At 51.5% G+C, this 57,671-nt stretch carries 51 protein-coding genes, 1 tRNA gene and 1 pseudogene (1 of these 53 running past the window's edge); 13 read left to right on the forward strand and 40 right to left on the reverse strand.

Features of this window, described 5'->3' with window-relative positions; all coding sequences use genetic code 11:
- The 15 genes and pseudogenes from ACIDE9_RS10465 to leuC form a co-directional block, all read right to left on the reverse strand.
- Positions 1 to 457: pseudogene (locus ACIDE9_RS10465) on the reverse strand (SPOR domain-containing protein); the annotation flags it as partial.
- A 63-nt stretch (positions 458 to 520) separates the two neighbouring features.
- Positions 521 to 1,816 carry a bifunctional tetrahydrofolate synthase/dihydrofolate synthase gene (gene folC, locus ACIDE9_RS10470; protein ID WP_411994677.1) on the reverse strand — a complete coding sequence of 432 codons (1,296 nt, stop codon included), beginning with the start codon at positions 1,814 to 1,816 and terminating at the stop codon, positions 521 to 523.
- A complete protein-coding gene (gene accD / locus ACIDE9_RS10475; RefSeq protein WP_194742049.1) occupies positions 1,816 to 2,682 on the reverse strand; it encodes an acetyl-CoA carboxylase, carboxyltransferase subunit beta in 867 nt (288 codons plus the stop codon). The genes folC and accD overlap by 1 nt, the downstream gene beginning before the upstream one ends.
- A gap of 51 nt (positions 2,683 to 2,733) precedes the next feature.
- Positions 2,734 to 3,534 (reverse strand): tryptophan synthase subunit alpha, encoded by an 801-nt coding sequence (gene trpA, locus ACIDE9_RS10480; protein ID WP_411994679.1) that lies wholly within the window; start codon positions 3,532 to 3,534, stop codon positions 2,734 to 2,736.
- Positions 3,535 to 3,629: 95 nt separating this feature from the next.
- Positions 3,630 to 4,832, reverse strand: coding sequence for a tryptophan synthase subunit beta (gene trpB / locus ACIDE9_RS10485; RefSeq protein WP_194754374.1), 1,203 nt, complete (start codon positions 4,830 to 4,832; stop codon positions 3,630 to 3,632).
- Between the two features lie 22 nt (positions 4,833 to 4,854).
- Entirely contained in the window at positions 4,855 to 5,502 is a 648-nt protein-coding gene (locus ACIDE9_RS10490) for a phosphoribosylanthranilate isomerase (protein ID WP_411994680.1), read from the reverse strand.
- Positions 5,503 to 5,519: 17 nt separating this feature from the next.
- On the reverse strand, positions 5,520 to 6,293 hold the full coding sequence (gene truA / locus ACIDE9_RS10495; protein ID WP_411994682.1) for a tRNA pseudouridine(38-40) synthase TruA: 774 nt from the start codon (positions 6,291 to 6,293) through the stop codon (positions 5,520 to 5,522).
- 98 nt (positions 6,294 to 6,391) lie between these two features.
- The gene (locus tag ACIDE9_RS10500) at positions 6,392 to 9,286 is read right to left on the reverse strand and encodes a FimV/HubP family polar landmark protein (protein ID WP_411994684.1); all 2,895 of its coding nucleotides are present in this window, start codon (positions 9,284 to 9,286) and stop codon (positions 6,392 to 6,394) included.
- Between the two features lie 208 nt (positions 9,287 to 9,494).
- Positions 9,495 to 10,607, reverse strand: coding sequence for an aspartate-semialdehyde dehydrogenase (asd, locus tag ACIDE9_RS10505; RefSeq protein ID WP_411994686.1), 1,113 nt, complete (start codon positions 10,605 to 10,607; stop codon positions 9,495 to 9,497).
- 43 nt (positions 10,608 to 10,650) lie between these two features.
- On the reverse strand, positions 10,651 to 10,770 hold the full coding sequence (locus ACIDE9_RS10510) for an entericidin A/B family lipoprotein (RefSeq protein ID WP_194742056.1): 120 nt from the start codon (positions 10,768 to 10,770) through the stop codon (positions 10,651 to 10,653).
- A gap of 16 nt (positions 10,771 to 10,786) precedes the next feature.
- The gene (locus tag ACIDE9_RS10515; protein WP_194742057.1) at positions 10,787 to 11,281 is read right to left on the reverse strand and encodes a YajQ family cyclic di-GMP-binding protein; all 495 of its coding nucleotides are present in this window, start codon (positions 11,279 to 11,281) and stop codon (positions 10,787 to 10,789) included.
- A gap of 121 nt (positions 11,282 to 11,402) precedes the next feature.
- Positions 11,403 to 11,714, reverse strand: a complete 312-nt coding sequence (locus ACIDE9_RS10520; RefSeq protein WP_194754369.1) for a pyrimidine/purine nucleoside phosphorylase — start codon at positions 11,712 to 11,714, stop codon at positions 11,403 to 11,405.
- Between the two features lie 100 nt (positions 11,715 to 11,814).
- Complete coding sequence (leuB, locus tag ACIDE9_RS10525) at positions 11,815 to 12,885, reverse strand: 3-isopropylmalate dehydrogenase (RefSeq protein WP_194754368.1); 1,071 nt, start codon at positions 12,883 to 12,885, stop codon at positions 11,815 to 11,817.
- Between the two features lie 57 nt (positions 12,886 to 12,942).
- The gene (gene leuD / locus ACIDE9_RS10530) at positions 12,943 to 13,581 is read right to left on the reverse strand and encodes a 3-isopropylmalate dehydratase small subunit (RefSeq protein ID WP_411994689.1); all 639 of its coding nucleotides are present in this window, start codon (positions 13,579 to 13,581) and stop codon (positions 12,943 to 12,945) included.
- A gap of 12 nt (positions 13,582 to 13,593) precedes the next feature.
- Positions 13,594 to 15,000 (reverse strand): 3-isopropylmalate dehydratase large subunit, encoded by a 1,407-nt coding sequence (gene leuC / locus ACIDE9_RS10535; RefSeq protein ID WP_411994691.1) that lies wholly within the window; start codon positions 14,998 to 15,000, stop codon positions 13,594 to 13,596.
- A gap of 119 nt (positions 15,001 to 15,119) precedes the next feature.
- Between leuC and ACIDE9_RS10540 the strand changes: the two genes are divergently transcribed.
- Complete coding sequence (locus ACIDE9_RS10540; protein WP_411994693.1) at positions 15,120 to 15,920, forward strand: helix-turn-helix transcriptional regulator; 801 nt, start codon at positions 15,120 to 15,122, stop codon at positions 15,918 to 15,920.
- Between the two features lie 100 nt (positions 15,921 to 16,020).
- Positions 16,021 to 16,542: a lipid IV(A) palmitoyltransferase PagP gene (gene pagP, locus ACIDE9_RS10545; protein WP_411994695.1), complete on the forward strand. Its 522-nt coding sequence runs from the start codon at positions 16,021 to 16,023 to the stop codon at positions 16,540 to 16,542.
- Between the two features lie 12 nt (positions 16,543 to 16,554).
- Here pagP and cimA read toward each other — a convergent pair whose 3' ends face one another.
- The 5 genes from cimA to ACIDE9_RS10570 all read right to left on the reverse strand — a co-directional run bounded on the left by cimA (position 16,555) and on the right by ACIDE9_RS10570 (position 22,076).
- Complete coding sequence (gene cimA / locus ACIDE9_RS10550) at positions 16,555 to 18,123, reverse strand: citramalate synthase (protein ID WP_411994697.1); 1,569 nt, start codon at positions 18,121 to 18,123, stop codon at positions 16,555 to 16,557.
- Between the two features lie 5 nt (positions 18,124 to 18,128).
- A complete protein-coding gene (locus ACIDE9_RS10555) occupies positions 18,129 to 19,352 on the reverse strand; it encodes an argininosuccinate synthase (RefSeq protein ID WP_194754362.1) in 1,224 nt (407 codons plus the stop codon).
- Positions 19,353 to 19,391: 39 nt separating this feature from the next.
- Positions 19,392 to 20,309 carry an ornithine carbamoyltransferase gene (gene argF / locus ACIDE9_RS10560; RefSeq protein ID WP_019882457.1) on the reverse strand — a complete coding sequence of 306 codons (918 nt, stop codon included), beginning with the start codon at positions 20,307 to 20,309 and terminating at the stop codon, positions 19,392 to 19,394.
- A gap of 22 nt (positions 20,310 to 20,331) precedes the next feature.
- Complete coding sequence (locus tag ACIDE9_RS10565) at positions 20,332 to 21,522, reverse strand: aspartate aminotransferase family protein (RefSeq protein ID WP_411994699.1); 1,191 nt, start codon at positions 21,520 to 21,522, stop codon at positions 20,332 to 20,334.
- 62 nt (positions 21,523 to 21,584) lie between these two features.
- Positions 21,585 to 22,076 (reverse strand): urate hydroxylase PuuD, encoded by a 492-nt coding sequence (locus tag ACIDE9_RS10570; protein ID WP_411994700.1) that lies wholly within the window; start codon positions 22,074 to 22,076, stop codon positions 21,585 to 21,587.
- A 388-nt stretch (positions 22,077 to 22,464) separates the two neighbouring features.
- Between ACIDE9_RS10570 and mqo the strand changes: the two genes are divergently transcribed.
- Together mqo and ACIDE9_RS10580 are read left to right on the forward strand one after the other, a co-directional pair.
- The gene (mqo, locus tag ACIDE9_RS10575) at positions 22,465 to 24,018 is read left to right on the forward strand and encodes a malate dehydrogenase (quinone) (RefSeq protein WP_411994702.1); all 1,554 of its coding nucleotides are present in this window, start codon (positions 22,465 to 22,467) and stop codon (positions 24,016 to 24,018) included.
- Positions 24,019 to 24,104: 86 nt separating this feature from the next.
- Complete coding sequence (locus tag ACIDE9_RS10580; protein ID WP_411994704.1) at positions 24,105 to 25,895, forward strand: adenylyl cyclase; 1,791 nt, start codon at positions 24,105 to 24,107, stop codon at positions 25,893 to 25,895.
- A gap of 29 nt (positions 25,896 to 25,924) precedes the next feature.
- On the opposite strand, the gene ACIDE9_RS10585 is transcribed toward ACIDE9_RS10580, so the two are convergent.
- The 3 genes from ACIDE9_RS10585 to rnr form a co-directional block, all read right to left on the reverse strand.
- Entirely contained in the window at positions 25,925 to 27,700 is a 1,776-nt protein-coding gene (locus ACIDE9_RS10585) for an ABC transporter ATP-binding protein (RefSeq protein WP_411994706.1), read from the reverse strand.
- Positions 27,701 to 27,715: 15 nt separating this feature from the next.
- Complete coding sequence (gene rlmB / locus ACIDE9_RS10590; protein WP_411994708.1) at positions 27,716 to 28,477, reverse strand: 23S rRNA (guanosine(2251)-2'-O)-methyltransferase RlmB; 762 nt, start codon at positions 28,475 to 28,477, stop codon at positions 27,716 to 27,718.
- Positions 28,478 to 28,611: 134 nt separating this feature from the next.
- Positions 28,612 to 31,092 carry a ribonuclease R gene (gene rnr / locus ACIDE9_RS10595; protein WP_411994710.1) on the reverse strand — a complete coding sequence of 827 codons (2,481 nt, stop codon included), beginning with the start codon at positions 31,090 to 31,092 and terminating at the stop codon, positions 28,612 to 28,614.
- 35 nt (positions 31,093 to 31,127) lie between these two features.
- Between rnr and ACIDE9_RS10600 the strand changes: the two genes are divergently transcribed.
- Positions 31,128 to 31,212: transfer RNA gene (locus ACIDE9_RS10600), tRNA-Leu, on the forward strand.
- Positions 31,213 to 31,498: 286 nt separating this feature from the next.
- A complete protein-coding gene (locus tag ACIDE9_RS10605; protein ID WP_411994711.1) occupies positions 31,499 to 32,560 on the forward strand; it encodes a DMT family transporter in 1,062 nt (353 codons plus the stop codon).
- Positions 32,561 to 33,357: 797 nt separating this feature from the next.
- On the opposite strand, the gene ACIDE9_RS10610 is transcribed toward ACIDE9_RS10605, so the two are convergent.
- From ACIDE9_RS10610 to ACIDE9_RS10620, 3 genes are all read right to left on the reverse strand, one after another.
- Positions 33,358 to 34,323 carry a hypothetical protein gene (locus tag ACIDE9_RS10610; RefSeq protein ID WP_194754352.1) on the reverse strand — a complete coding sequence of 322 codons (966 nt, stop codon included), beginning with the start codon at positions 34,321 to 34,323 and terminating at the stop codon, positions 33,358 to 33,360.
- A 104-nt stretch (positions 34,324 to 34,427) separates the two neighbouring features.
- Positions 34,428 to 35,765, reverse strand: a complete 1,338-nt coding sequence (locus ACIDE9_RS10615) for an ATP-binding protein (protein ID WP_411994713.1) — start codon at positions 35,763 to 35,765, stop codon at positions 34,428 to 34,430.
- Positions 35,762 to 36,460, reverse strand: a complete 699-nt coding sequence (locus ACIDE9_RS10620) for a response regulator transcription factor (RefSeq protein ID WP_411994714.1) — start codon at positions 36,458 to 36,460, stop codon at positions 35,762 to 35,764. Before ACIDE9_RS10620 ends, ACIDE9_RS10615 begins: the two co-directional genes overlap by 4 nt.
- A 123-nt stretch (positions 36,461 to 36,583) precedes the next feature.
- Between ACIDE9_RS10620 and ACIDE9_RS10625 the strand changes: the two genes are divergently transcribed.
- From ACIDE9_RS10625 to ACIDE9_RS10635, 3 genes are read left to right on the forward strand one after another with little or no spacing between them, the layout of a single operon-like run.
- Positions 36,584 to 37,879, forward strand: a complete 1,296-nt coding sequence (locus ACIDE9_RS10625; protein ID WP_411994716.1) for a TolC family protein — start codon at positions 36,584 to 36,586, stop codon at positions 37,877 to 37,879.
- A 6-nt stretch (positions 37,880 to 37,885) separates the two neighbouring features.
- On the forward strand, positions 37,886 to 39,070 hold the full coding sequence (locus ACIDE9_RS10630; protein ID WP_411994718.1) for an efflux RND transporter periplasmic adaptor subunit: 1,185 nt from the start codon (positions 37,886 to 37,888) through the stop codon (positions 39,068 to 39,070).
- 17 nt (positions 39,071 to 39,087) lie between these two features.
- The gene (locus ACIDE9_RS10635) at positions 39,088 to 42,156 is read left to right on the forward strand and encodes an efflux RND transporter permease subunit (RefSeq protein ID WP_411994720.1); all 3,069 of its coding nucleotides are present in this window, start codon (positions 39,088 to 39,090) and stop codon (positions 42,154 to 42,156) included.
- An 8-nt stretch (positions 42,157 to 42,164) separates the two neighbouring features.
- Here ACIDE9_RS10635 and ACIDE9_RS10640 read toward each other — a convergent pair whose 3' ends face one another.
- The 9 genes from ACIDE9_RS10640 to pabC all read right to left on the reverse strand — a co-directional run bounded on the left by ACIDE9_RS10640 (position 42,165) and on the right by pabC (position 49,515).
- On the reverse strand, positions 42,165 to 43,307 hold the full coding sequence (locus ACIDE9_RS10640) for an MFS transporter (RefSeq protein ID WP_411994722.1): 1,143 nt from the start codon (positions 43,305 to 43,307) through the stop codon (positions 42,165 to 42,167).
- 284 nt (positions 43,308 to 43,591) lie between these two features.
- Positions 43,592 to 43,960 (reverse strand): hypothetical protein, encoded by a 369-nt coding sequence (locus ACIDE9_RS10645; RefSeq protein ID WP_411994724.1) that lies wholly within the window; start codon positions 43,958 to 43,960, stop codon positions 43,592 to 43,594.
- A gap of 110 nt (positions 43,961 to 44,070) precedes the next feature.
- Positions 44,071 to 44,835: an MBL fold metallo-hydrolase gene (locus ACIDE9_RS10650; protein ID WP_411994726.1), complete on the reverse strand. Its 765-nt coding sequence runs from the start codon at positions 44,833 to 44,835 to the stop codon at positions 44,071 to 44,073.
- Positions 44,826 to 45,602 carry a TatD family hydrolase gene (locus tag ACIDE9_RS10655; RefSeq protein WP_411994727.1) on the reverse strand — a complete coding sequence of 259 codons (777 nt, stop codon included), beginning with the start codon at positions 45,600 to 45,602 and terminating at the stop codon, positions 44,826 to 44,828. The genes ACIDE9_RS10650 and ACIDE9_RS10655 overlap by 10 nt, the downstream gene beginning before the upstream one ends.
- A 39-nt stretch (positions 45,603 to 45,641) precedes the next feature.
- Positions 45,642 to 46,004 carry a PilZ domain-containing protein gene (locus ACIDE9_RS10660; protein WP_140003602.1) on the reverse strand — a complete coding sequence of 121 codons (363 nt, stop codon included), beginning with the start codon at positions 46,002 to 46,004 and terminating at the stop codon, positions 45,642 to 45,644.
- 49 nt (positions 46,005 to 46,053) lie between these two features.
- Entirely contained in the window at positions 46,054 to 47,049 is a 996-nt protein-coding gene (holB, locus tag ACIDE9_RS10665; protein ID WP_411994730.1) for a DNA polymerase III subunit delta', read from the reverse strand.
- Complete coding sequence (gene tmk / locus ACIDE9_RS10670; RefSeq protein ID WP_411994732.1) at positions 47,046 to 47,651, reverse strand: dTMP kinase; 606 nt, start codon at positions 47,649 to 47,651, stop codon at positions 47,046 to 47,048. Before tmk ends, holB begins: the two co-directional genes overlap by 4 nt.
- A gap of 30 nt (positions 47,652 to 47,681) precedes the next feature.
- Positions 47,682 to 48,689: an endolytic transglycosylase MltG gene (gene mltG / locus ACIDE9_RS10675; RefSeq protein WP_411994734.1), complete on the reverse strand. Its 1,008-nt coding sequence runs from the start codon at positions 48,687 to 48,689 to the stop codon at positions 47,682 to 47,684.
- Positions 48,676 to 49,515, reverse strand: coding sequence for an aminodeoxychorismate lyase (gene pabC / locus ACIDE9_RS10680; RefSeq protein WP_411994736.1), 840 nt, complete (start codon positions 49,513 to 49,515; stop codon positions 48,676 to 48,678). Before pabC ends, mltG begins: the two co-directional genes overlap by 14 nt.
- A gap of 202 nt (positions 49,516 to 49,717) precedes the next feature.
- Here pabC and ACIDE9_RS10685 point away from each other — a divergent pair, with 202 nt between their 5' ends.
- Both ACIDE9_RS10685 and ACIDE9_RS10690 read left to right on the forward strand, forming a co-directional pair.
- Entirely contained in the window at positions 49,718 to 50,164 is a 447-nt protein-coding gene (locus tag ACIDE9_RS10685; RefSeq protein WP_411994738.1) for a hypothetical protein, read from the forward strand.
- Positions 50,165 to 50,323: 159 nt separating this feature from the next.
- Complete coding sequence (locus tag ACIDE9_RS10690) at positions 50,324 to 51,073, forward strand: nucleotide-binding protein (protein WP_411994740.1); 750 nt, start codon at positions 50,324 to 50,326, stop codon at positions 51,071 to 51,073.
- 14 nt (positions 51,074 to 51,087) lie between these two features.
- On the opposite strand, the gene ACIDE9_RS10695 is transcribed toward ACIDE9_RS10690, so the two are convergent.
- From ACIDE9_RS10695 to ACIDE9_RS10715, 5 genes are read right to left on the reverse strand one after another with little or no spacing between them, the layout of a single operon-like run.
- Positions 51,088 to 51,579, reverse strand: a complete 492-nt coding sequence (locus ACIDE9_RS10695) for an aminoacyl-tRNA deacylase (protein ID WP_411994871.1) — start codon at positions 51,577 to 51,579, stop codon at positions 51,088 to 51,090.
- Between the two features lie 53 nt (positions 51,580 to 51,632).
- Complete coding sequence (locus ACIDE9_RS10700; RefSeq protein WP_194754339.1) at positions 51,633 to 51,986, reverse strand: nucleotide pyrophosphohydrolase; 354 nt, start codon at positions 51,984 to 51,986, stop codon at positions 51,633 to 51,635.
- Positions 51,987 to 52,012: 26 nt separating this feature from the next.
- Positions 52,013 to 53,203, reverse strand: a complete 1,191-nt coding sequence (locus ACIDE9_RS10705) for a THUMP domain-containing class I SAM-dependent RNA methyltransferase (RefSeq protein WP_411994742.1) — start codon at positions 53,201 to 53,203, stop codon at positions 52,013 to 52,015.
- Between the two features lie 4 nt (positions 53,204 to 53,207).
- Complete coding sequence (locus ACIDE9_RS10710) at positions 53,208 to 53,999, reverse strand: polyamine aminopropyltransferase (protein ID WP_411994744.1); 792 nt, start codon at positions 53,997 to 53,999, stop codon at positions 53,208 to 53,210.
- Positions 53,999 to 55,915, reverse strand: a complete 1,917-nt coding sequence (locus tag ACIDE9_RS10715) for a ribonuclease catalytic domain-containing protein (RefSeq protein WP_411994746.1) — start codon at positions 55,913 to 55,915, stop codon at positions 53,999 to 54,001. Before ACIDE9_RS10715 ends, ACIDE9_RS10710 begins: the two co-directional genes overlap by 1 nt.
- 119 nt (positions 55,916 to 56,034) lie before the next feature.
- Here ACIDE9_RS10715 and ACIDE9_RS10720 point away from each other — a divergent pair, with 119 nt between their 5' ends.
- Together ACIDE9_RS10720 and ACIDE9_RS10725 are read left to right on the forward strand one after the other, a co-directional pair.
- Positions 56,035 to 57,624, forward strand: coding sequence for a protein adenylyltransferase SelO (locus ACIDE9_RS10720; RefSeq protein WP_411994748.1), 1,590 nt, complete (start codon positions 56,035 to 56,037; stop codon positions 57,622 to 57,624).
- Positions 57,625 to 57,632: 8 nt separating this feature from the next.
- A protein-coding gene (locus tag ACIDE9_RS10725) for a Fur family transcriptional regulator (protein ID WP_411994749.1) crosses the window boundary here: on the forward strand, positions 57,633 to 57,671 show its 5' portion. 426 nt of this gene lie beyond the right edge of the window; only the first 39 of its 465 coding nucleotides appear in the window; the start codon lies at positions 57,633 to 57,635; its stop codon lies beyond the right edge, outside the window.

The raw sequence follows: 57,671 nt of genomic DNA on the forward strand, positions 1-57,671 counted from the left end.
CAACTTTGGGTTCAACTTTGGGTTCAACTTTGGGTTCAACTTTGGGTTCAACTTTGGGTTCAACTTTGGGTTCAACTGGTTTCACCGGGGTTGGTGCGATAACAGGTTTGGCTGGCTCTGCCTTGGCCAATTTTTGCGGTGCGGCAGGGGCTGCGGGGGCAGAAGCAGTAGCCTCTTCAATGTTAGCCTCAGGCACTTCCTGGGCGTTGGTTTCTGGGGTGTTGGCAGCCGGGGCGGCCTCATTGTCCAACACCACTTCATCGTCAGGCAATTCAAGAATAGGCTCGCGGTTAGCCTGGCGGTTGACGACTGTAATTTCTACGTTATCGTGGCTGGATTCGACTACTCTGTCCTTGAGCACGAAGGGCAATATGATTAACATCAGCACCACCAGCGTGATCGCACCTACCAACCGTCTGCGGGCCGTTTTCTTGAGCAACAGTTCGTTGTCTGTCAAAGCATCTCTCGCCATAATGTTTTGAAGTTCTCACTCAGTTCTATGTATACGCCAGGAGCGCAATTACGCAGCCCATTGATCAGGCGTTAATTCCAGTATCGCAGCTACAGTGAAGAATGAGCCGAACACAATAATTTTATCATTTTTTGCTGCTTTTTTATAAGCTGTCCGCAATGCGGTTGGCAAATCTGCATGCAGGTGAATATGTGTCTGCGGCACTTTCTGGCTTAAACAGGTATGCAAATAATCAAGCTCTGCTGCTCGCGGATGCTGGATAGGGGCAATATGCCAGGTATCAATCACGGGGTGCAGGATATCCACCACACTGGCAATATCTTTATCAGACAGCATGGAGAAGACGGCAACCACCTGGCCGCCATCGGCACTCAGGCGTTGCAAATTATCGCGCAGTGCACGTGCGGCATGTGGGTTATGCGCGACATCCAGTATCAGATCAGGCGCTTGCTGTATATATTGAAAGCGGCCTGTGACTTCTGTCCCGGTTAATGCCTGCAATAGCTGATCTTCCGTGACTGGCAATGTTGCCTGTAAGGCACGTACGGCAAAGATGACGCTGGCGGCATTATTCCACTGGTAATGGCCGAACAGGCGCAAGGTGCCGATATCCAGCCGCCCCAGGCTATCCCGGTAGTGCGCGTGTTGCGCATCGGAAACATCCATCTGGTAGTCCACGCCAAAACGGTTTAACTTGACGCCCAGTGATTCAGCATAGGCCAGCAAGGAGGCTGGCGGAGCCACGTCACCGCAAATGGCAATCTGTGGCTGGCGGTAAATACCGGCTTTTTCGTGGCCGATTAACTCACGGGTATCGCCAAGAAACTCCATATGGTCGAGATCGACATTGGTCACGATGGCACAATCGGCATCTACAATATTCACCGCATCCAGGCGGCCGCCCAAGCCAACTTCGAGAATAACGACATCCAGCGGCTGCTGTTCAAATGCCCACAACGCCGCCAACGTGCCCATTTCAAAATAGGTCAGCGTGATATCACCACGCGCTTGCTCCACGGCAGCAAAGGCGTCACAGAGCATGGCATCGGCAATCACATTGGCATTGAAGCGAACACGCTCCTGATAGTGCACCAAATGGGGAGATGTGTAACATCCGACCTGGTAACCGGCAGTGCTATAGATACGCTCCAGCATGGCACAAGTAGACCCTTTGCCATTGGTGCCGCCAACGGTGATCACGGTAAACGGAAATTGTAGCTGCAGACGTGCTGCCACTGTTTGCACCCTGCCCAAGCCCATCTCGATGGATTTGGGGTGTAGGGATTCAATGTAGCCGAGCCAATCCTCAACGGTTTGGGGAAGCTCGGGTATCACAGGCGGCATCAGGCAGCTTTGGTAATATGCAGGAAATTGGACAACAACTGGCTCAGCTTGGCGCGCATTTCACGACGGTCAATAATCATATCAATGGCACCGTGCGTCAGCAGAAACTCTGCACGCTGGAAGCCTTCAGGCAAAGTTTCGCGTACGGTTTGCTCAATCACGCGAGGACCGGCAAAACCGATCAAGGCATTTGGCTCAGCCACAATCACATCACCCAGCATGGCAAAGCTGGCAGATACCCCACCCATGGTCGGATCCGTCAACACAGAGACATATGGCAGGCCCGCTTCAGACAGCTTGGTCAACGCAGCACTGGTTTTAGCCATTTGCATCAATGACAGCAAGCCTTCTTGCATACGAGCACCACCGCTGGCAGAAATACAGATAAATGCAGCTTTGTGCTGGATGGCGTCTTGTACACCGCGTACAAAGCGCTCGCCCACCACGGAGCCCATGGAACCGCCCATAAACTTGAATTCAAACACGGCCGCCACGACCGGCACTCCTTCAATCGCGCCGCGCATCACAATTAGCGCATCTTTCTCCTTGACGTCACGCTGGGCAGACTTCATGCGCTCGGCGTAAGTTTTGCTGTCTTTAAATTTCAATGCATCTACTGGCGTGACATCGGCGCCAATTTCAACGCGGCCTTCTGCATCCAGCAGCACATTCAGGCGGTCACGCGCACCAAGGCGATGATGGTGGCCGCACTGTGGGCACACTTCCAGGTTGGCATCCAGGTCAGTACGGTAAAGTACCGTCTGGCAGGCATCACATTTATGCCACAGGCCTTCTGGCACGTTACGCTTTTGTACTGAGCCAACAGCCCGTTTAATTTTTTGTGGAATCTTGTCTAACCAGCTCATAGTTTCTCCTGCTTTTATATTGCGATATTCTGAAGACATGAATAAACAGTCCTATACAAAGTCAATCGCAGTACGTAATTCTTTGGTTAATGCCTGCACATTGGCAATCAAGTTAGCGGCGTCAGCGCTTTCAATCGCCAGCACCATGCGGCTACCGACCACAACAGCATCCGCAATCGCCGCCACTTCACGCGCTGTAGCTGCATCCTTCACGCCAAAGCCAACGCCAATCGGCAAGCTGGTTTGTTGACGTATCTCTGCCACGCGCTTTTTGACCTCGACAATATCCAGGTTAGCCGCACCTGTCACGCCTTTGAGCGACACATAGTACAGGAAGCCTGTTGCCTGCTTCACGATCAACTCGGTACGTGAAGGCTCGGTGGTCGGGGACAACAGAAAAATACTGTCGATATCGGCGCTGGCCAGCTCCTGGTTAAAGCTTTCGCACTCCTCAGGTGGATAATCCACAGTCAGCACGCCATCGACCCCAGCCTCTTTCGCCAAGGCAACAAACTGGGTACTGCCCATGGCTTCAATGGGGTTGGCATAGCCCATCAGTACGATAGGTGTGGTTTGGTTGGTTGCGCGAAACTCTTTAACCATGCCAAGTACTTTGCGCAGGCCCATTTTGTGTACCAGCGCACGCTCACTGGCGCGCTGAATTACCGGACCATCCGCCATCGGGTCAGAAAACGGCACACCGAGTTCAATCATGTCGGCACCGGCTTCTACCAAGGCGTGCAACAAAGGCACAGTATGGTCAGGATGCGGATCACCGGCTGTAATGTAGGGAATCAGTGCCTTTTTACCTTGCGTCTTGAGTGTGGCGAATACAGATTGAATGCGGGACATAAGAATGCTTTTTTAATTAATTCAAATAATGCCAGTGGATTTGCAAGGCATGACTGTGCGTATAAAGTCGACAAGAACAGTCATGCTAGCCAAGGTCACAGAGTAATATTCGCCAACCGTGCCACGGTGTTAATATCTTTATCACCACGGCCAGAGAGATTCACCAGCACGACTTGGTCCGGAGACATGGTTTTAGCCAGTTTTTCCGCATGCGCCAGAGCGTGACTGGACTCCATCGCCGGGATAATGCCTTCAGTACGGCAAAGGTTATGGAAGGCCGTCATGGCTTCTTCATCCGTGATTGCCACATATTCCGCGCGCTTGATGTCTTTTAACCAGGCATGCTCAGGGCCCACGCCTGGGTAATCCAGGCCTGCAGAAATAGAGTGCGTTTCAATGATATTGCCATCTTCATCTTGCATCAGGTAAGTACGGTTGCCGTGCAGTACGCCAATCGGGCTATTTGCGGTTAAAGGGGCCGCATGCTGGCCAGTGCTCAAGCCGTGACCGCCCGCCTCAACCCCAATCAGGCGCACACCCTCAACGTCGATGTATGGGTAGAAAATGCCCATGGCATTGGAGCCGCCGCCGACACAGGCAACGATGGCATCTGGCTGGCGGCCGATCATTTCCTGCATTTGATCTTTCGCTTCGATACCAATCACTGCCTGGAAATCGCGCACCATCATTGGATAAGGATGTGGACCGGCCACAGTACCGATAATGTAGAACGTATTGGAGATATTGGTCACCCAGTCGCGCATGGCTTCATTCAATGCGTCTTTCAGGGTTTTTGAGCCGCTCTCAACAGGCACCACGGTCGCCCCCAGCAACTTCATGCGGAACACATTTGGTGCCTGACGCTTGACATCCTCGGCTCCCATATAGACCACGCACTCCAGGCCCAGGCGGGCAGCAATCGTCGCGGTCGCTACGCCATGTTGCCCAGCCCCGGTTTCCGCAATCACGCGTGGCTTACCCATGCGTTTGGCCAGTAATGCCTGGCCAATCGTGTTATTGATTTTGTGCGCCCCAGTGTGATTTAAATCCTCACGCTTGAGATAAATTTGTGCGCCACCGACTTTGTCAGACAGGCGTTTAGCATGATAAATCGGGCTGGGACGGCCAACGAAGTGCTTTAGGTCATAAGCAAATTCAGCCAGGAACTCAGGATCGTGACGATATTTCTCATACATCACCCGCAGTTCTTCCAGGGCTTCCACCAGGGTTTCTGCGACAAAAACGCCACCAAAAGGGCCAAAATGACCGCGCTCATCTGGCATGTCATACATTTGCATGCGTTACTCCGTATCTCGTTTGTTACTCTAACCGCCCATGACGTGCAGCATCACACTGCACCACCTGCTGCATGAATGCAGCTATCTTTTGCGGGGACTTAATCCCCTTTTGTGCTTCCACCCCGCCACTCACATCCAGCGCATAAGGGCGTACCTGATGCGTGGCTTGTGCAACATTTTCCGGATTCAAACCACCGGCCAATATCACCGGCTTTTGCAAATCGGCAGGGATCAGCGACCAGTCAAATGCCTCGCCGGTCCCACCCACTGCTTTTTCAGAGTAAGTATCTAGCAGCAAGGCTGACGCTGACGCAAAATCAAGCTCGCATTGTACCAAATTTACCCCTGGTTTGACGCGGATTGCTTTGTAATATGGCAGATTAAATTGTGCGCAATAGTCTGCCGACTCATCACCATGAAACTGCAAACAATCCAGCGCTGTACTTGCGATCACTTGCTGCACATCTTCAACCGATGCATTCACAAACAGGCCGACTTTGCTTACAAAGGGCGGGAGCGCTGCCATGATTGCCTGGGCTTGCGCCGCCGTGACCGCGCGTGGGCTAGGCGCATAAAACACAAAGCCCAACGCATCCGCACCTGCGGCAATCGCTGTCAGCGCATCTTCCAGGCGGGTGATCCCGCAAATTTTTACCCTGGTTCTTGTCATATGATTAATTACTCTCTTCAACTCCAGTGCGCCTCACACACTGGTAATTGCCAGCTGTCGTCGTACTCTACACCGGTAAAATACAATCCATCCGGCATAAACGTGGGCGGTGACAGACGCCTGTCTTTATATTGCAACAAGTCAGTAAATGCAGCCGGACTTAACTTGCCCTGGCCGACATACACTAAGGCGCCCACCATATTGCGAATCTGGTGCTGTAAAAAGGCGTTGGCCTTGAAACTGAAAATGATATATCGCCCATGTTGCGCGATGTCAGCGCGATGCATCGTCCGTATCGGCGTACTGGCCTGGCATTCACTGGCACGAAAAGCGCTGAAATCATGCTCGCCAATCAAGCCAGGCATGGCTTGTTGCATTAAGGCGATATCCAGTGGCCTATGGTACCAACCTACTCGCCCGTGTTGACTGGCGGGCGCCACAGCATGATTGTGCAACACATATTGATAACTACGCGCACGCGCACTAAACCGCGCATGAAAGTCTGCAGCTACTTCAGTGGCCCACAAGATACGCACCCAGGCAGGCAGGTGCGCATTGGTGCCACGCACCCAGGCACTCAATGGTCTGACAACTGAAGTTTCAAAATGTGCCACTTGCATCAATGCATGCACGCCTGAATCTGTACGGCCAGCAGCATGCAAGCGAACTGCTTCGCCACCCACCTGCTTAATGGCATGCTCAATAGCATCCTGTACGCCTGCGGCATTTGGCTGACTTTGCCACCCTTGAAAATAGGCGCCGTGATATTCAATGCCAATCGCAATTTTCATGGCGCCTAGTATAAGGGCTGTCTGTCATTACGCCAAATCAGACCACACTGCCAACGAGGGACAGTTGAAATGAACAAGGCCGGGAACCCGGCCTTGATTTATGCTAATTTTGCCAATAATTCACTGGCTCGTTGCCGCTGACGCTCGCCGCCTTCTGCGATGACCTCATCAATCAACTCCTTGGCACCGACTAGGTCTTCCATGTCGATATAGGCCTGAATCAGGTCGAGTTTGGTATTCACCTCTTCCGGCTCATCTGTTATCGCCTCGGTACTGACTGAGGCACTATCGGCCATATCCAGGGAGATTTCAGGGAAAGCAACATTATCGGCCGCCGCTTCTACGGCTGGTGCTTCATTCAATGCCTTGTCAGCAGAGCCCAGGCTGATTTCTTCGATTTCCAGCGCATCATCTGCCGCTTGTTCACCAATCGCATCATTCGGGCCACCCAACTCCAGTGACAACTCAGGCAATGACTCAAACACAGCATCCTCGCTGGATAAAGTTTGCTCACCGGTCGTTGTTGACAATGGCTTGTTGCCGGCAACATCTACCCCTTGCGCGCCCTCATCCAGGTTCAGCGATGGCAAATCTAATGCTTTAGGTGTCAATGCAAGATCAGCATCCCCATTTAAAGCATCACTGCCCTGATCTTCCACGGAATCAGGCTCTACCACAGAGGCTGGCTCCACCTCAAAACGCAAGGCATCCGCATCGCTCACTGGCTCTGCGGAGAATGCAAGGCTGGCGTCACCCACCTCTGGCAGCGTTGACTCCGCCACTGGGGTATCTATCTGCAATGTATCAGTATCGCTGATCACAGGCGACACGTCCGCACTGGATTCAATTGTGATTTCTTCTGTGGCGGTACGCACTGAGCTTTCAGTAGACACTACTGGCTCACTACTCGCCGCTGCCACCGCTTCAGACGCACCATCAAACTCCAATGCCGGCGCTTCAAAGTTAAAGTGATAGGCATCCTCTTCACTCTGCGTTTCTGTCACTGGCAATTCGGTTGCAGTCGCAATCTCATTGGCAGCGACTGGCGCGCCTTGGTAAAGCGTATTGTCCGGATCCAGCTTTTGCCCCATGGCACTGACTTTTGACCAGGTCGCATCTGCCGGACCAGCTTTGGCATACACCTCACCAGCCAGCGACTCAAACGCAACCTTATTACCGGTGGTCTGATAAATTTCCAGCAACTTCACCTTGAGTTCCTGACGCTCAGGATCTTTTTGAATCGCATCTTTGAGGATTTCCTCAGCTTGGGCATCACGGCCATACGCCATGTATACCTCAGCCTCAGCAATCGGATCCACATCATGCGAATCGATCATGCCACCGACACCACTCTGCGAGAAGTCGGTCAAAAAGGAGGTGTCGCCAGAAGCCGCAGCCTGCGTATCACCGAACACAGTGTTATTTTGCATTTCGGTCGCTGGCGAGGTCACAATCGCATCTTCAAACGTATCAATCTGTTTTTTGCGGCGGATACGGATCAATGCCCAGACACACAGCAGCACCGGCAAAGCAATCAGCGCCAGTGGCAACACCGGGCTGATATTTTTCAGGCGCTCAAACAACACATGCATAAAGGAAGGCTGCTGCACAGGCACATCTGCGGCAGGTTCTTCAACAGGTGCCACCGGCTTGGCTGGTTCTGCCGCAGGCTTCTCTGCAGCCACTGGTGCAGGCGGCACCTTAGCGGCTTCAGCAGGAGCAGCCTCAACAGGTTTTTCTACTGCAGGCGCAGACTCAACTTTTGCTTCGGCTTTAGGCTCGGCAGCGGCTTGCGCAGCATTCTTCTCTGCCTGCGCCATCGCATTGTTCTTCATTTCCATCAGCTTCTTCATGTCCGCGACTTGTTTTTCAAGCGCGGCTGCACGAGACTGTTCTTCTTTGATGGCATTTGCCTTGGCAGTCGCATCTTCTTGCGCTGCGGTTGCGGATGTTTTGGCTGCTGACTTATCAGCTTGCGTTGTTGACTTCTCATCACCAGCCGACAGTTTCAATACATCTTTCCCTGGCTTGGCTTGCGGCGAGGGTTTCGCCCCTGCGGCACCAATCTTGCCTGCGGATTGCTGTGTATTGCCACCACTTTGGCTGGCTGCGCTTTCCTGGACGACTTTAGCCAGTGAATTTTTATAGGCTTGCCAGTTGGTCGCATGTTCCGCGATCAGGCTTTTCGCCTGTGGGCGGCTAATGCTATCCAGGGTTGCCTGGTCTGGCATACGCATAATCTTGCCGACCTTGAGGCGGTTCATGTTTTTACCATCAAACGCCTGCTGATTTGTCTGGTAGAGCGCAGCAAGCATTTGTTCAACGCTGACATTATCAGGTTTCATTTGCCTGGCAATGGCATAAAGGGTATCCCCACGCTCAGTGGTCAATGCATTTTCTGCGTTTGTTTCTTCGGCAACCGCTGGTTTAGTCGCAGGCTTTGCAGCAGTTGGTCTGGATGATGCAGGCTTCCTGGCCTCTGGTACCACAGCCTGGCTAGGTTCGGGCACCACTGCTGCTGGAGGTGCACTTGGCGCAGGCGCTGCCTGACCATTGACTGGCAAACCAGCAGACTCGGATACATAATTAGAGTTAAACCCAGGCGGATCCAGCAACAGGGTGTATTCTTTAACCAGTCGGCCAGTCGGCCAATCGACCTGGATCAGCATATCCAGGAAGGCTTCGGTAATTGGCTGGGAGCTGGTCAGCTTGAGGATGGGCTGACCTTTGATGTTATTAGCCACTTCAATCTTGATAAAGGGATAAGAGGCAGGCTTTTCCAGCATCTGGTCCTGATAGACCTGCTCGCTCGCCAATGCTGCCTGGATGCTATTGAGCTCACTTGGCGTGACCGCCAGCAACTCAATTTCCGCATTGAGCGGTTCCCCCAGTTTTGAGCTTGAAACCATGCCCCCCAAACCAGCGGCATGCGCCGAAAGGGCAGTACTCAAACTCAAGGCAAAGGCTATTTTTTTTAATTGAAATTTACTCACCGATTAACCCTTATTCATTCATGGCGTTTGTCAAAATAGCATCATTCAGACAGCCACGCAAGCGCGCCCAGGCGGCTTGTGAGCAATAAATACACCGTTTTGAAGCTATAGTAACCATTAAACAGGATTATATAAAAAGCAAAAGCCCGAAAAGACCATGATTTCATTAATAAATCATGGCTTTACGGGCCGCTATTTAATCAAATACTTAAGCTTCGACCAAAACTCTCAACATACGGCGCAAAGGCTCTGCGGCTCCCCACAACAACTGGTCACCAACAGTAAAGGCCGACAGGTATTCACCGCCCATGGCCAACTTACGCAAACGACCAACCGGGGTCGTCAATGTGCCGGTAATCGCTGCCGGTGTGAGCTCGCGCATACTGATTTCACGCTCGTTAGGTACCACTTTGGCCCACTCGTTGGCTTCGGCCAACATTTGGTTGATTTCGTCTAAAGGCACATCCTTGCGCAGCTTGATGGTCAGCGCCTGTGAATGACAGCGCATGGCGCCGATACGCACACACAGTCCATCAATCACGATCGGATTCGCTTCACGGCCTAAAATCTTGTTGGTCTCAACGCCGCCCTTCCACTCTTCCTTGCTTTGGCCATTACCCAGGTCTTTATCAATCCATGGGATCAGGCTGCCAGCCAGTGGCACGCCAAAATTGGATTGTGGTAAATCATCGCTACGGATGGTATCCGCAACGGTTTTATCAATCTGCAAAATCGCAGAAGCCGGATCCGCCAACAAACCAGCGACAGAAGCATTGATCACGCCCATCTGGCTAATCAACTCACGCATATTCTGCGCGCCTGCGCCTGAAGCGGCCTGGTAAGTCATAGAGGTTGCCCACTCAACGAGGTCAGCTTTAAACAAACCATTGAGCGCCATAAGCATCAATGACACAGTACAGTTGCCGCCTATCCAGTTCTTGCCGCCATTGGCCAAGGCGTCCTTAATCACATGCATGTTCACCGGATCCAAAATGATCACGGAGTCTTGCTCCATGCGCAAGGTAGAGGCCGCATCAATCCAGTGGCCGTTCCAGCCTGTTGCACGCAATTGCGGAAACACTTCGCTGGTGTAATCACCACCCTGGCAGGTGACAATGACATCCATCTGACGCAATGCATCAATATTTTTGGCATCTTTCAGCGCAGGAGAATCCTTGCCCACCTGAGGCGCAGCGCCACCTGTTTGCGAGGTGGTGAAAAACTGCGGCTCGATATCCGCAAAATCATTTTCCTGCATCATGCGCTGCATCAGCACGGACCCAACCATGCCACGCCAGCCTACAAACCCTACTTTTAACATAGTGACTCGATATTTCAGCCGGTATACCCGGCATTAAAATTGATTATTTGGAAGATTTCTGAACAGCTTCACCCGCTTGTTCAATGTCTTTACCCATACCATTAATGGTGTTGCAACCTGCCAACACCAACACCGTCAATACTAATGTCACCCACTTCGCCATCTTGTTCTCCCAATGACTAATCTCTGAAATTACCGAATTTTAAAGGAAAATCGGTAATACTTTTTTTCACAAACGCTATCGCCTCTTGCAGCACATCGCGCTTGGCGCCATTCACACGCACAGTGTCGCCCTGAATCGTCGCCTGCACCTTCATACCGCTATCTTTAATGAGCTTGGTGATTTTTTTGGCCAGGTCGCTATCAATGCCATCCTGCACACGCAAATCCTGCTTCACCTTATTACCAGAGACCTTCTGCACATCCTTGTGTTCCAGACGTTTGGAAGACTCGGGCTCTTTCTTTTCCATGGATGGCAACAGAATATCTTTCACCTGATCCAGCTGGAAATCGTTATCACCAAACAAGGTGATGACTTTGTCTTTTTCGTTGAAATCAATTTTGGCCGACGTGCCCTTGAAGTCATAACGATTGGTGATCTGCTTGCTGGCAGCATCAATCGAGTTCTTCAAGTTCACCATATCGACTTCAGACGTAATATCAAAGCTTGGCATATATATTCTCTCCTACACCAACTAGAAATTGCGCAGCTTGAGCAAGGCATACACCCGCAGGCAGTACATTAAGTACGACAAGGGCGTATAACACCGCTCAAGCAAGCAAGTTCGGTTGGTCTTATTCGAAGTGGCAGACGTAGTCTACTGTTTCTACAACCTCAATATCAAAACTGGAGTTACCAGGCACCGTAAACTTCTCGCCACCTTTATAAGTGGTCCAGTTCTCTTCGTCTTTTTGGCGAACTTTGCACACGCCGTCATTAATTTCCATCAGCTCAGGTGAGCCGGTGTTAAACGTCAGAGTGCTCGGGAAAATCACGCCCACGGTACAGCGCGTACCATTAGGGAACAATACGGTGTGGCTGACACATTTGCCATCGAAATAAACGTTGGCTTTCTTTTTTACGCTGACATTATCAAATTGCGCCATTTTAAATTCCTAATTAATTCCAGTTACTACAATCATAGTTACGACTATATCTTAAAACCAAGCGGACGGCATGCACAGTCATCCGCCCGCGCAGCCAGTGTTACATGGCGGCGACGATCTGGTCACCCATCTCGGAACAGGATACACGCTTAGTGCCCTCTTCATAGATGTCACCCGTGCGGTAGCCAGCAGCCAATACCTTTTTGACTGCGTTTTCAATGCGGGTTGCCGCTGCTTCGTTATCAAAGCTGTAACGCAACATCATGGCAGCCGACAAAATGGTCGCAATCGGGTTCGCCAGATTTTTACCAGCGATATCTGGTGCAGAGCCGTGTGATGGCTCGTACAGGCCTTTTTTGCTTTCATTCAATGAGGCAGATGCCAGCATGCCGATAGAGCCGGTCAACATGGAAGCTTCGTCAGACAAGATGTCGCCGAAGATATTACCGGTCACCATCACGTCAAATTGTTTTGGGTTGCGGATCAACTGCATGGCGGCATTGTCGACATACATATGGCTCAGTTCCACTTCCGGATACTCTTTCGCCACATCAATGACGATTTCTTTCCAGAACTCTGTGGTTTCCAGCACGTTGGCCTTGTCTACGGAACACAGCTTCTTGCCACGTTTCATGGCAATTTCAAATGCCACATGCGCAATACGACGCACTTCAGGCTCGCTGTAAATCATGGTATTAAAGCCTTCGCGTACGCCCTGCTCGTTAGTACGCATGCCACGTGGCTGGCCAAAATACACGTCACCCGTCAATTCACGCACGATCATGATATCCAGGCCTGCCACCACTTCTGGTTTCAAGGTTGAGGCATTTGCCAGCTCGGGGAACAATACGGCTGGACGCAAGTTAGCGAACAACCCCAAATCCTTACGAATCGCCAGCAAGCCACGCTCAGGACGCAAAGGGCGATCCAGAGTATCGTACTGCGGGCCGCCAACTGCGCCTAATAATACGGCATCAGCTTTGCGACAGATATCCTGCGTAAACTCAGGATATGGATGACCGTATTGATCATACGCCTGGCCGCCCAGTGGCGCTTCAGTAAAGGTCATGTCCAGACCTTCTTTTTTCAATACTTCGAGCACGCGCAAAGCTTGCGCGATAATTTCCGGACCGATGCCATCACCGGGCAATACAGCGATATTTAATGCCATTTAAAAATTCCTTTTATGTTTTGATGTGCCCTCTTTAATGTGAGAGGACACGTTCCATTAAGCAAATAACCAGGGCTGGCTTTGTTTGTGCTTTTCTTCAAAAGTATGGATTTTATCTGCATGCTGCAAAGTCAGGCCGATCTCATCCAGGCCGTTGAGCAGGTTGTGCTTACGGGTAGGTGTGATTTCAAAACTGAATGACTGGCCAGAAGGCGTAGTCACTGTTTGTGCCTCCAAATCAACATTCAGTGTGTAGCCTTCATTCGCCTGGCACTCTTTGAACAGGCTATCCACTTGCTCAGCTGAGGCTACAATCGGCAAAATACCGTTTTTATAGCAGTTATTAAAGAAAATATCGGCAAAGCTAGGCGCAATGATCACACGGAAGCCTTGGTCTTCAATCGCCCAAGGTGCGTGTTCACGGGAGGACCCGCAACCAAAGTTATCGCGCGCCAGCAACACTTGCGCCCCTTGGTAACGTGGCTGGTTGAGCACGAAGTCTTTGTTCAATGGGCGTGTGCTGCAATCCATGCCTGGCTCACCATAGTTGGTGTAACGCCACTCATCAAACAGATAAGGGCCAAAGCCGGAACGCTTGATCGACTTTAAAAACTGCTTTGGAATAATGGCGTCGGTATCGACGTTAGCGCGGTCAAGCGGGCAAACCAGGCCATTTAAAGTAGTAAATGCTTTCATAGTGTTCTCCTCTTATGCGCTACGCACGTCCACAAAGTGACCGGCAATCGCAGCGGCAGCAGCCATTTCCGGGCTCACTAGGTGCGTACGGCCACCCGGGCCCTGACGGCCTTCAAAGTTACGATTGGAGGTTGAAGCACAGCGCTCACCTGGACTCAGTCTGTCTGAATTCATGGCCAGGCACATAGAGCAGCCTGGTTCACGCCATTCAAAACCGGCTTCAATAAAGATCTTGTCCAAGCCTTCGGCTTCGGCCTGGCGTTTGACCTGGCCAGAGCCTGGCACCACCATGGCCAGCTTGATATTGCTGGCGACTTTTTTGCCTTTAGCAACCCCAGCCGCAGCACGCAAATCTTCAATACGTGAATTGGTGCATGAGCCAATAAAAATCTTATCCAGCTGAATCTGGTCAATCGGCGTATTGGCAGTCAGGCCCATATACTTGAGGGCGTTTTCGATACTGGTGCGCTTGGTGGCATCAGCCTCTTGCGCTGGATCAGGCACCGTCGAGCCAATCGGTAACACTTGTTCTGGTGAAGTGCCCCAGGTGACTTGTGGCGCAATCTCAGCACCATTCAAGGTCACCACGGTATCAAACTGTGCATCAGCCTCAGACTTCAGTGTGCTCCAGTAAGCCACGGCCTTGGTCCAATTGTCGCCTTTAGGCGCATGCAGGCGGCCTTCCAGGTAAGCAGCTGTTTTTTCGTCTGGCGCAACCAGGCCTGCGCGTGCACCGGCTTCAATCGCCATGTTACACAGCGTCATACGGCCTTCCATGGACAAGCCACGGATCACTTCGCCACCAAATTCAATCGCATAGCCAGTACCACCAGCAGTCCCGATTTTGCCAATAATGGCCAGTGCCACGTCCTTCGCGGTCACACCTTTGCCTAATTGACCATCAACACGCACCAGCATGCTTTTGGATTTCTTGGCCACCAGTGTTTGTGTCGCCAACACGTGTTCTACTTCTGAGGTACCAATACCATGCGCCAGGGCACCGAAAGCACCATGGGTAGAGGTGTGGCTATCGCCACAGACCACAGTCATGCCAGGCAAGGTTGTACCATTTTCAGGCCCGATAACGTGGATAATGCCCTGGTCTTTGTTTTTAAACGGGAAATACACCAAAGCGCCAAACTCTTTGATGTTGTTGTCCAGGGTTTCTACCTGCAGACGCGAGATCGGGTCTTCAATGCCTTTATCCCAGTCCTTGGTCGGCGTATTGTGGTCAGGGTTCGCCACAATACTGGAGTTACGCCATGGCTTGCGGCCAGCCATGCGCAAGCCTTCAAACGCCTGCGGGCTGGTGACTTCGTGTACCAGGTGACGGTCGATATAAATCAAACAGGTGCCATCAGATTCTTCATGCACCACATGCGATTCCCACAATTTGTCGTACAGCGTTTTGCCTGCCATGACAGTTCCTTTCTTACCACGCAAATATTGATAAAACTCGCGCAGAATACCTAAGTTTTAATACCCTTACAAGAATATAGTTTATACTAGTATTAAGACTAATAGGATAAACAAATCAAATGGATACGAGAAGGCAGGAGCTAGCAGAATTTCTGCAAGCCATGCGTCAGCGCGGCACCCCGGAAGAGTTCGGATTCCCTTCTGGCTCACGCCGCCGTACACAAGGTTTACGCCGCGAAGAAGTCGCACAGCTGGCCAGCATCAGTGCGACCTGGTACACCTGGATAGAGCAGGCACGCGACGTCAATGTGTCGGCCGAAGCGCTGGACAGGCTGGCTACTGCACTCAAACTCAGCAAGTCTGAACGCAGCTATTTGTTCGACATGGCCGATAGGCGTGACCCACAAGCACATCAGAACGAAGTTGACACTGCCCCGGAAACACTGGTTGCAATGCTGGAGCAGATGCAGATTCCCGCCTATGTGATGGGCCGCACCTGGGATATCTTGGCCTGGAACCAACCAGCGCAAGCCTTATTTACCGGCTTGTTAGACATCTCCTGGCCAGCAACTCAGCGCCCTAACCTGCTGCGCTTTGTGTTTGCCAGTCCGCAAGCCCGGCAGTTTGTCGTCAATTGGGAGATGCGCGCACGCCGCCTGGTGGCTGAGTTCCGCGCAGATTGCCGTTCACGATTAGAGGAACCTGAGGTCAAGCAACTGGTCAGTGAATTAAGTACCGCCAGCGTTGAGTTTACGCAATTCTGGAAACAACATGATGTGCTGGAAAGACAAGGCGGGCAACGCGAGTTTCAACACCCCGTGCACGGGTTGATTCACTTTCAACAAGTGACCCTTAAACCCGTAGAACAAGAACAACTCAAACTGGTGCTTTTGCAACCAACCAGCACGGCCGATTTGTGAGAAAATGTTAACAAAACACTAAATTACCTGAAACGTTATGAAAATATATGCACTTATCTTGATCGGCGCACTCAGCCTCCACGCGCATGCGGAAACGGCCATGACAGAGTCGGCAACTACGGAGCCAACAAATACAGAAACACCCAATACCTGGTTTGGACAACTTAAAAACCACCTGACTGAGGTATGGCAAAAATCCGATCAAACCGACTTATATGTCCCGCTGGTGACTTATCACAACAGAAGCATGTACTCGAAAGAGAAGATCGACTCTTTTAATGAGCGTCCGTGGGGGCTGGGCATCGGCAAGTCATACCGCGATGCTGATAGCAACTGGGATGGTTACTATATGATGGCATTTAAAGACTCACATGACGACTGGGAACCCATTGTCGGTTATGGACATGTCAAAAATCTGGTCGGCCAGGCCAGTGGCTTAAATGCCGGCGTGGGATTAACGGCCGGGTTCACAGCCAGAAGTGATTACAACTACAAGCCGCTGCCTGTGCTGCTGCCGATTGCAGCCATGGGATACGATAAAGTGATTCTCAACGCCACCTATGTGCCTGGCACAAAGGGCAATGGTAATGTGCTGTTTATGTGGTCAACGGTGGCATTTTAACTGGCGCGCAGATTAAACGCGGATCAGTTTATACTCAATGGCATCTTTCAGCGCCAGCCACGAGGCCTGAATAATGTCAGAAGAAACGCCCATGGTGGCCCAGGTGGTTTGCTGATCGGTAGACTCAATCAACACCCTCACCTTGGCCGCAGTCGCCAGGTTAGAGTCCAGCACGCGCACTTTGTAATCCACCAGCTTGATGTCCTTGATAGCCGGATAGAATGGCTCCAGCGCCTTACGCATGGCTTTATCCAGCGCATTGACCGGACCATCACCTTGCGCAGTAGCTGCCGCATCCTTGCCTTTGACGCTCAAATGGATGCTGACAGACGAGTTCAAACCATCTTCCGAAGGCTCGTAAATATTCACTTTGTAATGTTGCAAGCTGAAAAAAGGCTCAAACTTGCCCAGCAATTTTTGCATCAGCAAATCAAAAGAGCTTTCGGCATTTTCAAACTGGTAGCCTTCGTGCTCCAGCGCTTTGAGATGCTCCAGGATATTGACTGCAGCGTCAGACTCTTTGGTCAAGGCAGGATCTATTTGTTGCAATTTGCGCAAAATCGCGCCGCGCCCTGCCACCTCAGACACCAGGATATGGCGCTCATTGCCGACCGTCCCGGGATTAATATGCTCGTAAGATTTAGGGTTTTTATTCACCGCATCAATATGCATGCCGCCCTTGTGTGCAAAGGCATCATGACCCACATACGGCGCTTTATCGTTAAATGCCACATTGGCCACTTCACTGACAAAACGCGCCGCCGCAGTCAACTCAGACAATTGCGCCGGTGACACACACTCCAAGCCCAGCTTGAGTTGTACATTCGGGATAATCGATACCAGGTTGGCATTGCCACAACGCTCACCAATGCCATTGATGGTGCCTTGCACCTGTACTGCGCCTGCCTGCACGGCGGCCACTGAGTTTGCTACGGCCATTTCGCAATCGTTATGGCAATGAATACCGATTTGAACGGACGGGAAACGCTTCACCACGGTCTCTGTGATCGCAAACACTTCGTTCGGGAAAGTGCCGCCGTTTGTATCGCACAAAGCCAGCACATCCGCACCCGCCTCTACCGCGGCTTGCAGCGTCTGCATGGCGTAGTCAGCGTTGGCCTTGTAACCGTCATAAAAATGCTCGGCATCGAACACCACCTCTTTGCCCTGCACTTTTAAATAGGCGATGGTGTCGCTGATCATCGCCAGGTTTTCCTGCAAGGTGGTGCGCAGGATATCGGTGACCTGGTAGTCCCAGCTCTTGCCAAAAATGGCCACCGCTTGCGTGTTGGCAGACAGCAGCGACTGCAAGTTTTTATCTTCAGCGGCCGAGATACCAATACGGCGCGTGCTGCCAAATGCAATAATTTTGGCATGCTGCAAATGCAATTCGCCGACGCGTGCAAAGAATTCCAGGTCTTTAGGATTAGAACCCGGGTTTCCCGCTTCAATATAGCCTATGCCCAATTGGTCCAGGCGTTGTACGACCTTAAGCTTATCCTCAACCGAAAAGGAGACGCCCTGCGCTTGCGCGCCATCACGTAGCGTGGAGTCATAGGCAATGACGCGTCGACTGGCCATAAAAATTATTTTTTACGGTTGTGCAGGTTCGCTGCAATACGCATACGCAAGGCATTCAACTTGATAAAGCCACCTGCATCGCGCTGGTCATAAGCACCTTTGTCATCTTCAAACGTGGCAATGGTTGAATCAAACAAGGAGTCTGTCTTGCTGTCACGGCCCACCACAATCACATTCCCTTTGTAGAGCTTGACACGCACCCAGCCATTCACGGTCGCCTGTGTATGGTCGATCAGCGTTTGCAAGGCCACACGCTCAGGGCTCCACCAGTAACCGTTGTAGATCAGGCTGGCGTAACGTGGCATCAAGTCATCTTTCAAATGCGCCACTTCGCGGTCCAATGTGATGCTTTCAATCGCACGGTGTGCCTTGAGGATAATGGTACCGCCAGGCGTTTCGTAGCAACCACGCGACTTCATGCCCACATAGCGGTTTTCCACCAGGTCCAGACGACCCACGCCGTGCTTACCGCCAATACGGTTTAATTCGGCCAGAATCTCGTGTGCCTTCATGGCTTTGCCATTCAGGGCCACGATATCACCATTTTTGAACTCAATATCCAGGTACTCGGCAGCATCAGGTGCCTTTTCCGGTGACACAGTCCAGCGCCACATATCTTCTTCAGCTTCAGCGGAAGGATCTTCCAGGTGACGGCCTTCATAAGAGATATGCAACAAGTTGGCATCCATGGAGTATGGGCTACCACCTTGCTTATGTTTCATCTCGACTGGAATGCCGTGTTTTTCGGCATAAGCCAGCAGTTTTTCACGGGACAACAAATCCCACTCACGCCATGGCGCAATAATCTGGATATTCGGGTTGAGCGCATAAGCACCTAACTCAAAACGGACCTGGTCGTTGCCTTTACCGGTCGCCCCATGCGAAATGGCATCGGCTTTGGTTTCATTGGCAATTTCAATCAGGCGCTTGGCAATCAGTGGGCGTGCAATGGAGGTACCCAGCAGGTACTCGCCTTCGTACACCGTATTGGCACGGAACATCGGGAACACAAAGTCACGCACAAACTCTTCACGCAAGTCGTCGATATAAATCTCGCTCACGCCAAACTTCTTGGCTTTTTCACGTGCCGGTTCCAGCTCTTCGCCTTGACCGAGATCAGCGGTGAACGTCACCACTTCACATTGATAGGTATCTTGTAACCACTTCAAAATCACGGAGGTGTCCAGACCACCGGAATAAGCCAACACCGCTTTTTTAATATCGCTCATCTAAAATTATCCCAAACTGAATTCATCAGGCTTGTGAAATCAAGCCACTTTTCCTAACAACAAATATTCCATCAATGCTTTTTGCGTGTGCAAGCGGTTCTCCGCCTCATCCCACACCACGCTTTGCTTGCCATCAATCACTTCAGCAGACACTTCTTCGCCGCGGTGCGCTGGCAGGCAGTGCATAAACACAGCATCGGCCTTAGCCACTTTCATCATGTCTTCATCGACTTGCCAGTCAGCAAAATCTTTACGGCGCTCTTCGTTTTCGGCTTCAAAACCCATCGATGTCCACACGTCAGTGGTCACTAAATCTGCATCACGTGCCGCTTCCATCGGATCAGCAAAAGACTCAAAGTGCGAGGTGCCATACAGATTGGCGCGCTCAGGCTCGACTTCATAGCCCGGCGGCGTAGAGACATGTACATTAAAATCGAGTACTTCTGCCGCTTGCAACCAGGTATTGCAGACGTTATTACTGTCACCAATCCAGGCCACGGTTTTACCTTGTATCGAACCACGATGCTCGATAAAAGTAAAAATATCAGCCAGTATCTGGCACGGGTGGTATTCATTGGTCAGGCCATTGACGACGGGCACGCGCGAGTTTTGCGCAAAGCGTTCAATGATGCTTTGCTCAAAAGTACGAATCATAACGATGTCGCTCATACGCGAAATCACTTGTGCTGCATCCTCTACCGGCTCACCGCGACCCAATTGTGAGTCACGCGTATTGAGGTAAATCGCTGAGCCGCCCAATTGCTGCATACCGGCCTCGAATGACAAGCGTGTACGCGTACTGGCTTTTTCAAAGATCATGACCAGCGTGCGGTCAACCAGCGGCCAGTATTGCTTGTAGTCTTTAAACTGCGATTTAATCCATTTGGCACGCGCAAAGATATGTTCAATCTCGTCGCGCGTCAGGTCATTAAATTGCAAAAAGTGTTTAATACTCATAATGTGTTGGGCGCCTGTTAAATCAAGCGCTTGCCTTTAAAAAATTCAATATCAGTGGCGTCAGTCTGCTGACCAGCTCATCCGCTTCTTGCTTGTTCATCACCAGGGATGGCAGCAAACGAATTACTTTTTCAGACGTCACGTTAATCAGCAACTTGGCTGCCAGTGCTTGCTTGACCAACTCTGCACAAGGCCTGTCCAGCTCAATGCCTATCATCATGCCAGCATTGCGGATGTTGACAACACCAGCCTCGCCTTTGAGAGATGCAGTGAATTGCTGGCGGATGTAATCACCCACCGTGTCTGCATTTTCACGCAGTTTTTCTTCGGCAATAATATCCAGCGTCGCCAAACCAGCAGCTGTCGCTAACGGGTTACCGCCAAAAGTAGAACCATGTTTGCCTGGGGTGAAGGTTTCAGCCGCGACGCCACGCGCTACACAGGCGCCAATCGGCACGCCTGAGCCCAGGCCCTTGGCCAGGGTCATGACATCCGGCACGATGCCAGTATGCTGGAACGCAAACCAGGTACCCGTTCTGGCAATGCCGGATTGCACTTCGTCCAGCATCAGCAACCAGCCATTGGCATCACAAATCTCGCGCAAGCCTTGCAAATAGGCCTTGAGGCTGGCCGGAATATGCACGCCGCCTTCACCTTGCACGGGCTCGACCAGAATGGCAACCACATTATTTTTGTGTGAAGCGATGGTTTTCACTGCTTCAAGATCATCAAATGGCACACGCAGGAAACCACTCACCAGTGGTTCAAAGCCCGCTTGCACTTTGCGGTTGCCGGTGGCAGACAAGGTTGCCATGGTCCGACCATGAAAGCTTTGATCCATGACAATGATTTCAGGGTGGTCTATACCCTTGTTGTGGCCATACAGTCGTGCCAGTTTGATGGCCGCCTCGTTGGCTTCACAACCAGAGTTACAGAAAAACACGCGGTCCATGCCGGACAATTCAGCCAGTTTATCGGCCAGCGCAGATTGCTCGGCGATCTGGTAAATATTGGAGACATGGATCAATCTGGCAATTTGCGCATTGAGTGCAGCCACAAATTTTGGATGGGCATGGCCCAAACCATTTACTGCCACGCCTGACAGCGCATCCAGATAGCGATCACCGGCAGTGTCTGTCAGCCAGACGCCCTCGCCTTTGACAAAGGTCACAGGCTGTCTACCATAGGTGTTCATTAAGTGTTCCGAATGCATTTCAAACCCTTTTTCAAAAAACAAAAACGGCGGCTTAAGCCGCCGTAAACGCCTTAAACCCGCTAAAAACCTAATACTGCACGATGACTGAGTCCATTGGCCATAAAGAACAGCATGGGCAAGGAGAGCATCAAATTGGTACGTGATGCCAGCATGGCCACACGTCGTGCTTTATTTTTTGCCGCATCATCAGCGGCAACCATACCCAGAATCTTTTTCTGGTTGGGCCAAATCAGTACCCAGACATTAAACAGCATAATCGTGCCCAGCCAGGCACCAACACCTATCAGCTCAAATCCGTTACGCAATGCAAAGGCATCAACAAAATGCGGCCCCAGCAAAGCCGCACCGGCCAGCCATGTCACAACAGCCGACCAGCGAAACCATAACAAGGCGCGTGGGGCAATATGTTTATTAATCCCGGCGGCTGTTCCATCCGCAGCGGCAGCCTTGAGGCCTGCCATTTGTACCAGGTTAAAATAATAAAGCAGGCCGACCCAGGTAATGCCTGCCAGAAAATGTATCCATCGTGCGAGTGCTGGTACCAGTTCCATGGATCAGCCCCCTGCCACAATGAAATTTTTAAGGAAAAAAACCAGAGCCAGGGTTAACAGCAACCCTGAAATGACGGACCCGACAACTGATTCCAGCGGATTTTTCATACGCACCCCAATCATGTGTTCCACAGTGAGCCTGACTACTTGCCACGTTTAGGGAAACTTGCCGCATTACAACACCCGCATCAAAACACAATGAGGCTTGCGAACTGTTTGCCCTAACTTCAAGTCAGGATTCGTTTTTTTCTAGTTTTAAACCATTTCTGGTGAATGTCAGAGATTACCGCAAAAGCCTTTTGTTGACAAGTTCGTGCAATCGCGATTGCAGCGGCTTTGCAGGCGATTCAATGTCGTCTATGCAGCGTGTTTTTCGATTTATATTATAATGCGCGGCGGCATTATGATTGTGCGTTTGACATCCAGGCGCCTCAACACGGGGGAATCACAAACCATGGCAACAACTGATCTCGATGTATTGTTGGTGGGTGGCGGCATTATGAGCGCTACGCTGGCAGTTCTGCTACATCGACTCGACCCAACCCTGCATATTTGCATGGTAGAGCAACTCGATGATGTTGCCCTCGAAAATTCAGATGCATTGAATAATGCCGGGACCGGTCACGCCGGTTATTGTGAGCTCAACTATACCCCCAAAGATAAACATGGCGACATTCAGATTCGCCGCGCCCTCGAAATTAACGCGGCATTCGAGGTCTCGCTGCAATGCTGGTCCAGCCTGGTCAAAGAAGGCGTATTAAATGCGGCTGATTTTATTCAACGCGTGCCGCATTTAAGCGCAGTTTGGGGCGAAAGTGATGCTGCATTTTTACGCAAACGCTTTGAGGCATTACAAGCGCACCCGCTATTTGCCGAGATGCAATGGAGCGACCAGGCCAGTCAATTAAGTGACTGGATGCCGCTGATGATGGCCGGTCGCCAGCCTGCCGAAAAAATGTCTGCTACCCGTGTTGCACATGGTTCGGATGTAAATTTTGGCGCCCTGACCCGCCAACTGGTTGCCTATTTAAAAACACGCCCGAACTTCACCTTGCTAACGCAATCGCGCGTCACCAAACTCAAACAACAACAGCAACGCGAACAAAGCAGTTGGCAAGTGCATATCCAGCATTTACCTTCAGGCCATACGCAAACCTATCAATCCAAATTTGTCTTTTTAGGTGCTGGTGGCGGCGCACTGCCCTTGTTGCAACAATCTGGCATCCCGGAAGCACATGGCTATGGCGGCTTCCCGGTCAGCGGCCAATGGCTGATTTGCAACAATCCCAAACTCATTAACACCCATCATGCAAAAGTCTACAGCCAGGCGGCTGTTGGCGCACCACCGATGTCCGTGCCGCACTTGGACACGCGCATGATACAAGGCCAGCCAGCATTGCTGTTCGGCCCTTATGCCGGGTTTACCATGCGTTTCCTGAAACAAGGGTCGCGCTTTGACTTGGCCAAATCGGTCAAACTGAAAAATATCAAAAGCTTGCTAGGGGTTGGCCGCCACAATCTCGACTTAACCAAATATCTGATTAAAGAAGTCTTTCAAAACCACGAGCAGCGCATGGAATCCTTACGCGTGTTTTTGCCTGAAGCAAATGGTGCTGACTGGCAGTTAGCGCATGCCGGGCAACGCGTACAAATTATCAAGCGCTGCCATCAACACTGGGGCAAGCTCGAATTTGGCACCGAAATTGTTGCCAGCGCCGACGGCAGCTTAGCTGCCCTGCTTGGCGCTTCACCTGGTGCTTCGGTTAGCGTGAAAGCCATGCTGGATGTGTTGCAACGCTGCTTTGCCAGCCGTATGCAAAGCAGCGAATGGCAAGACGCACTGAAAGCGCTGATTCCTTCTTTTGGTGAATCACTGATTGACGATGCCAGCTTACTCGCCCGCGTGCGCAGCGACGCATTAAGCACCCTGAACTTGGGCTAGACCATGGCATATCATCGTATTGCCACACACACCCGGCAATGTATAGAAAATGAAAAAAATGGAATTTCATAGGCCGTGTTGCGGTCATGTATGAAATGATTTCGATTGAAAGCTCCCTGTTTATGCGTTCTTTTTTGCCAGACTCTTTAACATTTAAAACGCTCGGCGCTGGATTTGCCGCCCTCTTGTTACTTGGCTGCCAGGCAACCGATGCCAAAAAGGCGCAACCGGTGACACCTGACTTTGGTGCCAATGTCATCATTCTGGATCCAGGCATGTCGCCGGACGCGATCCAAAACAAACTGGACAGCTTGTTCAAGCAGCAGGAAGCCAACCAGTTTGGCCCTGAACGCTATGCCGTCCTGTTCAAGCCTGGCGTCTACCACAACAAAGTCAAACTCGGCTTTTATACGCAATTACTGGGCTTGGGACAGTTTCCTGATGATGTGATGCTGCAAGGTGGCATCCAGGTAGAAGCACGCTGGCATGAAGAAGATGCCACGCAAAACTTCTGGCGCAGCGTAGAAAACCTTTCGGTGACGCCAGACAATGGCACCATGCAATGGGCCGTGTCGCAAGCTGCGCCCCTGCGCCGTATTCATGTACGCGGCAATATGTTGCTAGACGATAATGGCGGCTGGTCCAGCGGCGGTTTTATTGCTGACAGCCTGATTGACCAGCAAATCAACTCAGGCACGCAGCAACAGTGGTTGACCAGAAATTCAACCGTTGGCAGTTGGACCAATGCCAACTGGAATATGGTGTTTGTGGGCGTTAAAAATGCACCAGATGGTGAGCACTGGCCTACCCCGCCTTACACGGTGGTCGAGAAAACGCCACTTGTGCGTGAAAAACCCTTTCTCACCATAGACAGCACAGGGGCTTACCAGGTATTCGTGCCTGCCTTGCATACCGACACGCAAGGCATCTCCTGGCAACAAGCACACGTAGCAGGTGAAACTTTGCCGCTGTCGCAGTTTTATATTGCCAAAGCGGCGGTTGATACTGCAGACAGTATCAACACCGCGCTAAACAGTGGCAAGCACCTGCTGCTAACACCAGGCATTTACACCCTGAACAAGCCTTTGCAAGTCACTCAGCCAAATACCGTCGTCCTGGGCTTGGGCATCGCCACGCTGAAACCGGTAGCGGGTAATGTTGCCCTGTCGATTGCCGATGTGGACGGCGTAAAACTGGGCGGCGTGTTATTCGACGCCGGTGAAAAGAATTCTGACGTTTTGCTGCAAATCGGCGATCACAAGGGCACTGTCAGTCACGCCAACAACCCCACCACCTTACATGATGTATTTTTCAGAGTGGGCGGGGCGGCCGTTGGCAATGCCACGCACAGCGTCATCATCAACAGCAATCATGTGATTGGTGACAACTTGTGGGTATGGCGCGGCGATCACGGTAACGGTATCGGCTGGGCCATCAATAAAACCAAGCACGGTATCGTCGTTAACGGTGATGATGTGACGATGTATGGCTTGTTTGTAGAACACTTCCATGATTACCAGACGGTGTGGAACGGCGACAATGGCGCGGTCTATTTCTACCAGAGCGAAGCACCTTATGATGTGCCTGATCAGCAAAGCTGGATGAATGGTAGTGTTAATGGTTTTGCTTCTTACAAAGTGGGTGACCAGGTGACGCGCCACAAAGCGGTGGGCATGGGTGTGTATTGCTTTTTTAATGACAACCCCAGCGTGAAACTTAATAGCGCGATTGAGGCACCGGTAAGCGACCAGATTCAATTCCAACGCATGACCAGCGTGTCATTGGGCGGCACCGGGGAAATTACGCATCTCTTCAATAACCTGGGTGATGCTGCCAAACCTGGCAATGAGGTCGTCAGGATGCGCGCAGCACCTTAAGCGGCAAATACAGTGCAGCTTGGCGAAAGTCAGGCCGTTTGCTGTCCATACAAACGTTGATAAACGCTGCCTGCCTGCTTAACCAGCGCCTCATGCTGCCCTTCTTCGATAATACGACCACCGTCAAATACCAGCACACGGTCAGCTTCTTTCACCGCCGATAAGCGATGGGCAATGATGATGGTGGTGCGGCCACGCAAGAATGTGCGCATGGCTTGATGCAATAGAGCTTCGGTGTGTGTATCCAGCATCGAAGTCGCTTCATCCAGAATCACGATTTGCGGTTGCTTGAGCATCATGCGTGCAATCGCCAGCCGCTGACGCTGGCCGCCAGACAGGCGTACGCCGCTGCGCCCCAGTTGGGTGTCCAACCCTTCTGGCAAATCACGGACAAATTGTGCTAACTGCGCGACCTCCAGCGCTTGCCACAAAGCATTATCCGCATAAGACTGGTCCAGACTCAGGTTTTGCCGCACGCTATCGTTAAACAGCATGGGTTGTTGTAACACCACGCCCAGATGCTCGCGGATTTGTGCATAGCCCAATTGCTCAATGGCCTGGCCGTTGAACAAAATCTGACCACGACTGGGTGCATACAAACCAAGCAGCAATTGCACCAAGGTGGATTTGCCTGCACCCGACACGCCCACCAGCGCCACCTGTTCGCCCGGTGCAATATCCAGACTCACATCCTCTAGAATCGGGCTGCCCTCACCATAGGCAAACGTGACCTGCTGCAAACGAATCGCCGCCGGGCTATGTGTGGTAAATCCGTTGACCTGTGCGGGATAATGCGGCTCTTCGTCAGCGGCCAGCACCTGGTTAATCCTGCCCAACGCGGCTTTGGCGGCGTAATAAGATACTTGCACTGACAACAGTTCTTGCACAGGCCCCATCATGAACCATAAATAACCAAACACCGCGATCATCTGCCCAACGGACAGGTTGGAAAACACCACCATCAGCATTGCCACTGCGCGAAAAATTTCAAAGCCAAACAGAAAAACGCCAAACGATAACCGTGATAAAGCATCTGATTTCCACCCGGAAGCGGTCGCCGCAGCCCTCACCGCTTCGGCAGCCTGTTTGGCCTTATCCAGAAAACGTTTATCGCTGTTGCTGGCACGCAATTGCTGCATGACCTCCAGCGTTTCAGTGACAGATTGTGACAGCATTTCAAAAGCACTGTTTTCACGCTGCTTCCACACCTTGATCTTTTTACCCAGCACCATCGTCAGCCCGATCACAAATGGGTTCAACAACAGGATAATCAGCGCCAGTTGCCAGTGCATCCACAGCAAAACGACAGCCACACCGATAACACTGAGGACCGCCACCAGCACTTTAGCGATGGTTTCCCCCAGAAACTTGTCCAGTGTTTCAATATCCGTCAGCAAGCGTGCCGTGATCTGGCCTGCGCCCAGGCTTTCATAAACCTGCATGCGGATACGGGAGAGTTTATCTAACAGTGTCTGCCGCACGCCCAGCGTCACCTGCTTGGACAGGCCGACAAAAATACGCGTGGTGGCGACGCCCAGCAGCACACTGCCCAGACGCAAGCTCATGGTCAGCAGCGTCACCAGCAGAATGATGGCAATCGGCCCCAGCGAATCCGCCGGCAGCAGCCAGGTCATGAATTGCGTGAGCTTACCGGGCTGATGGAGTAATACTTCATCTACCAGCAAGGGCATTAGCAAAGGAATAGGCACCGCCACAACGGCGCCCATAAACGCCAGCCATTGCCCCAGCCACAAACGCCGGGATTGCAGACGTAGCTGCTGCCACAAATCACGCAAGGTCAACATCACAACGACCGGAAATTAAGCTTTGCCGCCAGCCAACACACGCTGACGACGAATCTCATATAAGGCAATGCCACTTGCAACACTGACGTTCAGGCTTTGTACCGAACCGAACATCGGGATGGTGATCAGTGCATCACAAGTTTCCTGGGTCAAACGGCGCATCCCATCCCCTTCAGCGCCCATGACGAGTGCGATCGGGCCTTCCAGCTTGGTGTTATGCAAGGAGCCAGGGGCATCCATGGTGGTGCCGACGATATATACCCCAGCCTCTTTCAATTCGCGAATGGTACGGGCAAGATTGGTGACCGAGATAAACGGCACAGTTTCTGCCGCACCACTGGCGACTTTACGCACAGTGCCATTGAGGCCAACAGAACGATCTTTAGGCGCAATAATCGCGTGTACGCCCATGGCATCGGCCACGCGCAAACAGGCACCCAGATTATGCGGGTCCTGCACGCCATCAAGAATCAGGAAAAATGGTGGCTCATCGAGGTCTGACTCCAGAATATCGTGGATATCTTTGTAAGGCATAGGCGTTTCCACCACACGGGCAATCACACCCTGATGACGGCCATGCGCGCCAATAAAGCCATCCAGACGATGGCGCTCGGCCTGAATAACACGAATATTTTGCGACTTTGCCATGTCGAGTAAATCGCGCATACGCGCATCGACACGGTCTTGATCAATAATAATTTCCTGAATGCTGCTGCCATGCTGACGCATGCGACTCAACACCGCATGAAAACCAAACAGAATGCGGGTTTCTGACATAGTGACTCCTAATTTTTCTTAATGACTTTTGCCAACTCATCTGCAAAAGATAAAACACGAATCGCGCAGGCCCAGCAACATTTTAATATTGCTACGCACTGCGCGAATAAATAACAAACTAACCTCAGGCGCTATTATCGTGCTTTTGCCTTGGGTTTGCCTTTATTTTTTTGTGCCGAGTGGCGACCTTTATCCTTGGCTGAACGTGATTTTCCTGCTGTCGCTTTGCCTGTCGTGGGCTTATCGCCCTGGCTACGCGGTAATTTTGCACCGGCACTGGCAGGTTTGGCTTTTGTAGTCGCAGACTTGGCCCAGGCCGCTGGCGCTGCTTTAACAGGCGTATTCAATCCTGCCGTTTTAGCAGACCGGCCTCTTGTACCAGCCGGCTTCTCGTTATCAGCGGATAATCCACCCTCCACCTCTGCCGAGCCTTCTACGGCGCCAACCAGCGTAAAGTCGATACGCGAAGTCTCCAAATCAACCCGCACCACTTTCACGGTTAAACGATCACCCAGGCGGTAACGTACACCTGTACGCTCACCCACCATTTCGTGGCGGGCTTTATCATGAATGAAATAGTCATTGCCGAGGTCAGTCACGTGTAACAAGCCTTCAACGTATACCTCATCCAGCGCCACAAACAAACCAAAGCTGGTCACACCAGCCACCGTGCCGCTAAATACCTCACCAACCTTATCCTGCATGTAAAAACATTTCAGCCAGTTGGTCACATCACGCGTGGCATCATCGGCACGGCGTTCGGTCATCGAGCAATGCACACCCAGTTGATGCCAGTCTTTGGCTTGATAACGTTTGCCTTCTACCACAGCCTTGATGGCACGATGCACCAGCAAGTCCGGGTAACGCCGAATCGGCGAGGTAAAGTGGGTGTAAGCCTCATAAGCCAGGCCAAAGTGACCAACATTATCCGGGCTATACACCGCTTGCTGCATAGAGCGCAACATCACGGTTTGCAACAACTGAGCATCTGGCCGTGTCTTGATACGCTGCATGAGTTTGGCATAGTCTTTGGCACTTGGATTCTCGCCGCCGCCTACACCAAAGCCAAACTCGCCCATAAACAAGCGTAAGGCTTCCAGTTTTTCAGGTGTCGGGCCTTCGTGGATGCGGAACAAACAGGTTTGTTCATTTTTCAGCAAAAAGTCGGCCGCACAGACGTTAGCTGCCAACATACATTCTTCAATCAGCTTATGCGCGTCATTGCGCACTACAGGCACGATCTTGTCGATTTTGCCGTTATCATTAAACACCATCATGGTTTCGGTCGATTCAAACTCCACCGCACCGCGTTTTTCGCGCTGGGTCAGCATCAACCTGAACAAGCTGTTTAAATTTTGCACATGCGGTAACAGCCAGGCGTATTCTTCTGCCAGCGCAGGGTCTTCGCCCTGCAACAAGGCCGCGACCTTGGTATAGGTCATGCGCGCCTTAGACAGCATGACAGAAGGATAAAACTGGTATTGCTTGACCACGCCCTGGCCATCGATCTGCATATCGCACACCATGCACAAGCGTTCAACATCCGGGTTCAGTGAACACAGGCCATTAGACAACGCCTCTGGCAGCATAGGGATCACGCGGCGAGGAAAATACACCGAGTTGCCACGGTCGTAAGCATCTTTATCCAGTGCATCGCCAGGTTGCACATAAAAACTCACATCGGCAATCGCCACTACCAGACGCCAGCCTTTGCCTTGCGGCTCAGCAAACACGGCATCATCAAAGTCACGCGCGGTTTCACCATCAATGGTAATCAATGCCAGGTCACGCAGGTCCTTGCGGCCTTTGTAATCCTTAGCTTGCACGGTTCTGGGAAAGTCCTCAGCCTGCTTGACCGCTGCAGGATTAAACTGATGCGGCAAATGATGTTTGCGCAAGGCAATCTCGATTTCCATGCCACTATCAGCATAGTTACCCAAAATCTCTACAATCTTGCCCATGGGGCTGGAATGAGAAGAGGGATACTCCGTCAACTCAACCGTCACGATCTGGCCGACCTGTGCATCCATATCCAAATGATAAGGAATCAGCACATCCTGGCTGATGCGCTTATCCTCTGCGGCAACAATCGTCACGCCTTGCGCCCGAATCACGCGACCGACCAATGTTTTGTTGGCACGCTCTAGTACCTCAACCAGCTTGCCTTCTGGGCGGCCCTTACGGTCCACACCTGCCAGGCGCACCATGGCACGGTCACCATGCATAACCATGGTCATTTCCTTGGGGCCGAGGAAAATATCTTCTGGATTCTTGGTTTTATCGTCGGGGACTAAAAAACCATAACCATCGGTATGGCCAAACACGGTGCCTGCAATCAAGTGAATCTTATCTGGCAGGCAAAATGCGCCCTTGCGATTCCGCATGAGTTGGCCATCACGTTCCATGGCCCCCAGCCTGCGGTTAAAAATATCTCGTTCATCATGGCTGATGTCGAGCAACACATAAATCTGGTCGGCACTCAGGGGAACACCCTGATCTGACAATAACTGCAACACCAACTCGCGACTTGGCAATGGTGTTTGGTATAACTCAGCTTCACGCTGGGCCTGCGGGTCATTTGCACGCAGGGATTTTTTCGTTTTTCTGGTTGACAATATTTATTCTTCCTTTAAAATGCACAGCTTCTTTAGCCCAGATGGCGAAATTGGTAGACGCGCTAGTTTCAGGTACTAGTGTTTAACGACGTGGAGGTTCGAGTCCTCTTCTGGGCACCATCAAGCAGCTCACAAGCTGCGCCAAATTAGACTCCCAAGCAACTGATATTTTTTGTGTACAAAAACGTGTACCGAAAAGATTTTGCTTGGCTGTTTTTTGAATCAACATGAAGCAAGTTTAACACCCTTTCCACTTCATTCCTGATTTAACGAAAATTTCTCTTTCTGACACTCTTGGCTACAATGCCACTCCAGCACCTTTAGTTCCATCCACCTTTAGTTCCATCATGTAAAATTCACTGAATGGACTGACTCCAAGCCCCAAATCTTGCGTTAACTGGTAAATATGCTCATAAAAATACATCCTGATGCGATTTATGCCATATTAGCTGCCATTCTGTTTGGCTTGGCAACCCCTATTGCCAAGCTTCTAGTCAGCGACGTTTCACCACAAATGCTTGCAGGTTTATTGTACGCAGGCAGCGGGTTGGGGCTATTTATACTGTACGGCATCACTCGACTGTTCAAACGCAGTCATCAAGAACAAAACGCCATCCAGTTATCGGACTTGCCTTGGCTAGCAGGCGCTATCATCTCTGGAGGCATGCTTGGGCCAGCATTACTCATGCAAGGACTGCTATCAACGCCAGCCTCCATGGCTTCACTATTGCTCAACCTTGAAAGCGTACTGACAGCAGCGTTCGCCTGGTTCATATTCAAGGAGCATTTTGATAAACGTATCTTTATTGGGATGGTTTGCATCGTTCTTGGCAGCCTGCTGTTATCGTGGCCCAAACAGCTGAATGCCGCTTTTCCATGGGGAGCCTTGGCGATTGCAGGTGCTTGTGCCTGCTGGGCAATTGATAACAATCTCACTCGTAAAATATCGGCCAACGATGCGTTACAAATTGCCTGTATCAAAGGCTTAGCAGCTGGTTTTGTGAACTTAGTGATCGCGCTCAGCCTTGGTAACAAGTTCCCCGGTTTACCTATCGGCATAAGTGCAGCCACTATTGGCTTTATGGGTTATGGGGTCAGCCTGGTACTGTTTGTCATTTCCTTGCGCCACATCGGCACAGCAAGGACTGGCGCATATTTTTCTGTGGCCCCGTTTGCGGGCGTCATTTGCTCGTTTGTGTTATTACATGAACAACCAGATGCTTTATTCTGGGTGGCAACAGGCTGCATGATGATTGGTGTATGGCTTCATTTAACCGAACATCATGCACATGCGCATCATCACGAAGCATTATTACATAAGCATATTCATACACACGACGAACATCATCAGCATATACATGACTTCGATTGGGATGGGATTGAGCCTCATGTACACCCGCATCAACATACAACATTAAGCCACAGCCATCCGCATTTTCCTGATATACACCATCAACATAAGCACTAGCCAAATAAAATCGCAGAATAATGCATAGCCAGCCACTGGATTCAGGTTTCAATGTCACAAAGCAGGCTGGTTCGACTAATTTAATAAGTAATAAAACGGCACTGTGCAGATTATAAAAACACACGATTGATCTAATGGTAGCGCCTCCTTAAGCCATTTTGACACGCTAATCAGTGCGTTAAGTACCAACTATACCTCCCGCCCTTAAAATTAACTTGTTTTAACTTAAGTTTATAATTAACATTAATTAACACTTCATCCATGCAGCAAAGAAGTGTATTACGTCAGAAAGACACGCGATTCAACTGCGCGTAGCAATGACGTTTAAGACAGTTCAGCAGGTAGTCGCATACATCTGCAAGCTGAATCAATGTTAATTTTTCAAAAAGGTAAATTATGGCTATCAATCAACTTTCTCAAGCTAAAACACAAAACGTTTCTGGCGGCTCACAATTTTTCCCCGGTTACGCAACCGGCCCTTTTATCATGGGCAGCGTGTTCAGTTACTTCAATCAGCCTGGCCTCAATTACGGCCCTATTTCATGGTACCAAAGCGGTTATCACGGTGGCTACAATGGTGGTTGTACACCGCAACCTTGCCCATGCACACCTCCACCTCCTCCATGTGGCTCATGCTCACCAAGCAATCACGACCACTAAGCGAGCAGTACGATTGATTGAAGCATGCTAGGTTTGCAATAAGAACCAGCTTCAGGTAACCACTTGTATTCGCTTTACATACTGGTAAAACAAAAAGCCCCCTGCATTTAGGGGGCTTTTTATAATCTCAAGGTCAACTACATGCGGCGACGTGAAAGTGCCATGAGCGCTCCCAGGCCGAGCATCATCATCAAAGATGCAGACGCCTCTGGCACCGGGGTCACCGTCAGTGATGCATAGGAATGTCCAACCGTAATGCACAAGTCGGTGGTGGCTGACAGGTTAGCAACGCCTAACAGACCCAGTGAGTTAATGCCAATATCATCCAGCGTAATGCTTAAGGCATTGGTTTGCACTGCGCAACTGAATGTTGCGCCATTGCAATTGCTGGCTACCACGCCATCTGCCCAGTATTTACTTTCATTGGCCCAGATGGAAGCATGCCCCAGCGGCCCGAGATCCAAATCAACGCCGCCCGAGGCTGCTGCTGCCAGGTCAATCGAATGTCCCAGAATGCTCAGACTGGCACCCGTAAACGTGCTATCCCCAGTTGCCGTGAACAAGCCCGTGCTTTCATTCACCGTGACTGTGGATATTGAACTGATTAAATCGGCTTTCAGCGCCAGCGCGCTAGACACATGAAGATCCAGATTCTCAACACTGCCAGTGCCGATGGCGCTATTTGATCCAGGCGCAGGATAGTTTTCAAGATAGGCCCCAGAAGCTGAAAAAGTGGCTGATCCCGCTTGCGTCGGCATCAGCAGTGCCAAGATCGGGTTCAAGTTAGATAACACACCATTACCAGCCCCACTTGTGCTCAAGCCGAGGCTCAGCGTTGAGTTTGTTTGCGTTGGGATCGGTGTACCCGCGCTTGCGACACTGATGTCACCGAGCGCGACCGGCGTTTTAATACCAACAGTTGCCGTACCCACCGTCACTGGACCGACAGGGAAGAAGTTGGTTGTTGCCGCCACATGGGCACTTAAATCCAGATACATGCCATATCCATCTGCGGCATCGGCGCTGACCGTCACTGGTGCAGCAGATGCAACGCTGCTAAAGGCGAATAAAACGGCGGTGGTCATCAGGGAATGCTTCATCATCAATACTCTCCTAAACAAAAATAAAAACAAACGTCAATACAAATATTAACATTTGTTTGTCTTTATGTTTACATTTTTTATCAATTAAAAAGAGATTTAATGTCTTACTGTGATGAATGCACCCTGTATTCAAAAATTACAATTAATCCGCTCTGGGATGGTTTATTCTCAAGGCGAACGCTAGCTTGATGCTTCAAAGCTATTTCCTTGACGATTGCCAAGCCTAGGCCCGAGCCTGTCACCTCTGATTGCTCTGCACGATAAAAGCGGTCAAATACTTTTTCCAGGGCATCAGGCGCTATTCCTGGGCCACTGTCTTCAACTTCTAATCGCAGTCCATCCGTTAATGTTGTGAGCGACAGATTAATCACCCCATGTGCAGGCGTGTAATGTATGGCATTGACGATAATATTATTCAGCAGCACTTCAATCTCGCCTGGCAGGCCGGTCATTGCCACCTCATCAGCACGTGTGAAACCAATATCAAGCTGCTTCTTGCGATAGAGCGGACTTAAATCATTTAACACCTTGATCAGCAAAGGATTTAAAGCAAAAGATTGCATCTCTTGCTGCCTGGCATCGGGATCCACTTTCGCCAGGGTCAATAACTGGTGTACCAGGCGCTCCATGCGTGCAACACCGCCCTGTGCCTGTTGCAGACTATGCGCTAGTGCCGCCTGATCATCATGCTGCATGGCACTGATTTGCAACTTGAGGGCCGTCACCGGCGTCCGCAGCTCGTGTGCTGCATCGCTGGTAAAGCGTTTTTGCATGGCAATGGCATCACTGACTCTTTGCATCCAGCGATTCAGGGCCTGAATAATCGGTTTCAACTCATCGGGGGGCTGGGCAATTGCCAATGGCTCCAACTGGTCTGCACGCCGTGCATCAATTTCAGAAGACAGCTGCAACAAGGGTTTAAACGTTTTGCGGATGACCAGCAGCGCACCCAAAATCAGAAACGGGACAATCAGTAATTGTGGCAGAATCAAGTGAATGGCGACTTCACGGATGGTACGTTGCCTGAGTTTAAAGTCTTGTGCGACAACGCAAGTGATAACTCCTCGCTTGGCAACAAATACCTGCCAGCGCTTTTGATTCGCCCATTGCGTTGACAGCCCCACCCTCGCCGTCTTGACGTCAAACGCACGCTGGTGCGACTGGTAAATCACTTTGCCTTGCTGCTGTAGTTGAATCAGGTAATCCTGCTCACCACGCACCTTGGATGGAATATTATTTTTGGCTGTATCATAGCGTGTTGTTAGGTTGGCAATCTGGTCGCTACCTATCATGGTCTCGGCCAAATGCTGCAGATTGGCATCATAAAGCTCGCCCAATTCGTCCGCTGTTGACTGGTAGGATAAAAATGACAGCAAGCCAATAATGCAAACAATGGCAATCGACAGGTAAATGGCTAGCTCGGCCCGGATGGAACGCATCATGATTTTGGGCCAGGGAATGCGTAGCCTATGCCACGGACAGTTTGAATAATCTCTGCGCCAAATTTTTTGCGTATGGTATGGACATGCACTTCCACCGCATTACTATCGACTTCGCCACCCCAGCCATACAGCCGCTCTTCCAATTGTGTTTTTGAAAAAATCATGCCGGGCTGCGACATCAGCGTATGCATGATGGCAAACGTCTTACTGGACAGTCGCTGGCTAATATCACCCATGGTTAAAGTATAACTGGCGATATCCAGCACCACGTCATTGACCCGTATCTGGTTGGAATGGCGCTCCTCTTTACGCCTGAAAATAGCGCGCAGCCGGGCTTCAATTTCCTCTACAGAAAAAGGCTTTAATACATAGTCATCCGCACCGGCATCCAGGCCTTGAATACGGTGTTCAATAGCATCCCTTGCAGTAATAATGATGACAGGCAACGCATTGCCTGCCTTTCTTAACGCAGATAACAACGCCATGCCTGACTTTCCAGGCAGGCCAAGGTCAAGCAACATGGCATCAAATGTTTCACCAGCCAGCGCCGCCTCTGCCTGCAAAGCATCTGGCGCCCAGTAAATCGCATGCGCGCGCATGGCCTGTTGCAGGCTTTCAGCAATCATGCGGTCGTCCTCTACCAGCAATAACTTCAACGGCTTATCCTTTTCCTTGAATGCTGTCATTCTAAGCATACTAGCTTAAGGTATTCTTAAAAAACGGCTTAAGTTTGCCTTAAGAAACTGCTGGCAAGATGCAACCCTGTCATCATTCACAGGGATTTATCCATGCCCAATCAGTTCAAGCAAGCAGCAAGCATGAGTATCGCATTGCTGCTGGCTGCCTGCCAAACACCGCAAACGCTGCGGCCAGCACAACTCGTCGACAATATTGTTGCCGCAGACTCAACGCTGCAAGCCAATCGCGGCCAAGACCAGGCAAGCAATACAACGACCTTATCTGAATATGAAGCGGTGTTGCTGGCACTGAAGCAAAACCCGGCATTCAAGTCACAGCTAAGTGAGCTTGATATGGCCAACGCAGATGTGCAACAGGCTAATCAAATTGCCAATCCGTCTTTATTTTATGCGTTTAGTGCGGCCAACAAACCTTACCGCTATGCCATCGACTTTCCAATTGAAGCCATTTTTCTACGACCGATCCGCGTCAAGCAAATGCAAGCACAGGCACAGTCGACCCAGTATCAGTTGATGCAATCTGGCTTCACCCTGATTCGCGATACCCGCCTGGCCTACGCACAAGCCGTGATTGCCAATGAGAAGCGTGACCGCCTGAAACAGGCCTTGCAGCTTAACCAGACGATTGCCGAGCTGACCCATACCCGCGAACAGTTGGGTGATATCAGTGCGCAAGAAACCTTGTTATCACAGAACGAGGCGCTGCTTGCTGCCAGAGATTTACAGGCGGCCGACATCGATGTGCAACTGGCCCACACCCAGTTAATGCATATGCTGGGCTGGATGGAGGGCGAAAAAACACTCTCCCTCAGCACACAACTACTCCCGGCCTGCAGCGCCGTCGACATTGCACAACTAAAAGCGACAGCACTCAGCAGCCGACCGGATATCCTCGCAGCTAAAGCCAATATGGCGGCCGCCAAAGCCAAACAACAACTTAACACATACAACTGGTTGGGCACAGCAGTCGTGGCAGATGCCACCAGTGGTCAAACCAATGGCCATGTGCTGGCGCCCGCCATCAGGACCACCTTGCCAGTGTTTAACCAAAACCAGGGCCAACGCCAGCGCGCGGATGCCGAGTTTGAAAAAGCCCAGCATGACGCGGAGGCCATCAAAATGAAAGCATCGCTGGAAATCAATACGGCACACCTTAAATATCAGCGCGATTGCCAGGAGTGGCAGCAATTGCACAGCCAGCTGCAACCAAACGCCCAGCAAATCATAGAGTATGCAGAACGCGCCTATCACGATGGCGATATTGCCTACTTAACCGTCCTGGAAAGCAGCAAACGCTACCTCAGCCTGCAACTGCGTGAAGCGCAGTTAAAAGCCGACCTGGTCAGTAGCTGGTCAGACTTGATGCGCAGCACCAGTCATGCCCCAGCCACGTCCCTGATTCCCTATAGAAAGTGATTCCTCATGCACATTACCCACCACTTGTTTAACCGACACCAGGCACGTGCCTTGTTATTAGTGACCGCGCTATTCGCATCTGGCCTGGCCAACACCGCGGAGAAGAGCATCTCTGAAAACCAGTTGAACCAGGTCAGCCTGCCCGCCGAAGCGATTAAAAAACTAGGGCTGACCACCAGCCGCATCACGCTTGCCCGCCAGTCCAGCACACACAGCTTTCCAGCGCAAACCAGCCTGGCACCAGAAGCCCTGGCTGCTTACAGCATGCCCATGAGTGGCTATGTCGTGTTCAACGCAGGCAAACCATTGCAGGTTGGCAGCCAGATCAAAGCCGGGCAAACGCTGTTTACCATTCAGCCAGTTGTCACGCCCGAAGCCAGGTTAAGCCTGATTACCAGCATGGCCGATGCAGAAGGACAATTACAGGCGGCAGAAAAACAATTGTCTGCGCATATGCTGACGCTCAACCGTGCCAAACAATTATGGCTACAGCGTGTCGGCAGCCAACGGGCCGTAGATGACGCACAAGCGAATGTAGCGATTGCAGAAACCAATGCACGTACCGCCATGCAAAAACGTGATTTGTTAAAACAAGCGGTAGAACAAGGCTCTGCAGGCAACTACTCCATTAAAGCCGCCAACGATGGCGTGATCAGCAACCTTTACTTTAGTCCGGGCCAGCTCATGGTGGCTGGTGCCAAGCTGGTCGATATTGCGCAACAGGGCCGTTTATGGGTCACCGCCTATGTACCTCATGCACAAGTCGGCCAACTCAATCTCGGTGCCGAAGCCTTGCTGGCGGGTGTACCAGGCATCTCGGCGGATTACGCCCTGAAACCCGTTGCAGCCCCACAGGAAGGCGATGCCCTGACAGGCACGCGCAAACTGGTTTATACCTTGCAGGCCAAGGGTGACATCGTTCCTTTGCAGCGGCTCACCATCCAGATTCCACAACGCGCTGGGGAGCAAGCACGAGCCAGCGTGCCCTGCGCTGCCACGGTTGTCGATATCTATGGCAATACCTGGTTGTATTCGCAGTTGGATGACACCCATTTTAGCCGCCAGCAGGTATTTATCGCCCGCGCCAATGCGCAAGCATGCGTCCTCTCTGACCAACGCCTGGTCGGCAAGCAGGTTGTCACCCAGGGCGCCCAGGAACTGTTTGCCGTTGAAACCGGCTACACCCACTAAATACAACAGGATTTAATATGTTGAAAAGAATGACCATGCGCGCCATCAGGGCCCGCTACCTAGTGATGGTACTGGCAACCCTGCTCATGCTGGCAGGATATAAAACCATCCCCGAGACGCCGATGGATGTATTTCCGGAGTTTGCGCCAGCCAAGGTCGAAATCCAGACCGAAGCCCCGGGCCTTTCCAGTGTAGAAACCGAACAACTGGTCTCCATCCCGCTTGAGCATGCCATGAACGGCATTCCGCATATGAAAACCTTGCGCTCAAAATCGGTACTCGGCTTATCCTCTGTCGTGATGCTGTTTGAACAAGGCACCCCGCTGGCCGAAGCCCGTCAATCGGTGCAGGAAAGACTGTTACTGGCCGGGCAACGATTGCCTGCCAGCGCCAAGCCTCCAGTCATGTTGCCGCCGTTATCGTCCATGTCCCGCGTACTGAAAATAGGCTTAAGCAGCAAGCAGCACTCTGTCGCCGAACTCAGTACCCAAGCACTGTGGACCATACGCCCACGCCTGATGGCTATCCCTGGCGTTGCCAATGTGGCCATTTGGGGGTTGCGCGACCAGGAGTTGCAAGTCCGCTTTGACCCCGTCAAGCTGGCACAACACCAATTGACTGCTAACCAGGTCAGCCAGCGCCTGATATCGGCGATTCGCCCTGACAGCGGCGGCTATCTGGATACTGCGCAGCAACGGCTGGCCGTCGCTTATGACAGGCCCACACTGGACAAAGAAGCCTACCTGCACATGACAGTAGGCTGGTCCAATGCTGGGATCCCGGTCAAACTGGAACAGGTGGCGGACGTGGCCTGGGGTCACGCTTTGCCGATTGGCGATGCCGTGATTAACCAGGGTGACGGCCTGTTGCTGATTGTAGAAAAACATCCTGACGCCAATACACTGAGTGTCACCCAACACATAGACCGTGCGCTGGCCGAACTAAAACCTGCCTTGCATGGCATTCACGTAGATGCGTCTATTTTCAGGCCAGCGACATTTATTGAGCAGGCACTGCATCACCTGAAACAGGCACTGGTATTAGGCATTGGCCTGGTGGCAATCATCCTGTTTTTATTCCTGCGTCATCCACGCGCAGCCATCATCAGCCTGGTGGCGATTCCCCTGTCGCTGGTCACTGCCATCCTGCTGTTGACCTGGCTACAGGTCAGCATCAACACCATGGTGCTGGCTGGGCTGGTGATTGCCTTGGGCGAGGTCGTTGATGACTCCATTATCGACCTGGAAAATATTTTGCGCGCCCTCACGCTGAATCGGCAACTGGCACACCCCAAATCGCTGATCAAGGTCATTGCACAAGCTTCCTATGAAGTCCGTGGTTCGGTCATTTATGCCACGCTGATTGTCATGTCGGTATTTATCCCGGTTTTTTTCCTGCAAGGAATCGCAGGCGCTTTCTTCAAACCACTGGCCTATGGCTATTTGCTGGCAATTTCAGCCTCTTTACTGGTCGCACTGATTGTGACGCCGGTACTGGCTTATTGTTTTCTCAATCATGGCAGCCAACCATCTGAGCACGCCGCCGCGATGCCAGCACGCCTGCAACAATGGCTGCAACGCCGCCTGGAAAGTCCCAGAACCATCATCGCCAGCGCCTGCCTGTTTTTGTGTGGCATGTTGGCTACCCTGCCCTTTTTGGGGACTGAATTTTTGCCTGCGTTTAAGGAAACTGACTTTCTCATGCACTTTGTTGAGCGCCCAGGCACTTCTATAGCACAGATGAAGGCGATGACCCTGCGTGCCAGCCATGCATTGATGCAGATAGATGGCGTACGCAACCTGGGTTCGCATATTGGCCGCGCCGAAGTGGCTGATGAAGTCGTTGGCCCTAATTTTGGTGAACTATGGGTGAGCATCTCGCCCACCGTGGACTATGCCGCGACCATGCAGAAAATCAACCAGACCATTGCTGGCTACGCAGGTATTTTTACCGATGTGCAAACCTATTTGAAAGAGCGCACCAAAGAAGTCATGTCTGGCAATAGTGCCAGTATCGTCATCCGCCTGTTCGGCAATGACCTGGATCATCTACGCGAACAAGCCGAACGCATCCGGTTATCAATTGCCGATATTGACGGACTCGTTGATCTCAAAGTCGAATCGCAGGTTTTGATTCCACACATTCATGTCCGCTTGAAAGCCGCTGCTGCCGACCATTATGGCATCACCGAAACAGACATCAAACAGGCGCTGGCCTTGATGACACAAGGCCAATTGCAAGGCGAAGTGTATGTCGGCCAGACCCGCTTTAATGTGCGCTTGATCAGCCAGACGCCGGCACAGGATAGCGTACAGGCACTGCGGCAGATGGCCATTCAAAGCGCTAGTGGTGCGGTGATGGCGTTAGCAGATGTTGCCGATGTCTATGTACAGCCGACGCCAAACGAAATCAAGCGCGAAGGTGCCTCAAGAAAGATTGATATCGCCGCCAATGTGGCTGGCAAGGATATCGGCAGTGTTGCGCAATTGGTAGAAATGCGCGTCAAGCAACTAGCGCTGCCTGACGGTTATTATGTCAAGTTTATGGGCGAATACACTGAGCAGAAAACGGCCAGCCTGACACTGGTGATGTACGCCTTGCTCGCATTACTGGTGGTGTTTTTACTGATCCTGATGAGCCTCAACTCGCTACGCCTGACGGCCATCCTGTTCGCCGTGCTACCTATTGCCGTCGCAGGTGGGCTGGTCGGTATTTGGTTGATTGGTGGCGTCATGTCCTTAGGTGCCATGATAGGCTTAATCGCCGTCATGGGCATTGCAGCACGCAACGGTATTTTGCTGATATCCCGCTACCAGCAGCTCAGGCTGATAGCTGGCATATCGGCGCCTCAGGTATTGCTCAACGCCGTATCAGACCGTTTCCGCGCCATCAGCATGACCACGCTGGCAACCACCATGGCCTTATTGCCGATTATTCTCAAAGGCCCGGTGTCTGGCTATGAAATTGAGCACCCTCTGGCGGTGGTGGTTTTTTGTGGTTTGCTGGCGGCCATGGTCGTCAACCTGGTGTTACTGCCTGCACTGATCCTGATATTTCACTCAGGCGAGCATACGCAGCAGGCTTAACCGTGTGATTAACCTGGCTTCTTGCTGGTAATCAGGCAGGCACATAATGGTACCAGTGACAGCAACACGGCCAGCATGATAAATGCATTCGGCAAGCCAAGCTGTTGCGCCACAAAGCCGATGAGGGCAGGCCCGAGCAACACGCCTGAATAGCCGACAGTGGAAATAGCAGCGACCGCCAGGCCGGTTGGCATTTCGGTTTGTGCACCGGCAAGCCTGAATAAGATAGGCGCCGTGTTGGCGGCGCCTGCGCCTATCAGCACAAAACCACCCAATGCCATGGGCAGCGTATGGGCAAACACGGCGACCACCATCCCGAACACAGCAATGGCACCGCCCCACAATAGCAATATACGGTCACCCAGGCGCTGACTGAGTGCATCCCCCCAAAAGCGGCCACTCAACATGGCAATAGAAAACACAATATAAGGCAGGCCGCCCTGCGCTGTAGGTACCAGGCCGGACTCAGTGATCAGCAAGGCGCTCCAGTCCAGCATGGCGCCTTCGACTAAAAAGGCAATACCGGTTAATAAAGCCAGGACGAGCACGATACCTCTGGGCACTGAGAAAAACTGCCCATGCTCGCCCTGGGTGGTCTGTGCCAAGCGTGGCCAGATCACAAGCATCAACAGGGCTAACAAGATGGCAGCGATCAGCGCACTGTTGGCAGTGCTCATATGCATGGCCAGCATCAAGGTCATGATGGCAGACCCGGCAAAACCACCAACACTAAACATGGCATGAAAACCAGACATGAGGGAACGCTGAGACGCTTTCTCAACCTCAACCGCATGCAGGTTCATGGAAACATCCAGCGAGCCCAGCGAAGCACCGAATAACAATAAAATCGCGGCAAGTTGCAGTGTGTTTTGTGCAAGCGGCAACAACAGCACCGTGACCGCCAGTGAAAAGCCACTGAGTGCAATGATGGACCTACAACCATAGCGGGCGCTGATCGCCCCCGTTACCACCATGGCCGAGACCGAGCCTAAGCCCAGGCATAACAACAAGCTGCCTAATACGCCAGCATCCAACTGTAACTGTGCACGCACAAAAGGAATTAAAGGCGCCCAGCAAGAAAGGCCAAACCCGCCGACAAAAAATGACAGCCGGGTAGCTAATCTGGCTGCATGACTATCTAAAGCAAACATCTAACCTCTGAAGAAAATCCAGTCATCCCGGCAATAGTAAAAAAATACGTGCGCTGAGTTGACAAAACGAGCAAAACACCCACTTGGAGCCGCGCCCTTGCTCGAAGTTCAAAAAACGCACATCTGAGCAAAGGCTCATTGAATCATGTACTTACCGACTTTACCAAGACGCAATCCACCATGTTATCCACAGATTTTGTGGAAATACACAGAGATGGCAGGCAGCAAGAAGACAGAAAAAAAGCTGTGTATCACTACACAGCTTTTTCAGTATGACGGCGCAATTAACGGTTATTGAAAAAACCGATATTCATCACACGGTCATTCACAAAAGTCACTTCAGTTTCTTTATACGTGTTTTTGTCATCGTATCTCACCAGGTTTTTGTAATACCACATTTCAACCTGCACCGGCTTGGAGTTATCTTGCTGCTTGCCCATGTTGCCTATCATGTTATTGGCATTGCTTGGCTTGACTGACTGCTGCTTTTTAAACGGTTGGCCCAGCTTTTCGATGACCAGTTTTTTTGGCTTGCCGCTAAAACCGCTGATAAACTCGTTTTCATCATAGGTCTTGCCAGCAAACGCGGCAGTGGCTGCCAATAGTAATGAGGTGGCGACCATCGCAGCGGACATTCTTGCGTATAACTTCATGTTTTATTCCTGTTATCCAAAATCAAAATAGCAAATTATTTTTTATGTGAGTATAACGCTTTATCACTGATATCGGTTGACTGCGGGCAGTCTGCATATTCAAACGCGTATTAAAAATCAATGCGCATGCCGTCATAACCGACTTGCACATTGGCGGGCACCCTTGCCTGTAACGCCTGGTATTCCAGCTCGTGTGTCATGTGTATCAAGACATTGCGTTTGGCGCCGATACGCGCAATCAAGGCCAGGGATTGCTCGACGCTGACATGGGTCGGATGCGGCTGTTCGCGCAAACAGTCAATCAGCAATACGTCCACGCCCTGCAACAAGGTATAAGAACTTTCCGGGATCTCAGAAACGTCTGTCATGTATACCAGATTGCCAATACGGTAGGCATAAATACGAATTTTGCCATGCATGACGGGGATAGGTGTCACCCATTGTCCGGCTGCTTCAAATGGTGCCTCGACCACATGGGCGGCCAAAACGGGTAAGTCCCAATATTGCGGAATGGGATCGCGCAAGGTGTAGCCAAACTTTTCCTGGATATGTGCAATAGACTCAGGGTAGCTATATAGCTGAATCTGGCTACGGTTAATCTGGCAAAATGCTCGCAGATCGTCAATGCCATGCAAATGGTCCGCGTGCGTGTGGGTATACAGCACCGCATCGACACGGCGCATGTTTTCCCGCAAGGCCTGCTGACGTAAATCCGGGGAAGTATCAATCAGGATGACGCGGCCATCATCTAGCGTCACCATGCTGGAGCAACGCGTGCGTTTATTGCGGGCATCTGTTGAACTACACGTGGCACATGTGCAACCCACGGCAGGCGTGCCTGCGCTGGAGCCTACACCTAAAATGGTTAATTGCATGACTGCGCGTGTTTGAACAGAGTGAAGAAGTTGGCCGTGGTAGCGTCTATCACCTGCTGCAATGGCACATCACGCAAACGCGCAACCTCTTCGGCTACATGGCGCACATAGGCTGGCTGGTTGGTTTTGCCACGGAAAGGGATGGGCGCCAGGTAGGGAGAGTCAGTCTCGACCAGCATTTTATCCAAAGGCACTTTTTGCGCCACGTCTTTTAAGGCTTGCGCATTTTTAAAGGTAACGATGCCCGAAAAAGAGATATAAAAACCCATGGCGATTGCTGCCTGCGCCACTTCCCAGCTTTCGGTAAAGCAATGCATGACACCACCCACCTCAGCCGCGCCCTCTTCCTGCATGATGCGCAAGGTATCTTCGGCGGCATTGCGGGTATGGATAATCAGCGGCTTACCGGTCGCTTTCGCCGCGCGGATGTGGGTACGGAAACGCTCGCGCTGCCATTCCAGATCGCCAGTGAGGCGGAAATAATCCAGGCCGGTTTCGCCAATGGCAACCACGCGGCCATGATCAGCCAAACTCACCAGGCCATCTACGGTGGGCTCCTGAATATCTTCATAATCAGGATGCACGCCGACTGAGGCGTAAATATTCGGGTATCGCTCGGCAATCGCCAGCACTTCGGGAAACTTATCCAGCGTGACTGACACACACAAGGCATGCCCGACCTGGTGACTGCGCATGTTCTCAAGCACCTGATCCATATTCTGGACCAGCTCGGGAAAATTAAGATGGCAATGCGAATCAACTAACATGTTTTCAACCAAAACTCATTCAAAGCTGTTAAATAAGCGCTATATCGTATTCGAAGGGCGGCTGGATTTGAGTGCAGCGCCAAGAATCGTCTCAATGCGTTTCTTCGCCTCCGCACCACCATCCTTGTCGGTAAACTGGATGCCTATGCCTTGTGGCTTGTTATTCGCTGCCTGCGGCGTAATCCAGATGACTTTACCCACCACCTTGAGCTTGTTCGGGTCATTAAGCAAGGTCAGCAACATAAAAATCTCTTCGCCCATTTTAAATGGCTTGCTGGTCGGAATAAACAAGCCGCCGCCTTTGACAAAAGGCATGTAAGCGGCGAACAAGGCTGCTTTCTCGCGAATCGCCAGCGACAAAACACCGGGTTTTGCGGCGGCGGGTGGTAGTGTGTCTGTCATTGCCCAAGCTCCAGAATATTTACCTGATTAGCCATCAAATAAGCTGGCTCTAAGCAAACATTTTTTTGTATTGCAATAATAACTGCTCCAGCTGTAACTCCTGATTGAGTGGATGCTGTGCCGTTATTCTAAAACGATTTAGCTGTTGTTGAAACGCCAGTAAACGCGACATATTGACCGCACCCGCCAATACCTGCAATGGAGGGGCCTCACTCGGGTGATAACGCAAGGGTTGCTGATGGCTGGATAGCCAGACGTCCAGCAACCACTTTTGTAGCACCTGGATCGCCTGTTCCATGCCCTGCTTGATCAGCACTGGCACCGCTGCGGCAACGTCTATGCTTGCCCCGCCTGCCAGGTGCGGACGGAATTGCTGGTACCAGGCATGCCAGTCGAACTCATCCTGCTGTATGGTGGTTGGCGCACCGCCGCTGTAATGCCAGACCCATTCCGGATTGGCCACAGACTGGGTTTGTAACCACTGCAAACCCTGCTCGCGGCTGGGTACCGGCATTTCTACCTGCATGCAACGGCTTAAAATGGTTGGCAACAAGGCCTGGCGCTGGTGCGACACCAGTAAAAACTGGGTACGCTGCGGCGGCTCTTCCAGCAGTTTTAGTAACGCATTGGAGGCAGCCACATTCATCGCCTCCAGTGGGTGAATCAACACCACACGAATACCATCGACGCGGTGCGAAGTCAGTGACAGATAGTCATGCAAGGCGCGTATCTGGTCGATAAGGATTTGCTGGCGTTTGCGCGTCTTCTTTTTGCCAGTGTCAGCGCCATCATCGTCTTCTGGCGTGATTTCCTTAAAATCTGGATGCGCGCCCTCCGCCAGCCAGTGACAAGACTGGCACTCCCCACAGGCAAACCCCTGCTGCTGTGGCTGCAAGCAAAGCAACGCGGCAGCCATGGTCTGGGCAAAGTCCAGTTTACCAATACCGGTTTTACCATGCAGCAATAGCGCATGGTGACGTGTCTCCCCCGCTTGCATCCAATGCGAGAACAGGGAATTTTGCCAGGGATAAAGCTTATTAATCATAAAGATGAAATGATTTCTTCAACTGACTTCTTTACTTCTTCAAGTGAGCGATGTGCGTCTATGACGCGAAACCGCTGCGGAAATTCAGCTGCCCTGGCCAGGTATTGTGCGCGCAACCGGGCAAAAAATTCAGCGCCTTGCGCTTCAAACTTGTCAGGTGTCCGTGCCCCGGCCAGGCGCTGCAAACTCACCTCAACCGGCACATCAAACAACAGGGTGACATCGGGCTGCAAATCACCCTGTACCCACTGTTCCAATTGCTGCATCTTGTGCAAAGGCAAGCCGCGTGCACCGCACTGATACGCATAAGACGCATCTGTGAAGCGGTCTGAGACCACAATCGCATCGCGCTGCAATGCGGGCAGAATAACTTGCTGCAGATGCTCGGCACGCGCAGCAAACATCAACAAAGACTCGGTTTCCACATGCATTTCTCTGTGCAACAGGATTTCGCGCAACTCTTCGCCTAATAGCGTGCCACCAGGCTCACGGGTAGAGATTACTTCGCGGCCGCGACTGGCCAGCATTTGTAAAATCGTCGGAATATGCGTGCTCTTACCGGCACCATCCATTCCTTCCAGCGTAATAAACAAGCCTGCCATTATTTAACTTTCCCCATGTACATCATTGCGCTAGTGTTTCTTTAATTGGTAAGCCCGCACGGCCTGGTTATGCGCCTCTAGCGAGCTGGTAAACACATGTCTGCCCTGGCCGTTAGCCACAAAATAAAGGGCGTTGGTTTTAGCCGGATGCAATGCCGCCTGGATAGATGCCAGCCCTGGTAAGGCGATTGGTGTCGGCGGCAAACCACTGCGTGTATACGTGTTGTAAGGCGTATCCGTCAGTAAGTCTTTTTTGGTGATATTGCCCCGGTAGCGCGTACCCATGCCATAAATCACGGTGGGATCAGTCTGCAAACGCATGCCTTTACGCAGGCGGTTAATAAACACACCAGCAATTTGTGGACGCTCTTCCTCAACGCCGGTTTCTTTTTCGACGATGGATGCCATCACCAGTGCCTCATACATGGAGCGGTAAGGCAAGCCCGCCTCTCGTGCCTCCCAGGCCGCTGACAAATGCTGCGCCATTTTCTGGTAAGCCCGTTTGTACAAGTCGGCATCACTGCTCTGCGCATCAAGAAAATAAGTATCCGGAAAAAACCAGCCTTCAGGATGCATGCTTTGCCCACTAACTTGCTGCATCAATTCGCTGTCCGACAGCATCAGGGTGTCATGACGAATGCCTGGCATTTGTGCCAGCTTCTGCCTGAAGTCGGCAAAGGTCTTGCCTTCGATTAATTGCAGCTTAAATTGGTCAAACGTGCCGTGTTTAAGGATGTCGATGAGCGACATCACCTGCAATGGTGTATTCAACGCGTAATCCCCGGCCTGCAATTGACCACCACTGCCCGTCAGTTTGACCGTCAACAGAAAGCTATACGGCTCTGTCAGCACGCCTGCGGCGACCAGTTGATCGGCAATGCCGCGTACACTGGCCCCGGCCGGAATCTGCAGACCTATGGTTTCTGATGCCATGGGCAATGGCCGAATCATGAAAATCACCATCCAGACTACCAGTGCCACAGCGCCCAGCACCAGCATGGCGACACTGTATTTCACACACTGCTTAATGAACAACATAGTTTAAATGCGCTCTTAATTCTTTGGCCCAGTCATTGGTGGCGATTGCCTGCTCGTCAATCTGCGTCACCTGCAATACACCATAAACACTGTTGGCAACCACCACCGCATCAGCGGCCAGCAGGTTTTCCATAAACAAATTTGTCGAGACCACTGCCTGACCCTGCGTTTTATACCAGTCGAGGATTTTCTGTCGCATCACGCCCGCCACACCACACTGATCCAGTGCCGGGGTCATCACCAGGCCATCTTTGCTGATAAACAGGTTACCGCTGACAGCTTCAATCACCTGGTCATCGTAATCACGCAACACGCCATCGAAAAAGCGCGGATCTTTGAGTTCTGCCCGTGCCAGCACATTTTCCAGGCGATTCATGTGTTTGATGCCCGCCAGTAAGGGCTGCGAAGCCAAGCGTGTCTGGCAGGTATATAAAGCGACCCCTGCGGTATAGATTTCTGGGGCATATACCGGCAATGCACTGTAGATCAACACCCTTGTCGGCTCGCAGATGGCAGGCGGTGCATAACCACGCGCACCGTCACCGCGTGTAATCATGATTTTCACAATGCCGTGCGATAACACTTCGTCGTCAGCAGAGGCCATCAAGTGCTTGAATTCCTGCATCAGCAACTCGGCAGAAGGACACACAATCTGGATTTTACTGCAATCAGCAACCAGCGTTTGATAATGCAATGGCCAGTCCTGCAACTCACCATCGAGCAGGCGCATGGTGCGGAAAATGCCATCGCCATAAGCAAAGCCGCGATTGGTTGGCGCAATGCCTGAGACCAATTTACCGTTGACGCAATAGCGGACTGAAGTCATGTGGTGCCAGAGAAAAGAGTGATGTCTAACAAGGCTGAAACCATACCATAAATCGCCCCTAGACGACGCGCTATCTGACGAAAAACCAGCCACGAGTCACGGCCTAAACCCTGAAATAAGGGATTTTTTAAAGTTTATTGTACTCATGCCGTTAACAAGATCAGCGGTAATGTATCCCTATTCTTTTTGACGAGGTATGGTCATGTCAGTTTCTAACATTCAAAGCAACGTCTCGGCATTGTTAAATAAAGCCTACAATACCGAAGCCAATGCAACGACCTCAGGCGACGCCATCAGTACAACCTCTAAAGAAACAAAGTCCAGCAATGACAGCAGCCCTAACGCGTCAGCCAGTGCACAGGTCACCCTAGGCAACACTGGCACGGCACCTGAAACATACACGGCCAAAGGCTTAATGCAGCAATTACGTCAATACCAGTTAAGCAATGCATCGCTGATATTTGGCAACGGCGATGACACAAATGATGACAGCACAGGTTTGACCGGCTTGATGGGTGCATCATCTAGCAGTGCTTTAGAAAGCATGAGTGATGACTGGGTCAACACCATCAGTGAAAGCCCAGGCAAAGCGTCTGTCATGGTCGAGAGCAGTAAAAATAACTCTTTAAACACGATCTTTGGCAATTAAGTCTTAAGAGACGAGTCTTTAAACAGCATCATCAACGATTCATGTTTTCATCAATAAAGCCCGGTTCGCCGGGCTTTATTATTTTTGTGGCAAGCCACGCACGCCACATATACAATTGTTAAAAAATGATAAAAACCTGACAATTGAAGGAACGCTGTGATGAAACCAAAAATCTTTATAGGCTCTTCGCGTGAAGGTCTCGACATCGCCAATGCAATACACGCCAATCTAACCCGCGATGCCGAATGTACCGTATGGAGCAATGGCGTATTTCAAATTTCCGGCACGACGATTTACAGTTTAATCAACGCCCTACGCAACTCGGATTTTGGCGTGTTTGTATTCAGCCCGGATGACCTGACCATTATGCGTGGCCAGCAGAACCCGGTGGTACGTGACAATGTGATTTTTGAATTAGGCCTGTTTATCGGCCGCCTGGGGGTTGAACGCTGTTTCTTTATCACCCCTGACCATGTCGCTGACTTGCGGCTACCCACCGACCTCATGGGCATTATGCCCGGCCAATATGAAGCCAACCGCCACGACAAAAACTGGCTGGCAGCCACCAATCCGGTCTGCATGCAAATCCGCGCCAAACTCATAGAGCTTAAATCATTTCAGGATGCCGCAGTGAACACCCCGCCAGCGACTGCAACGGCCATGGCCTCAAGCTCTGGTCAGGAAGTTAAGCATGATCTCTCACATGATCACGCCGCCACCGACCAACACTTAGGGCTGGAGCCGCACGGCAAAGCATACGCACTGACCGGCAATACGCATAAACATAAAGAGGCAATTAAACAAGCCGGGGCAAGCTGGAACAAAGGCCTAAAGAAATGGATTATTCGTGGCAGTGATAAAGCCAAATTTGAACGCCTGATTGCAGACGTAAACGACAGCGCACTTTAGTGTGAGTGGTGTGGCTATTCCGCTTTAACAAAATGCCCGCGCGTTTTGCCACTGAGACATTGCAGCAAATCTGTGGAACGCAGTGCTAGGGCATAGCCAATCACACCACTGCCAATTACCACGGTGTCATAACTGGCCACACTGTCATCCACTAACACCGTGAGGCCTGCGGGCAAGGCAATCGGCGGTACCGCGCCGACGACATAGCCGGTGGCTTCCGGTACTTCGTCATATTCCGCCATACGGCATTTACGCTCACCGAGCTGGGCACGTAATAATGCCCAGTCGGCATGGCCGCCACCAGCCACTGCCAGCAGGCAGAAACCACTATTTTCACCTTTGAACACCACACTGCGCACCACAGATTGCGGATCCAAGCCTTGCGCAGACAGTAATTCTTCTAACTGGCGAATCGGTTTCTTATCCTCACTAAGAGGAATCTCAATCACTTGAAATTGAATCTGCTGCTGGACTAGCAAATCCGTCACCGGCGAGCTTATATGCATCGTCACAAACACATCCCCTCAATTAATCATTAACTTTAATTAATCAATATAATTTATTGATATTCAGTATATTTTGCATTGCTACCTTTGCACTTATCGGCTGGATACTTCTGCGCATTCAGCGTAATCTTGGCATTGGCAGCAGCAATTAAATCAATACCACACACCTCGGCAATCCGCATTAGGTAAACAAAGGTATCCGCCAACTCCTGCCCAACTTTGTCTTTGGTCTCAGCGTCTAGTTGGCGACTGTCGGACTCTGTCATCCATTGAAAATGTTCAACCACTTCAGCGGCTTCTACAATCATGGCCATGGAGAGGTTCTTGGGAGAGTGAAACTGTGCCCAGTCCCGCTCCTCTACAAAGGCATTCACACGCGCCCGCAATGCATCAATCGAATCTGTCATGGCTATCCTTAAACGTAATGACTGAACTACCGACTATCATCTGCCTGTGCATGATCAGCAGCCGGTGTCTCGGGTTTTTCACGCCGATTGCTACCTGCCACCATTTTAATTTCAAACAAACGACACTCTAAGGGTCCGTTATACAGCAGCGTTTTCTTGCTTGGGCTTAAGCGCATGAGTTTAGGCATACGCAAATCATTGGTGAGGAAGTAAGTATTCCAGCCGGAGAACTTCTGCTTGAGCGCCGCCGCCATTTCCGGGTACAACTCAGCCAGCGTGTCGTCCTCACCGATGCGCACACCATAAGGAGGATTGGCAACCAGCACACCGCTCTCTGCGGGCGGTACAACCTTGGTAAATTCCCAGTGCGACAATTGCACTGCATCCAGCCAGCCCGCCATTTCCAGGTTTTGCTTGGTCACGCGCACGGCGCGTAAATCCATGTCTGAACCGTAAATGCTCTGGAAGCTCACTGGCTTCACCGCTTTGGCCGCGGCATTACGCACTTTTTTGAAGGTATCAGATTCAAAGTTTTTGAGCTTTTCAAAACCAAAATTGCGGTTCAGGCCTGGCGCAATATTCAGCGCAATCATGACAGCCTCCAGCAAGAAGGTCCCGCTGCCACACATCGGGTCCAGCAATGCCTGGCCAGGCTGCCATCCGGTGAGTTTTAAAATACCCGCCGCCAGGTTTTCACGCAGTGGCGCTTCAATGCTGTTTTTGCGGTTGCCGCGCTGATAGAGCGGATTACCTGAAGTATCCACATACAACTGATAGCTGTCAGCTGTCAGGTATACATGCACACGCACGCCGGGCTCGCGTGTGTCGATATTCGGACGGCTACCCACACTTTGGCGGAAGCGGTCGCAGATCGCATCTTTGACCCGCAGGGTAATAAATTCCAGGCTTTTCAAAGGGCTGCGCACGGCGGTGACTTTCACCATCATGCTGTGTTTGACATCAAACCAGTTTGGCCAGTTGATTTTGAGTGCGCCCTGGTAAATGTCATCCTCTTTAAGATATTTACCGCGACCGACCTGCATCAGGATGCGCGTCGCTACGCGTGAATGCAGGTTGGCGTGATAGCACACAGACAGCTCACCGCTAAAACTGGCGCCGCCTTCGGTGGCTTTAATGTCACGCGCCCCACCCTGCTTGAGCTCGTCGACGAGGATAGCTTCCAGGCCGCGTGGGCAGGTTGCGAAATATTGATTCATGAAATTAGCCACCGAGGGTGAACTCCTTACCGTTGTTAGGATTAGCGCCTTGCAGGCGGTCTATCAGGTCGAGAAAATTGATATTGTGGTTTTGCATGGCCTCTTGCGCGCGTTTGCGCAAGGTAGCTAGGTCTGGCATGGCCAACGCAGATTTAAAACCAAATACGATGATATTGCCGGGTTTACCCGTCGGCATCATTAATACGCGCTGCTCAAAGGTTTGTTCCATGCGCTGCATATAGATATCAAATTTTTTATCCGATCCCCACAGGTTAATGGTAAACAAGCCGTCTGGCGTTAGCGCGTCTGCACAGTCATCAAAGAATGACTGGGTACAAAAATCTGGTGGCAAGCCATTGCTGCCAAAGGCATCCATCATCAGCCAATCACAAGCGCCAGGATGCTGCTGGATATGTGCAATGCCATCGCCCTCAATAATCTGCAAACGCCCGTCATCATCCGGCACGAAGAAATGACTACGCGCCACCTGAATCACCTGCGGATTGAGCTCAATGACGGTTTGCTGGATTTGCGGGCAGTATTTCCACACGTATTTGGCAATCGAGCCACCACCCAGACCGACCAGTGTTAATCGACGGCTATCAGGTTTGAATAACAGGCTGCTCAATACGCCCCATGAATAAGCTAGCACCAGTGCATAAGGGTCTTTGACCTTCATGCTGCTTTGTATGGTAGGCGAGCCCAGATGCATGGAACGCACACCGTCGGTCTCGGTGACTTCCACCATTTCAAAGTCAGACACGGCTTTGTGGATTTTACGGTTAAATTTAAACATTATGCACTCTCTGTCACGTCAGGCTGGGCATCCTCGGTCGCGGCAATTGCCAGCGTCTCTTCGTCGCCAACAGCGCTTACCTCTTCAATCACGCCCAGGAACTTGCATTCAAGCTCCATGAGTAAAGTATCCACTTTCTGTATCGCCAAGCGTACTTTACTGCCAGCCTTGGTCGCAGGCAAACTGTGCACCTTGGTCATATAAGGCAAGCGCTCCAGGCGCACTAGGTTTTCGCGCCACACCGTGGCCTCTATCTCAGTGATGTTTTCCTGAATCAGGTATTGCAGGCACCAGTAACGCTCCATGCGGGTCTGGAACTCGTTATAGGCATTATAAGTCTGGTCAAAGTTGCGCATATGGCCGACGATTTCATCACCATTGGCCGCGTAAACCGGTGGCTGTAACGTCAACACGCTGATCAACTGGCGCTGGTTAATCAAGTCGACTGCCCGACGCAACGGTGAGGTACACCAGGCGTATTGCGCCACGCCCAGCCCCTGGTGGCCTTCGGCTTTGGTAGTCATATAGACCTTGCCGCCATTTTGCGCCCGGTAGATCCCCGGCACATCGTGCTCGGCCAGTAACAAGCCCCACTGGCTATTGGCAGCAATCATGAGCTCGGCCACCAGTTTGTCCATTGGCGAACCGCGCTGGCGATTCACAATATCAACGATGCCATCGGTCACATAAAAATTGTAGTCCACCGGCTGTGGCCGGGTCGGGTCATATTTGCCGCGGGCCTTTTCCAGGCTTTCGGCAAAATGAAACAAAAACACCAGTGACGACCACAACGGATGTCCACTATCTTGCGCCAAGGTGGTTTCATTAAAATAAGGTTCTAGCGTATCGTGACGCAAATTTTCGGCAATCTGCACACGCTCCAGGCAGCTATGCTGGTGCACGATGCTGAAATCAGGCGCCACTTCCAGATAGAGCGACAAGGCAGGCTTGGTTTCACCCGCATCCAGGCTAAATGGCCGGATCGCGACTTCCGGCAACATGGTGATTTTATGCCCCGGCATATACACCGTAGACAAGCGCTTCATCACCTCATTATCCAGTGTCTCGTGTGGCGCCACACCCAACGCCGGTGCGGCAATATGAATACCAACCTGCGTATTGCCATTGGCCAGGGCCGTCACGGACAAAGCATCATCAATCTCAGTGGTGGTGCTGTCATCGATGCTAAACGCCTGCACCGCTGACAATGGCAATGCGTCAGGCATATCCGCCAATGAGAACGCGGGAAACGCCGTGCCGTGGGCAAAATACTCACGCAAAAATGCCCTCAGGTGATAATCATGCACGGAAGGAATCGCACCTGCTGCGTGCAACACTTGCACGGGCAATTGTTTCAGTTCGGCTGCAGCCTGCTCCAGTGCCTTCCACTCTAGGCTATTCTTATCAGGCGCATATAACAATGCATCCAGCCTGGCAGCAAAGCTCTCTGGCAAAGACTGCACCTTGAGTTGCGCCACCATTTGCGCCATTAACTCGGCTTGCTGGCGTTTCTTTTCCAGGCCAGCCAGGGCGGCTTTCAGGGTATCTTCCGGCGCGGCTTTATAGCGGCCTTTGCCCTTGCGGTAAAAATACATAGGCGCCGCGTGCAGTTTGAGCGCAATCGCAGCTGCCTGCTGACGGCTCGGTTTGCCGCCGTAATACTCTTGTGCCAGATCCTCAAAAGCGAACTCCGGCTCACCACAGCACTCCCACAAGAAGTCGGTATCCAGGGTATCAGACTCAGCCTGTGCTGCTTCGAGAAAGCCGGACAAGCTACCGTCAAAGCGCATCAATACATTGGCCGCTTTAATTTTGCTGCGTTTGCCAGTGCTGGCTTCAACTTGCAAGCTGCTATCGGCCTCAGACATGATGGAAGCGACTTTAAAGCCACCGTCTTCTTCGTAAAAAACATTCATGTGGGGAAATTAAACGTGTGGAAATCACACTTGAGCGTATTAAAACGCTATTTTACCCGAGAAGACCGCAGTTTTTTGGCAAGCACTGAACTTTAGCCAAGGATAATGACTAAAATAGCATGATGAAGCCCCTGACCTTTGACAACCGTTTTACCCTCGAACTTCCTGGCGACCCGATCTCAGAAAATTACACCAGGCAAGTCAGCGACTGTTTGTGGTCGCCTGTACAACCGACCCCGGTCAACAATCCGCAACTACTGGCCTATAGCCCTGAAGTCGCCGAACTCTTGGGTTTTTCAGCCGCAGACATGCAGGACCGCGACCTGATACAGACGCTGGGTGGCAATGGCATCCTGGATGGCATGTTCACTTATGCCACCCGTTACGGCGGGCACCAGTTTGGGCACTGGGCCGGACAACTAGGCGATGGCCGTGCCATTTACCTGGGTGAGCTCATCCACGCCGGCAAACGCTTTGAGCTGCAACTCAAAGGCGCTGGCGAAACCCCTTATTCCCGTTCGGCAGATGGCCGCGCAGTGCTGCGCTCCAGCCTGCGCGAGTTTTTATGCTCAGAAGCCATGCATCACCTGGGCGTGCCGACCACGCGCGCATTAAGCCTGGTCACTACCGGCAACCAGGTAGTGCGGGATATGTTTTACAACGGCAATCCACAACTGGAACCTGGCGCCATTGTCTGCCGCGTCGCACCTTCATTTACGCGCTTTGGTCATTTTGAAATCCTCGCCAGCCGCAACGAATTACCGTTATTAAAACGCCTGATCGGCTTGACGCTTGACCGAGACTTTGCCGATTGGTGGCCATCCACCGGTCTGGCGTTGGACATTAACGATCCTTCTGCCGAGCTGATTGAGGCATGGTTTGAAGAAGTGTGTTCGCGCACAGCCATTATGATCGCGCACTGGATGCGCGTGGGTTTTGTGCATGGTGTGATGAATACCGACAATATGTCCATTCTCGGCCTGACCATCGATTATGGCCCGTATGGCTGGGTGGATAACTTTGACCCTAGCTGGACGCCAAATACCACCGATGCGCAAGGCCGCCGCTACTGTTTTGGCCGCCAACCGGATATCGCGCGCTGGAACCTGGAGCGACTGGCCGAAGCGTTGGGCACCCTGCTACCGGAAACGCAAGGCCTGGCGGATGGCTTGACCACTTATGACCAGACCTATATACGCGCCCTCACATCCAGCCTGGCTGATAAGTTTGGCTTTGATCACTGGCAAGACGGCGATGGCGAGCTGATTAACCATATTTTTGAACTCATGCAACGCGCGGAAGTCGACCAGACCTTATTTTTTATGCAGCTAGCGAAACTGGATATTGCACATCCGCAACTAGCAACGCTGACCGACGCTTTTTACACCGAACAAGGACAACAACAGTTTGGCGCAGATATCCAGGCCTGGCTGCAAAACTACAGCCTGCGCATACAACAATCAGCATTAACCCCTGAGCAGCGCTTGCAAACCATGGCGGCGGCCAACCCAATTTATGTGCTGCGTAACTACCTGGCGCAAGAAGCGATTGACCTGGCGACCCAAGGTGACAACAGCCGCTTGCTGACATTATTGCAAGTATTGCGTCATCCATATACCGAACAAGCCGGTATGGAGGCCTTTGCACAAAAGCGCCCGGACTGGGCGCGGCAAAAGGCCGGTTGCTCGATGCTATCGTGTAGTTCATAATTTTGGCCATGCAAACTGCCGAACAATTGATCACTGATGCTGGCCTG

Source organism: Methylophilus sp. 'Pure River', from assembly GCF_046765995.1.
Lineage (GTDB): Bacteria > Pseudomonadota > Gammaproteobacteria > Burkholderiales > Methylophilaceae > Methylophilus.

Bases quoted from the DNA above. Each gene is read 5' to 3' on its own strand.
- ACIDE9_RS10700 (WP_194754339.1), bottom strand. From the start codon at position 51,986: ATGACAGATTCGATTGATGCATTGCGGGCGCGTGTGAATGCCTTTGTA.
- ACIDE9_RS10690 (WP_411994740.1), top strand. From the start codon at position 50,324: ATGAAACCAAAAATCTTTATAGGCTCTTCGCGTGAAGGTCTCGACATC.
- ACIDE9_RS10705 (WP_411994742.1), bottom strand. From the start codon at position 53,203: ATGAATCAATATTTCGCAACCTGCCCACGCGGCCTGGAAGCTATCCTC.
- ACIDE9_RS10695 (WP_411994871.1), bottom strand. From the start codon at position 51,579: ATGCATATAAGCTCGCCGGTGACGGATTTGCTAGTCCAGCAGCAGATT.
- tmk (WP_411994732.1), bottom strand. From the start codon at position 47,651: ATGGCAGGCTTGTTTATTACGCTGGAAGGAATGGATGGTGCCGGTAAG.
- ACIDE9_RS10565 (WP_411994699.1), bottom strand. From the start codon at position 21,522: ATGCATTCGGAACACTTAATGAACACCTATGGTAGACAGCCTGTGACC.
- ACIDE9_RS10610 (WP_194754352.1), bottom strand. From the start codon at position 34,323: ATGATGAAGCATTCCCTGATGACCACCGCCGTTTTATTCGCCTTTAGC.
- asd (WP_411994686.1), bottom strand. From the start codon at position 10,607: ATGTTAAAAGTAGGGTTTGTAGGCTGGCGTGGCATGGTTGGGTCCGTG.
- ACIDE9_RS10605 (WP_411994711.1), top strand. From the start codon at position 31,499: ATGCTCATAAAAATACATCCTGATGCGATTTATGCCATATTAGCTGCC.
- ACIDE9_RS10585 (WP_411994706.1), bottom strand. From the start codon at position 27,700: ATGTTGACCTTGCGTGATTTGTGGCAGCAGCTACGTCTGCAATCCCGG.
- ACIDE9_RS10490 (WP_411994680.1), bottom strand. From the start codon at position 5,502: ATGACAAGAACCAGGGTAAAAATTTGCGGGATCACCCGCCTGGAAGAT.
- trpB (WP_194754374.1), bottom strand. From the start codon at position 4,832: ATGCAAATGTATGACATGCCAGATGAGCGCGGTCATTTTGGCCCTTTT.
- ACIDE9_RS10720 (WP_411994748.1), top strand. From the start codon at position 56,035: ATGATGAAGCCCCTGACCTTTGACAACCGTTTTACCCTCGAACTTCCT.
- ACIDE9_RS10640 (WP_411994722.1), bottom strand. From the start codon at position 43,307: ATGTTTGCTTTAGATAGTCATGCAGCCAGATTAGCTACCCGGCTGTCA.
- cimA (WP_411994697.1), bottom strand. From the start codon at position 18,123: ATGGCCAGTCGACGCGTCATTGCCTATGACTCCACGCTACGTGATGGC.
- mltG (WP_411994734.1), bottom strand. From the start codon at position 48,689: ATGTTGTTCATTAAGCAGTGTGTGAAATACAGTGTCGCCATGCTGGTG.
- rlmB (WP_411994708.1), bottom strand. From the start codon at position 28,477: ATGTCAGAAACCCGCATTCTGTTTGGTTTTCATGCGGTGTTGAGTCGC.
- truA (WP_411994682.1), bottom strand. From the start codon at position 6,293: ATGAAAATTGCGATTGGCATTGAATATCACGGCGCCTATTTTCAAGGG.
- ACIDE9_RS10655 (WP_411994727.1), bottom strand. From the start codon at position 45,602: ATGTTAGTTGATTCGCATTGCCATCTTAATTTTCCCGAGCTGGTCCAG.
- pabC (WP_411994736.1), bottom strand. From the start codon at position 49,515: ATGACTTCAGTCCGCTATTGCGTCAACGGTAAATTGGTCTCAGGCATT.
- ACIDE9_RS10710 (WP_411994744.1), bottom strand. From the start codon at position 53,999: ATGTTTAAATTTAACCGTAAAATCCACAAAGCCGTGTCTGACTTTGAA.
- ACIDE9_RS10570 (WP_411994700.1), bottom strand. From the start codon at position 22,076: ATGGAACTGGTACCAGCACTCGCACGATGGATACATTTTCTGGCAGGC.
- ACIDE9_RS10510 (WP_194742056.1), bottom strand. From the start codon at position 10,770: ATGGCGAAGTGGGTGACATTAGTATTGACGGTGTTGGTGTTGGCAGGT.
- ACIDE9_RS10650 (WP_411994726.1), bottom strand. From the start codon at position 44,835: ATGCAATTAACCATTTTAGGTGTAGGCTCCAGCGCAGGCACGCCTGCC.
- accD (WP_194742049.1), bottom strand. From the start codon at position 2,682: ATGAGCTGGTTAGACAAGATTCCACAAAAAATTAAACGGGCTGTTGGC.
- leuB (WP_194754368.1), bottom strand. From the start codon at position 12,885: ATGGCATTAAATATCGCTGTATTGCCCGGTGATGGCATCGGTCCGGAA.
- folC (WP_411994677.1), bottom strand. From the start codon at position 1,816: ATGCCGCCTGTGATACCCGAGCTTCCCCAAACCGTTGAGGATTGGCTC.
- holB (WP_411994730.1), bottom strand. From the start codon at position 47,049: ATGATTAATAAGCTTTATCCCTGGCAAAATTCCCTGTTCTCGCATTGG.
- ACIDE9_RS10685 (WP_411994738.1), top strand. From the start codon at position 49,718: ATGTCAGTTTCTAACATTCAAAGCAACGTCTCGGCATTGTTAAATAAA.
- argF (WP_019882457.1), bottom strand. From the start codon at position 20,309: ATGAGTATTAAACACTTTTTGCAATTTAATGACCTGACGCGCGACGAG.
- ACIDE9_RS10630 (WP_411994718.1), top strand. From the start codon at position 37,886: ATGCACATTACCCACCACTTGTTTAACCGACACCAGGCACGTGCCTTG.
- ACIDE9_RS10620 (WP_411994714.1), bottom strand. From the start codon at position 36,460: ATGCTTAGAATGACAGCATTCAAGGAAAAGGATAAGCCGTTGAAGTTA.
- ACIDE9_RS10515 (WP_194742057.1), bottom strand. From the start codon at position 11,281: ATGCCAAGCTTTGATATTACGTCTGAAGTCGATATGGTGAACTTGAAG.
- trpA (WP_411994679.1), bottom strand. From the start codon at position 3,534: ATGTCCCGCATTCAATCTGTATTCGCCACACTCAAGACGCAAGGTAAA.
- pagP (WP_411994695.1), top strand. From the start codon at position 16,021: ATGACAGAGTCGGCAACTACGGAGCCAACAAATACAGAAACACCCAAT.
- ACIDE9_RS10555 (WP_194754362.1), bottom strand. From the start codon at position 19,352: ATGAGCGATATTAAAAAAGCGGTGTTGGCTTATTCCGGTGGTCTGGAC.
- leuD (WP_411994689.1), bottom strand. From the start codon at position 13,581: ATGAAAGCATTTACTACTTTAAATGGCCTGGTTTGCCCGCTTGACCGC.
- ACIDE9_RS10715 (WP_411994746.1), bottom strand. From the start codon at position 55,915: ATGAATGTTTTTTACGAAGAAGACGGTGGCTTTAAAGTCGCTTCCATC.
- ACIDE9_RS10580 (WP_411994704.1), top strand. From the start codon at position 24,105: ATGTATGAAATGATTTCGATTGAAAGCTCCCTGTTTATGCGTTCTTTT.
- ACIDE9_RS10645 (WP_411994724.1), bottom strand. From the start codon at position 43,960: ATGAAGTTATACGCAAGAATGTCCGCTGCGATGGTCGCCACCTCATTA.
- ACIDE9_RS10625 (WP_411994716.1), top strand. From the start codon at position 36,584: ATGAGTATCGCATTGCTGCTGGCTGCCTGCCAAACACCGCAAACGCTG.
- ACIDE9_RS10635 (WP_411994720.1), top strand. From the start codon at position 39,088: ATGTTGAAAAGAATGACCATGCGCGCCATCAGGGCCCGCTACCTAGTG.
- leuC (WP_411994691.1), bottom strand. From the start codon at position 15,000: ATGGCAGGCAAAACGCTGTACGACAAATTGTGGGAATCGCATGTGGTG.
- ACIDE9_RS10520 (WP_194754369.1), bottom strand. From the start codon at position 11,714: ATGGCGCAATTTGATAATGTCAGCGTAAAAAAGAAAGCCAACGTTTAT.
- ACIDE9_RS10540 (WP_411994693.1), top strand. From the start codon at position 15,120: ATGGATACGAGAAGGCAGGAGCTAGCAGAATTTCTGCAAGCCATGCGT.
- ACIDE9_RS10660 (WP_140003602.1), bottom strand. From the start codon at position 46,004: ATGACAGACACACTACCACCCGCCGCCGCAAAACCCGGTGTTTTGTCG.
- mqo (WP_411994702.1), top strand. From the start codon at position 22,465: ATGCGCGGCGGCATTATGATTGTGCGTTTGACATCCAGGCGCCTCAAC.
- ACIDE9_RS10615 (WP_411994713.1), bottom strand. From the start codon at position 35,765: ATGATGCGTTCCATCCGGGCCGAGCTAGCCATTTACCTGTCGATTGCC.